This is a genomic window from Candidatus Zixiibacteriota bacterium (genome assembly GCA_040753875.1).
In the GTDB taxonomy this organism is placed as follows: domain Bacteria; phylum Zixibacteria; class MSB-5A5; order GN15; family FEB-12; genus DATKJY01.
Genome location: JBFMDV010000019.1, coordinates 1 through 43,007, shown reverse-complemented (window position 1 = coordinate 43,007; position 43,007 = coordinate 1). Strand labels below are relative to the sequence as shown.

General features: G+C 54.8%; 43 protein-coding genes. 13 read left to right on the top strand and 30 right to left on the bottom strand.

Features of this window, described 5'->3' with window-relative positions:
* Window positions 1-182: integrase core domain-containing protein (locus AB1644_06630; GenBank protein ID MEW6050723.1), on the top strand; the 182-nt coding region annotated here is incomplete at its 5' end.
* Here AB1644_06630 and AB1644_06625 read toward each other — a convergent pair.
* On the bottom strand, window positions 165-569 hold the full coding sequence (locus AB1644_06625; protein ID MEW6050722.1) for a hypothetical protein: 405 nt from the start codon (window positions 567-569) through the stop codon (window positions 165-167). The genes AB1644_06630 and AB1644_06625 overlap by 18 nt on opposite strands.
* 555 nt (window positions 570-1,124) lie before the next feature.
* Between AB1644_06625 and AB1644_06620 the strand changes: the two genes are divergently transcribed.
* A complete protein-coding gene (locus AB1644_06620; GenBank protein ID MEW6050721.1) occupies window positions 1,125-3,353 on the top strand; it encodes a hypothetical protein in 2,229 nt (742 codons plus the stop codon).
* Between the two features lie 92 nt (window positions 3,354-3,445).
* Here AB1644_06620 and AB1644_06615 read toward each other — a convergent pair whose 3' ends face one another.
* Complete coding sequence (locus AB1644_06615; protein ID MEW6050720.1) at window positions 3,446-5,575, bottom strand: DUF4388 domain-containing protein; 2,130 nt, start codon at window positions 5,573-5,575, stop codon at window positions 3,446-3,448.
* A 278-nt stretch (window positions 5,576-5,853) separates the two neighbouring features.
* Between AB1644_06615 and selD the strand changes: the two genes are divergently transcribed.
* The 4 genes from selD to AB1644_06595 all read left to right on the top strand — a co-directional run bounded on the left by selD (window position 5,854) and on the right by AB1644_06595 (window position 10,368).
* Entirely contained in the window at window positions 5,854-6,837 is a 984-nt protein-coding gene (selD, locus tag AB1644_06610) for a selenide, water dikinase SelD (protein ID MEW6050719.1), read from the top strand.
* Window positions 6,838-6,845: 8 nt separating this feature from the next.
* Window positions 6,846-8,960, top strand: coding sequence for a hypothetical protein (locus AB1644_06605; GenBank protein MEW6050718.1), 2,115 nt, complete (start codon window positions 6,846-6,848; stop codon window positions 8,958-8,960).
* Window positions 8,961-9,158: 198 nt separating this feature from the next.
* Window positions 9,159-9,647, top strand: a complete 489-nt coding sequence (locus tag AB1644_06600; protein ID MEW6050717.1) for a group 1 truncated hemoglobin — start codon at window positions 9,159-9,161, stop codon at window positions 9,645-9,647.
* Window positions 9,648-9,744: 97 nt separating this feature from the next.
* A complete protein-coding gene (locus AB1644_06595) occupies window positions 9,745-10,368 on the top strand; it encodes a superoxide dismutase (protein MEW6050716.1) in 624 nt (207 codons plus the stop codon).
* Between the two features lie 52 nt (window positions 10,369-10,420).
* Here the strand turns inward: AB1644_06595 and AB1644_06590 are convergent, their stop codons facing one another.
* From AB1644_06590 to AB1644_06575, 4 genes are all read right to left on the bottom strand, one after another.
* Entirely contained in the window at window positions 10,421-10,936 is a 516-nt protein-coding gene (locus AB1644_06590; protein ID MEW6050715.1) for a GNAT family N-acetyltransferase, read from the bottom strand.
* A gap of 7 nt (window positions 10,937-10,943) precedes the next feature.
* Window positions 10,944-11,195, bottom strand: coding sequence for a GNAT family N-acetyltransferase (locus AB1644_06585; protein ID MEW6050714.1), 252 nt, complete (start codon window positions 11,193-11,195; stop codon window positions 10,944-10,946).
* Between the two features lie 12 nt (window positions 11,196-11,207).
* Window positions 11,208-11,456: a hypothetical protein gene (locus tag AB1644_06580; protein ID MEW6050713.1), complete on the bottom strand. Its 249-nt coding sequence runs from the start codon at window positions 11,454-11,456 to the stop codon at window positions 11,208-11,210.
* A 146-nt stretch (window positions 11,457-11,602) separates the two neighbouring features.
* Complete coding sequence (locus AB1644_06575) at window positions 11,603-12,184, bottom strand: Fe-Mn family superoxide dismutase (GenBank protein MEW6050712.1); 582 nt, start codon at window positions 12,182-12,184, stop codon at window positions 11,603-11,605.
* Between the two features lie 451 nt (window positions 12,185-12,635).
* Here AB1644_06575 and AB1644_06570 point away from each other — a divergent pair, with 451 nt between their 5' ends.
* Entirely contained in the window at window positions 12,636-12,833 is a 198-nt protein-coding gene (locus AB1644_06570) for a hypothetical protein (protein MEW6050711.1), read from the top strand.
* Window positions 12,834-13,137: 304 nt separating this feature from the next.
* Here the strand turns inward: AB1644_06570 and AB1644_06565 are convergent, their stop codons facing one another.
* The 4 genes from AB1644_06565 to AB1644_06550 all read right to left on the bottom strand — a co-directional run bounded on the left by AB1644_06565 (window position 13,138) and on the right by AB1644_06550 (window position 16,468).
* The gene (locus AB1644_06565) at window positions 13,138-14,475 is read right to left on the bottom strand and encodes a glycine--tRNA ligase (GenBank protein MEW6050710.1); all 1,338 of its coding nucleotides are present in this window, start codon (window positions 14,473-14,475) and stop codon (window positions 13,138-13,140) included.
* Window positions 14,472-15,281 carry a DNA repair protein RecO gene (recO, locus tag AB1644_06560; protein MEW6050709.1) on the bottom strand — a complete coding sequence of 270 codons (810 nt, stop codon included), beginning with the start codon at window positions 15,279-15,281 and terminating at the stop codon, window positions 14,472-14,474. Before recO ends, AB1644_06565 begins: the two co-directional genes overlap by 4 nt.
* Before the next feature lie 5 nt (window positions 15,282-15,286).
* The gene (locus AB1644_06555) at window positions 15,287-15,649 is read right to left on the bottom strand and encodes a septum formation initiator family protein (protein ID MEW6050708.1); all 363 of its coding nucleotides are present in this window, start codon (window positions 15,647-15,649) and stop codon (window positions 15,287-15,289) included.
* 96 nt (window positions 15,650-15,745) lie between these two features.
* Window positions 15,746-16,468, bottom strand: a complete 723-nt coding sequence (locus tag AB1644_06550; GenBank protein ID MEW6050707.1) for a PASTA domain-containing protein — start codon at window positions 16,466-16,468, stop codon at window positions 15,746-15,748.
* Window positions 16,469-16,796: 328 nt separating this feature from the next.
* On the opposite strand from AB1644_06550, the gene AB1644_06545 reads away from it, so the two are divergent.
* A complete protein-coding gene (locus AB1644_06545; protein ID MEW6050706.1) occupies window positions 16,797-16,967 on the top strand; it encodes a hypothetical protein in 171 nt (56 codons plus the stop codon).
* Between the two features lie 16 nt (window positions 16,968-16,983).
* Here AB1644_06545 and greA read toward each other — a convergent pair whose 3' ends face one another.
* The 20 genes from greA to mnmE form a co-directional block, all read right to left on the bottom strand.
* Entirely contained in the window at window positions 16,984-17,460 is a 477-nt protein-coding gene (greA, locus tag AB1644_06540; protein MEW6050705.1) for a transcription elongation factor GreA, read from the bottom strand.
* A 27-nt stretch (window positions 17,461-17,487) separates the two neighbouring features.
* The gene (locus AB1644_06535; protein ID MEW6050704.1) at window positions 17,488-18,873 is read right to left on the bottom strand and encodes a sodium:solute symporter family protein; all 1,386 of its coding nucleotides are present in this window, start codon (window positions 18,871-18,873) and stop codon (window positions 17,488-17,490) included.
* Window positions 18,874-18,889: 16 nt separating this feature from the next.
* Window positions 18,890-19,714 carry a GNAT family N-acetyltransferase gene (locus AB1644_06530; protein MEW6050703.1) on the bottom strand — a complete coding sequence of 275 codons (825 nt, stop codon included), beginning with the start codon at window positions 19,712-19,714 and terminating at the stop codon, window positions 18,890-18,892.
* Window positions 19,715-19,764: 50 nt separating this feature from the next.
* Window positions 19,765-19,965, bottom strand: a complete 201-nt coding sequence (locus AB1644_06525) for a transcriptional coactivator p15/PC4 family protein (GenBank protein MEW6050702.1) — start codon at window positions 19,963-19,965, stop codon at window positions 19,765-19,767.
* 157 nt (window positions 19,966-20,122) lie between these two features.
* A complete protein-coding gene (locus AB1644_06520; GenBank protein MEW6050701.1) occupies window positions 20,123-20,623 on the bottom strand; it encodes an adenosine-specific kinase in 501 nt (166 codons plus the stop codon).
* Window positions 20,613-21,434 carry a hypothetical protein gene (locus AB1644_06515; GenBank protein ID MEW6050700.1) on the bottom strand — a complete coding sequence of 274 codons (822 nt, stop codon included), beginning with the start codon at window positions 21,432-21,434 and terminating at the stop codon, window positions 20,613-20,615. Before AB1644_06515 ends, AB1644_06520 begins: the two co-directional genes overlap by 11 nt.
* Window positions 21,431-23,404, bottom strand: coding sequence for a peptidylprolyl isomerase (locus AB1644_06510; GenBank protein ID MEW6050699.1), 1,974 nt, complete (start codon window positions 23,402-23,404; stop codon window positions 21,431-21,433). The genes AB1644_06515 and AB1644_06510 overlap by 4 nt, the downstream gene beginning before the upstream one ends.
* A 378-nt stretch (window positions 23,405-23,782) precedes the next feature.
* Window positions 23,783-24,682 (bottom strand): DUF58 domain-containing protein, encoded by a 900-nt coding sequence (locus AB1644_06505; GenBank protein MEW6050698.1) that lies wholly within the window; start codon window positions 24,680-24,682, stop codon window positions 23,783-23,785.
* Window positions 24,683-24,733: 51 nt separating this feature from the next.
* The gene (locus tag AB1644_06500; GenBank protein MEW6050697.1) at window positions 24,734-25,696 is read right to left on the bottom strand and encodes an isoaspartyl peptidase/L-asparaginase; all 963 of its coding nucleotides are present in this window, start codon (window positions 25,694-25,696) and stop codon (window positions 24,734-24,736) included.
* Window positions 25,697-26,371, bottom strand: coding sequence for a hypothetical protein (locus AB1644_06495; protein ID MEW6050696.1), 675 nt, complete (start codon window positions 26,369-26,371; stop codon window positions 25,697-25,699). It lies immediately after the preceding gene.
* Window positions 26,368-27,003, bottom strand: a complete 636-nt coding sequence (locus tag AB1644_06490; protein MEW6050695.1) for an MjaI family restriction endonuclease — start codon at window positions 27,001-27,003, stop codon at window positions 26,368-26,370. The genes AB1644_06495 and AB1644_06490 overlap by 4 nt, the downstream gene beginning before the upstream one ends.
* 4 nt (window positions 27,004-27,007) lie before the next feature.
* Window positions 27,008-28,279 carry a DNA methyltransferase gene (locus AB1644_06485; protein ID MEW6050694.1) on the bottom strand — a complete coding sequence of 424 codons (1,272 nt, stop codon included), beginning with the start codon at window positions 28,277-28,279 and terminating at the stop codon, window positions 27,008-27,010.
* Window positions 28,276-29,283, bottom strand: a complete 1,008-nt coding sequence (locus AB1644_06480) for a MoxR family ATPase (protein MEW6050693.1) — start codon at window positions 29,281-29,283, stop codon at window positions 28,276-28,278. The genes AB1644_06485 and AB1644_06480 overlap by 4 nt, the downstream gene beginning before the upstream one ends.
* Before the next feature lie 408 nt (window positions 29,284-29,691).
* Complete coding sequence (locus tag AB1644_06475; protein ID MEW6050692.1) at window positions 29,692-30,138, bottom strand: polymer-forming cytoskeletal protein; 447 nt, start codon at window positions 30,136-30,138, stop codon at window positions 29,692-29,694.
* The gene (locus AB1644_06470) at window positions 30,116-30,910 is read right to left on the bottom strand and encodes a M23 family metallopeptidase (protein ID MEW6050691.1); all 795 of its coding nucleotides are present in this window, start codon (window positions 30,908-30,910) and stop codon (window positions 30,116-30,118) included. The genes AB1644_06475 and AB1644_06470 overlap by 23 nt, the downstream gene beginning before the upstream one ends.
* Complete coding sequence (locus tag AB1644_06465; protein MEW6050690.1) at window positions 30,907-31,755, bottom strand: ParB/RepB/Spo0J family partition protein; 849 nt, start codon at window positions 31,753-31,755, stop codon at window positions 30,907-30,909. Before AB1644_06465 ends, AB1644_06470 begins: the two co-directional genes overlap by 4 nt.
* Complete coding sequence (locus tag AB1644_06460; protein MEW6050689.1) at window positions 31,752-32,510, bottom strand: AAA family ATPase; 759 nt, start codon at window positions 32,508-32,510, stop codon at window positions 31,752-31,754. Before AB1644_06460 ends, AB1644_06465 begins: the two co-directional genes overlap by 4 nt.
* A gap of 87 nt (window positions 32,511-32,597) precedes the next feature.
* A complete protein-coding gene (locus AB1644_06455; protein ID MEW6050688.1) occupies window positions 32,598-33,194 on the bottom strand; it encodes an RsmG family class I SAM-dependent methyltransferase in 597 nt (198 codons plus the stop codon).
* Between the two features lies 1 nt (window position 33,195).
* The gene (mnmG, locus tag AB1644_06450; protein MEW6050687.1) at window positions 33,196-35,085 is read right to left on the bottom strand and encodes a tRNA uridine-5-carboxymethylaminomethyl(34) synthesis enzyme MnmG; all 1,890 of its coding nucleotides are present in this window, start codon (window positions 35,083-35,085) and stop codon (window positions 33,196-33,198) included.
* Between the two features lie 143 nt (window positions 35,086-35,228).
* The gene (gene mnmE, locus AB1644_06445) at window positions 35,229-36,638 is read right to left on the bottom strand and encodes a tRNA uridine-5-carboxymethylaminomethyl(34) synthesis GTPase MnmE (GenBank protein ID MEW6050686.1); all 1,410 of its coding nucleotides are present in this window, start codon (window positions 36,636-36,638) and stop codon (window positions 35,229-35,231) included.
* A 283-nt stretch (window positions 36,639-36,921) separates the two neighbouring features.
* Here mnmE and AB1644_06440 point away from each other — a divergent pair, with 283 nt between their 5' ends.
* The 5 genes from AB1644_06440 (at window position 36,922) to AB1644_06420 (ending at window position 42,886) form a co-directional block, all read left to right on the top strand.
* Window positions 36,922-37,683, top strand: coding sequence for a hypothetical protein (locus AB1644_06440; protein MEW6050685.1), 762 nt, complete (start codon window positions 36,922-36,924; stop codon window positions 37,681-37,683).
* Window positions 37,684-38,780: 1,097 nt separating this feature from the next.
* Window positions 38,781-40,109, top strand: a complete 1,329-nt coding sequence (locus AB1644_06435; protein MEW6050684.1) for a hypothetical protein — start codon at window positions 38,781-38,783, stop codon at window positions 40,107-40,109.
* 10 nt (window positions 40,110-40,119) lie between these two features.
* Window positions 40,120-41,160 (top strand): hypothetical protein, encoded by a 1,041-nt coding sequence (locus tag AB1644_06430; GenBank protein ID MEW6050683.1) that lies wholly within the window; start codon window positions 40,120-40,122, stop codon window positions 41,158-41,160.
* 33 nt (window positions 41,161-41,193) lie between these two features.
* Window positions 41,194-42,393 (top strand): hypothetical protein, encoded by a 1,200-nt coding sequence (locus tag AB1644_06425; protein MEW6050682.1) that lies wholly within the window; start codon window positions 41,194-41,196, stop codon window positions 42,391-42,393.
* Between the two features lie 34 nt (window positions 42,394-42,427).
* Complete coding sequence (locus AB1644_06420) at window positions 42,428-42,886, top strand: C25 family cysteine peptidase (GenBank protein MEW6050681.1); 459 nt, start codon at window positions 42,428-42,430, stop codon at window positions 42,884-42,886.
* Window positions 42,887-43,007: the final 121 nt, after the last annotated feature.

Sequence of the window (43,007 nt, the reverse complement as noted above, 5' to 3'; positions counted from 1 at the left end):
AGGAAGAATTGATCTGGCTGAGGGAGTGGCGCGACCCATACGAATTGTCGGTGGCGATAGACACGTGGATGGAGACGTACAACGAGACCTGGTTACACTCGGCGCTGGGTTACCGCACGCCGAACCGAGTCGAAGAAACCTATAACCTGACCACGAGGACTCTCTTAGAAAACGCTGGCTAAATAGGGAGCACAACAGATAGGATCTGGAACTATATCGCGAATTAATTCCAGTTCTTTCACGCAACTTTCACAGGTCGGATCGACAAAACACATGATTGCGCCGGCGCCAACGACTTCCGATAAGCGAACAGGTGCACCAGTGATATCCTCGAATACGTGATCCGAAACAAAATCTCCCACCTTCACCGTGTTCATTCCAGCCAACACGTCTCTGGCAATTTCGTCCCTTGCACGTTGCCTTTTTTGGTCTTGCAGGATATTTGCCAACCATAGCCCTAATACGACGGCCAGGACTATGACGCCAATGAACAAGCCAATGGTTTTCATGCTGTGTGCGATTGTGCGGGTCGAACTGTTTTGACAATCACCGGCGAACATTATCTGCATGCGGGCAGCTTCTTACTTTGTTTTGGATTCCTCTCCCAATATTTTACTTGCTTGGGGGGGGGGGGGCTGTCAAGTATATTCTGATGGAGTCGTTGAGGGAATCACGGCGCTATGCTACTGAGTCGTATGAAATTGTGCCTGGGGGATAACAGCCTGTCCTCTCCCAAGAGTCTTCGGCTTACTCCGGGTCTCCGGGTTTGGTATGATGCAATGTGGAGAGTCATGGCCGCCGTTTGTTCGTCGCTTCTCCTCGGAAGTGTTCTAAGCCAATCCGCAGAATCGATTGACGAGCCTTTGCAGCCAAATCAGATTAGAAGCGCACTCCCATCGGTCTGTTGGACTGTCCACCGCATAGGGAAGATTTCACTCTGGGTAGGGAACACAGGAGCTTTCGGTGGCACATACCCTGACATCGACTGCCTTTCAGGCGAGATCGTCGCTGGTTCTGAGTATCCCAAAAACTCTGGTTTGGCATACATGTTCGGCGGGGCGTTGTGGCTGGGCGCGGTGAAGGGATCTGACACACTCGTATCAACGGGTTTCCCGAGTTTTGAGATGTTTCCCGAAGCAGGAGTGAATGGATTGGTTACCCATCGCTCGATTCAGGACCCAGATAGTCCTCAGTACATCGATGCCATTTCCGAGGAAGACTATGTGGCAGTATACACTGACACGTTTACTCAGGGAGTTCCCGGATTGGAGCCGGACTATTTTGGATCCCGTCGTCACAAACCGCTTGCGGTGCGAATAACTCAACGATCATATGCCTGGTCGTATTCGTACGCTGAAGACTTCATCCTCTTCGACTATACTATTTCCAACATCGGCAACAGGCCACTCGACGGGCTGTGGATTGGTGTTTATAATGACCCTGCGGTCGGATACACGGTGAGCATTGATCCTTACTCAATTGATGACCTTTGCGGTTACGTCAAGAGCCTTCCATACGAATCCGGATGCGATTTCATCGACACTATGAGCATAGCGTGGGGTGCTGACAATGACGGCGACCCAATCGATGGCCAGTTTTCAATGATTGGCGGCCTCCAGGGGAAATCAGATCCTTCTGTAAGCGGCGTGCGGATTCTCAGCAGGTCATTTGCCGGACAAACCACGTCGTTCAACTGGTGGGTGGTTGATGCGAACGGATACCTGGACTTCGGTCCAAGAGGTAAACCTGGCCCCAACGACCCTCCATTCAGAGACTTTCGAACAGGAGGATTGGGGAATCCAAAAGGTGATGTAAACAAGTTCTATGTCATGTCGAACGGGGAGATCGATTATGCACAGCTTTTCACGAAGACCATAGGGCCGTTTGACAGAGATTGGCTCTTCCCCGCTCCCGCAGTAGCGGAGAGTGTCTCGGTTGGTTCAGATCCTCGGTATTTGATTTCAACCGGGCCATACGACATTCCGCCCGGTGCCTCCACTAACTTCGCGTTCGCTGTGGTCGCGGGGGAGAATTTCCACACCGACCCCAACAATCTCTCTCGCCTTAAGTCCGGCGATGTACATGGGTACTACGAGCATCTGGATTTCTCCGATCTGGCCAAGAACGCCATGTGGGCGAAGTGGATCTACGACAACCCCGGAGTCGACACCGACGGCGACGGCTATTTCGGCAAACAGCGCATCTGCGTGTTCGATTCGGCATATATTGACGGGCAGTGGATTCCCACGGCGGCCGAGACGACGTTTTACGAAGGGGACGGTGTCGCCGACTGGCGCGGCGCGGCGCCGCCACCGGCACCGACAGTCTGGTTGTATCCCGGCTACAACAGCATTCGCGTGCGGTTCAACGGGAAACTGTCCGAGACGACTAAAGATATCTTCTCCGGTATCATCGATTTTGAAGGGTACCGCATCTACTGGGGATTGGACGAGCGGGTAACGTCATTGTCGTTACTTGCCTCGTACGACCGGAAGAATTACGACAAGTGGGTGTACAACGAGCGCAAACAGCCGGAGCCGGGGTTTGAACTGCAGGATATCCCGTTCACCCTCGAGCAGCTTCGCTGTGCCTACGGTTCCGGGACCGACCCGTGCAACGACACGCTCTTCGACCCGCTCGATTACGGCGACCTGGCCAATCTGTACTACCACCCCCAATTCCCCGATTCAGTCTTCTACTTCACGATTCATGATTACAACGCTTCTGAATTTGGTGTAACGACTGAGATCAGAAAGATCTATCCCAATGAGCCGGAGCCGTCGAATTACGACACGCTGCGACCGGAACAACTGACCGATGACGGGTATGTGAAGTACTACGAGTACGAGTTTACAATTAGGGACTTGCTGTCCAGCGTGCCATACTACGTCAACGTGACTGCGTTTGACTTTGGATCGCCGAAGGGGAATCTGAAAGCGCTGGAGACTTCAAAGACGCTTGGTATCAAGCACTGTTATCCGGCCGGGACACAAGCGATTGCGGACAGCACCGACAAGCAAGCATACGTGTATCCGAACCCGTACCGGATCGATGCCGGGTACAGGCTTAAGGGGTACGAGGGGCGGATGCGGGAGGACCGTCCGAACGACCGGGTGCGGTTAATACATTTTGCCAACATCCCGCCCCGCTGTACGATTGAGATTCATTCGCTGGATGGGGATTTGGTCCGCCGGATCGATCACGACATGAGTCCGAGCGATCCCAATAGCAGCCATGAGACTTGGGACCTGATCACGCGGAACACGCAGTTGGTAGTGTCGGGAATATATTACTGGACGATTGAGGATGATCGGGGGAATGTGCAGATGGGGAAGCTGGTGATTATTATGTAGGTCCAGAGCTGGGATTGCGTGTCTAAGCGGACTTGTACCCGACCGGCGACTGGATTTCCGAGTGCGCGGGAATGACAGACGGAAGGCTGGGGTTACCCCTTCACCTGCTGGATCTTCGTGCTCTCGTCGAGTTGGCGGCAGCCCTCCATCAGGATCGACTCCACCGAATCCCACGTGTTCTGCGGCGGCAAAGCGTCAGTCCCGACCGGCTGGATATTCCAGGTGCCGGTAGCCCAGGTGAGCGCGCGATAGATCGCCTCTGGGCCGATCTTCCCCATCCCCTGCGCGAAATGGATCTCGCCGGTGTTCAAATACACGAGCAACTCATCGCGGCCGGAAGTGAGGGTCAGTTTGCAGGTCTTTCGGCTCGGGCCAAGCGCCTGCAATAAGTCTATCAGATTCATGTCTTCGAGATGTCCCACCGCTCCGGACTTGCGGATCAGTTCTTCACGGTCTTTCGCTTTCGCCTCGATACGGGCCTGAATCTTTTTCATCTTGATCAAAAGCACGTTCAGGTTGTCATCGATCGGGATAACATCCTCGAGCCCCTTTTCGAGCAGCGAGGTCATCTGTGAGGCGGTGGACCCCTCGGCCAACAAGAACGTGGGCACACGGTCAAGTGCCGCGCCACGGGCCAGCAGCGTGTCCACCAGTTCGTTGATCTGCATCGGGCCGCCTGGCTCAAGCAGAATGACAATATCCGGACGGCTCCGTTTGAACAGGTCAACAAACGTGCTCAGATTGCATTCGGTTATGATGCGGAACCCGGCCGTCTTGATGCGGCTCTCGATCGGGGTCAGCCGCGCCGGCTCGGTGCTGTAGAGCATCACCTGGCTGTACTTTTCCAGCGTAGTGATACTGAGTATCTCTTCCTGTATCAGCGCGATGAACGCCTCCACCACTTCGGTGAGAAACAGCTTGCCCACCAGGTCGCGGTATTTCCGTTTGATGGTGTCAAACTTGTCAAGCGAAAGCGCCACGTTGGCCTGGATCGTCTCGCAGAAAATGTCGATTACCGTGAGAATATTCCCGCCCAGCACCTCGATCGGCAGCCGCTTGGTGAACTTTTCACGCAGATTGATATACATGGCGCGGAGTACTTCGATCACCAGCGGCGAATAGTTCAGCGAATCCAGCAGCTTGACGGTCAGGTTGATATGCGTGCGGTGGTCGGTGCTGCTTTCGGTGTTGCCGTAGTAATACTTCGCCAGGTCGTGAAGATACGCCGCGTTGGTGATGACGAGCCGGTCCTTGTCGGCCAGTTCGAGGCGTCGACAGAGACGATCCACATACTGTCCCACGCGGGCGCTGTGGTTATTGGAGCCCTCGGTCGATGAGAGCAACTGTGTGAACAACTCCAAGTTCCGCACCAGCAGGTCAGCCTCCATGGCGCCGGCGTCGAGACTCAACAAGAGCGAGCCCGCCGACTCGTAGTAGCGAACCCGTGTCCTGGGGGAGATTTTACGGAGGCGGTCAATCAGATCGATATAGTCGCCCGGCACCGTGTCCTGGATAAAGACGGTGTGGAATTTCTGGTTGCCGAGAATCTCGATAGCATCATCGGCCGAATCGGTCCGAATCACCTTGTAGAAATCCTGCTCCAGTAGCTTCTGGAGTTGCGTGCCGTTCTCGGCGTCATCGGTGACGAGCAAAACAGACGCGCGCCAGCGGCGATCCTCTTGTGTCTGCGGAGCCATTGCGTGGACCCGTCCGGATTTGTTCATTTCAGTGAAGCCGATACTGGGCGGAACCTCGGCGGTATTTTCCCGTCCCAGATAATGCTTGGCGATGGCGGCATTGAGAGCGAGCTCCGCTGCAACGTACAGTTTAACCGTCTTTCCGGCGGTGACGAATTTCAGCTCGTTGATCAGGTCGGCATTCGTCGGATCCTCACAGGCGACCTTTAGCAGGTTTTCGCCCGGGTCATACTCGAACGGGATCACCCGCCGCGCCACCGCGACAGTCACCGGGATGAACGGCAGAACATCGTCCGAAATCTCCACCTGCGACAGCACCACTCCCTCGCAGCCGAGTTTGCCGGCGAGCACTCTCACCAGGGTGGCCTCGTCGAGGAACCCGTTCTGGAGCAGCTGTGTTCCCAGCTTGCCGCCGTACAGTTTCTGGCACTGCAGTGCTTCGGTGAGCTGCGGTTCGGTGATCAGTTTATCTCGAAGGAGGATCTCATCAAGGCGAATCTTCTTGCTGTCGTTCAACTGTCCCATCCATGCCTCGCCATGCAGAATTCCAAACGCGCCGTTTTCCGACCATCGGACCGCCCGGCCGGGGCAGCCCACAAAAACGGCCGGTTGTTACTTTATCGGAAAGACCGGCAAAGAGTTGACCGTGCGGCAGCCTTCCGTTGCTGTGCAGTAATTGAACTCCGGCAGGCAGTCTTGCCCCTTGAGTGTCATTGTGTTATGTTGGCGACGTGGATGACCTGCGTCGATTGACCGAGATCAAGCTCACGGCCGAAGTGGCCTGTGCGGGTTGAGCTTCCAAACTGGCGCCAAAGGTTTTGGCGGAAGCACTCTTGAGCCTGCCCCAGTCCAGCCACCCGGATCTGCTGGTCGGATTCAACAAGGCGGACGATGCGGGCGTGTTTCGTATCAGCGACACACAGGCGCTGGTGCAGACGGTGGACTTTTTTCCGCCCATCGTGGATGACCCGTACTATTTCGGGCAGATCGCGGCGGCGAACGCGCTCTCGGATATTTTCGCAATGGGTGGCAAGCCGCTCACCGCGTTGAATATTGTCGGCTTTCCCGTCAGCAAGATGCCCATCTCGATCCTGACAGAAATCCTTCGGGGCGGCTCGGAGAAGATCGAAGAAGCCGGCGCGGTTATCGTGGGCGGTCACTCGATCAAAGATAACGAGTTGAAATACGGCGTGGCGGCGACCGGTATCATCGATATTGCCAACGTCATCACCAATGCCGGGGCCAAAGCAGGCGATATCCTGTTTCTCACCAAATCACTCGGCACCGGGCTGATCACTACCGGTATCAAGCGGAACGCCGTCAGCGCCGAGTTGACGGAGATTGTCACCAAGTCGATGGCGGCGCTCAATCGCACGGCTGCGGAGTTGATGCATAAGCATCACGCTCACGCCGGTACTGATATTACCGGGTACGGCCTCCTTGGGCACGCCTACGAGGTGGCGTCCGCGTCGAACGTTTCAATCCGGATATTCTCAGGCGCGTTGCCTTTGCTGCCGGAAGTCAAGACGTTGGCCGCGGCGGGGATGATTCCCGGCGGCGCCAACGACAACCGGGCATATTTGGAGAGTCACGTGGCGATGGCATCGGCCATCGACAAGAATCTCGAACATGTGTTGTACGACCCACAGACATCCGGCGGGCTGTTTATTGCGGTTGCACCCGAGCATGCACCCGGACTCTCCCGGGATCTGAAATCAGCCGGACTGCCATACGCACACGTTGGCGTGGTCGAGTCGCTGCAGAAATATCACCTGATCATCGAGTAGAATAGTCGATGCCGAACCAATCAGCGGGACAGGCCAGATTGTGGTATGCGCTGACTGCGCTCATTGTCCTCGGCGGCCTGTTCTATTGGCAGCGTGATCTCACCAGCGATCCCCCCATGTATTACGCCGGGCTGGGGCAGTCGCTCTTCACCGACCCGCCGCAGTACGTGTTCCATGCGCGCAATTATCATCTGTTTGGCTCATCTGACCCGTTCGACTATCCCAAGTTCGCCGTATTCCAGAACTCACTGGTGTCACGAATTGCCTATCTGTGGTTTTCGATAGCTGGTGTTTCCATGACCGAAGCGAACCGGATCGGCGTTTTCGCCAATATAGCCGGTCTGGTGTTCATGCTGCTTGGGCTTTATCGTCACCACCGACCCTGGGTGATCGCCGCCGTAGCGTTCTGTTGGGTGATCAACCTCTCCCTCATGGTGCACGCGCGGTTACCGTACTTGGAGAACGGCCTGATCTTCTCTTCCGGCCTTCTGTTTTGGCTCTACTCATGGTGGGGGGACAGGACCTGGGGAATAACGCTCTGCGGCGTCGTAATTGCGCTCGCCACCTGGATGGGAAAACTGTTCGGCGTGCTGCTTCTGCCGGCAGTTGCTCTGGCAATTGTATCTTCTGACACACCGCACCGCTGGCGACAAATCTTCAAAGCGGCCGGTGCCTTCGCGGTTTCGAGCTTGGCGCTCATCCTACTCATGTACTCCGGGCGCATGAGCGCGGTCAGCGGCTACTTCGGCGAACAGACCTACGGTCTCTATGGGTTTCCGCCTGGCCTTAGTTCGCCATTGAAGTTCGTGGAGTATCTCGTTTCGTACGGTTACACAAACCGTCTTTCGTATCGAAACCCGGATGTCATTGGATTCCTCGCTTTGGCCGGCGCATTGCTCGCTCGACTCCTGGCGGCGAAGGAAACCGCGTTTAGACAATTGTCACGCCCCACTCTGCTGTCACTGTTCTGGGTCGTTTGTCTGGTGGGTGGCTTGATGCCGCTCGGGTATTCACCGATGCGGTACGCCGTGACCGTGGTGCCGGCTGTCATCGCCCTTTGCTTCCTGATGTTCGACACGTCGATGAACCTCAGGCCCAATCAGCAGTATCGATACTTCTGGCTACCGACTGCAATCCTGGCGTTCAGTTTCTGGGTATTCCTGTTTCACCTGGTCGGCGATACTATGTTTTACAACGTAGTGCCCCCGAAACTGCGCCTGATCACCTGGTCGACCGTGCTACCAGCCGCGTCGTTTGCTTTTCTGGTTATCTGGCTTGCCGGGAAAACGCGTCGCCGTCTGAACCAGCGCGCACTCATGTCACTGCTGGTGGTGACGCTTGTCGTTGCCACAATCGTCAATGTAGCGCGAACGCGCCGTTCGATCTGGCTGGAACAGAACATCACGATCCGCGAGGCAAACCGTGATGTCGCTCAGATTCTCGGACCGGGGGCAATCGTCTCAGGGCCCTATGGCCCCACCGTTACGGAGGACACGCGATTGGGGAGTTTCATCCACCACTTCGGGGTAGCCAAAGTCGATTCGGCGCTGTTCGACCGGTATCCGGTAACTCACATTGCAATTGACGTATCCAACGCCGCAGTAGCCCTGAAAAACTATCCTGTCATGACTGCGGCCAGCCCGGTGGCGCTGTTTTGGATCTGCGACAACCAGGTGCAGTTGTACAATATCAGCAAGCAGTTCAATAATCCGAGGGCGCGGCAGTATGTGGAGACATCCTATGAACGGGCATCGTCACTATCCATGCAAAACAAGCCGGACAGTGCACTGGCGGAACTCCGGCCGTTCATAAGATCGCATCCGGACTCACGCGCCGCCGGCCTTTTGAATGCCAAACTTCTGGCACAGCTTGGGCGGCTCAAGGACGCAGCCACGGCCTACAGCACCCAGGCGCAGCGATTCCCCAATGATTTCGGGTCGCTGTTGGAATGTGGCTATTTCTTCCTCCAGATGGCCAGAGCGAACTCGGACCGGAATCTATTGGCCACCGCCGAGCAGTATTTCTACCGTGCCACGGTCGTCGATCCGTACCAGGCCGATTTCACGGCCGACCTCTGGGCGCGGACACTGAACCAGCCTGGCCAGAACATGCCACAGCCGTAACGCGTTGTCGCCCTTCATGGACTGTGTGGCTCAATACAGTCCATTTCTCATTGACATACGGATACCACCACACGTATATTCTTCCGGTCGGTATTGCGTGACTCTGTCAACTTTTCAGTGGCCTGCGTTGGGGCCAAGGAAAGACAAAACCGTTGTGGGTGGCGACGCCCGCCCCAACTGTCGAAGGAGCTATTCATTATGCGTACACGTTGTTCGATTCGGTGCGTCGCGCCGGCCTTTATGGCCATTGTGCTGGGAATGGCCAGCCCGGCGCTTTCGCAGACCGGTGGAGACGAAAAGCAGCCGTCCCTCTATGACCGTCTGGGGGGTCTGGCCCCGATCTCAGTAGTGGTCAGCGACTTCATCGATGCCCTGGTGCCGGATACGGTTCTCAACGCTAATCCGGCCATCGACGCTGCACGGAAGCGGGTACCGGCGCCGTATCTGAAATATCACGTCACGGCCCTTGTCTGTCAGGTAACCGGGGGGCCCTGTCAATATCAGGGTCGGAGCATGAAAGATTCTCACGTGCATCTCAACATTACCGCCAAAGAATGGGATCGGATGGTGACAATCTTCAAGGAGATTCTGGCCAGGCACAAAGTGCCGGCGAAAGAGACGCAGGAACTTGTGGAGATAGTTGGAACAACCAAAGCGGATATTGTAATGGCTGCTCGCGGCAAATAAGCGAAAACCGGCATCGCATCTGTGTTGGCGGTGGTCTTTGCCAACTCGCGACGCGGCCTGATTCGGGAATCGCTGATACCACAACAAGGAGTCTGAAATGGCGGATCGCTACAAAGTCAAACCGCTTCCGTATGCGTACGACAAGCTCGACGGCATCTCGGCGCAAACCAATACATTCCACCACGACACACACTACGCCGGGTACGTGAAGAAACGCAATGAGGTGATGGAGAAGCTGGCGAAAGCCGACAAGAGTCTGGCCAACGCCAACTATTCCGAGTTTGGCGGGCTCAAACGCCACGAGACCTTCAACGCTGCGGGGCAGTTGTTGCATGAGTTGTTTTGGGATATCCTCGGCGGCGACGGCAAACCTTCGGGCGAGGTTCTGGCGCATATCGAAAAATCGTACGGCTCGTTCGACAATTGGGTGACCGATTTCAAGGCCTCGGCGATGATCGCGCTCGGCTGGGTAGTGACCGCCTGGGACCCGGTGGAAAACGCCATTCACAATTTCACGGGGGACGCTCACAATCAAGGGGGCGTGTGGGGAACATTCCCACTCTTGGCAATCGATGTCTACGAGCATGCCTATTACTACGACCAGGGGCCGGCGCGCGCGAAATATATCGACGCCTTCCTCAAGAACATCAACTGGCAGGAAGTGAACCGCCGCTACAAAATCTTCGCCAAGATCGCCACGGAGTTTAAGGCGACATGGTAGACTAAATGCTGCTGAAGCCCACCTGTTTACGGTGGGCTTGCGGCCGGCCGGGCTATATCAAGCTCGCCACATACTCCTGCTCCAGCATCGAGTAGCAGAGCAGGTCGACGAACGTACCTCGAAGCAGAATCGCCTCCCGCATTGAACCTTCCTCTCGGAATCCGGATCGAGTAATGAGACGCATGGAGCGTTCGTTGCCGCGCACTGTGGCCGCGAAGACGCGATGCATCTTCAAGTCGACGAAGGCGTAGCGAAGCATCTCGCGCACTACCTGACCGGCAATCCCCTGCCCCCAGCATTCGGGCTCGCCGATCACCAGGGCGAGTTCGCACTTGCGGCTCTTTTCATCGATCGACTCGACCGCGCCATAGCCGATGATGCGGCCATCGAGCAGGATGACCTTCCGCCAGACTTTCGAATTTGCCCCTAGGCGAGTCAGCCACGTTTCGGCTTCCTGGCGCGTCTTGAGACGATCCGCCAGGTACCGGCTGACCTCCGGATCATTCCGCCACCGGACCAGATGGTCCAGGTCATCGAACACCATGTCCCGCAGGATCACCGTCGACATTTTCCTCTCACAGACGCAGCATCATCTCTTCATGGTCGATATAGCGGCCGTCGGGAAGCTTGTAGCCGTGGAGGTTAAGGCCGGTTGTGAAAAATCCCAGCGAGGTGTACAGCGTTCGTGCACTTGTCTGCGTGACCGCCACTGACAGTGTTAGCATCTCCAAGCCGTCAATCGTGCGTGCTTCGTCGATCACCTTTTGCATGAGCTGCTTGCTGATTCCCTTGCCGCGCCCCTCCGGTCGCACATAGACCGCCCAGATCCAACCACGGTGTCACTCTTTGCTTGGATCCTCGCGCCGAAACGCTACCGTGCCAACCAACCGCTCGTTATCGAACGCTGCCAGAACAAACTTCTGAGGAAAATCATCGTTTGGGCTCATCCATTCGAGGAAATTGTCCTCGGTCATGGCCACAACTTCCTCAGGTGTCTGGCCGAACGCCTCGGGGTGGCTGCCGCACATCTCTATCCGGAGTTCCCGAAACGCAGCGGCGTCATCGACGGTTAGTTTGCGGATGTTCACAGTGTCATGACCTCACATAGGTGATGCGGCAGGTCTGAGGACCTGCCGCAACGAAAGAGCATAACTCATCGGGTCGTCGCGTTGAGCGAAGTCGAAACGCGCGCGGCGCTGCCCAGCTTGCGGCAGGTCACACGCCGCTGCTGTCGCTATTTCGCGAGGTTCCCCTCGACGAACTTCCAGTTCACCAGCTTCCAGAATTCCGCTACATAGTCCGGGCGGCGGTTGCGGTAATCGATGTAATAGGCGTGCTCCCAGACATCGCAGGTGAGAAGCGGCGTCTTGCCGGAAGTTATCGGATTGGCGGCGTTGCTCGTGGACTCGATAGCCAGTGAGCCGTCGGCATTCTTCACCAGCCAGGCCCAGCCGGAGCCGAATGTCCCGACCGCCGTCGCGCTGAACTTCTCCTTGAACGCCGCGAACGAGCCGAACGCCTTGGTGATTGCCATAGCCAGATTCCCGCCTGGTTCACCGCCTGCCTTGGGGGCGAGGCACTGCCAGTAAAACGTGTGGTTCCATACCTGGGCGGCATTGTTGAATATGCCGCCAGTCGCTTTTTTGATGATCTCTTCGAGTTTCAGATTCTCGAACTCGGTGCCGGGGATAAGTTTGTTCAGATTGGTGACATAGGCGTTGTGGTGCTTGCCGTAATGGTACTCCAGCGTCTCCTCAGAGATGGTCGGTGCCAGCGCGTTCTTCGCGTACGGCAGCGGGGGTAATTCGTGGATCATGGCCTCTATTCCTCCTTTTATGATGGACGTTACGAAATGCCTTATCTTGCCCTAACTCTTTACAATAGAGCCGCTAACATGGATTGTCAACTCTTTCTATGGACTTGGGTTGGCACAGGCGAGCCTTTGATTTGCTCTCATCCCGTCAATCAGGCCGATGCTGCAATCACTTGACCGTGCCAAATCCACTTTCCTTGAATCGCGAAGCGGTAATAGGGACAACGTCCCCGCGAAGCGGCAAACGGGACGTCGTCCCCCGCTTTTTGTTGTTTTCTCTAAACCTATGTGCTTCTTTGTTCGTTGAAGATTGTAGAATCAGCACTAAAGTTCACGGAGCGGACGTTCGACTACTGTAGTAACGCCCTTTTGGTAGTCGTGAGGAATGGCGGAGATGGAAATAGGCCTGATATATTCTCGGAAAGACCCTCGTCAGCAGGAAGCCCGGAACTTTGTGCAGCGATGGATCTCGGAGCGCGGGATTCTGGCGGACATAGTTGAATCCGAGCAGCCGGTCAAATCTCCCAAGCTCATCATCAACGGCCATACGATTGAGGAACGTCGGACCGGGACACGTGCCCAGAACTCGCCGATGTTCCCGGACCTTCGCGCCATCGAGCGCGCCCTCGAGCGGCATCTCTGGAGCTTGTAAGGCAAAACCGCTTCCGGTTCTGCAAGAGTTCTAACGGTGTAGCCCGGCCAACGGCTGGGTCCTCAGTTACTCCGTTCCCCCATACAGTCATTTGCTGTGGTAATGAGAGGGGAAACGATGCTTGCAGATGCGGCGGTACTGTCGTTTGTGCTGAGGCGGGAACTGAAGACCCACCTGAAGCAGGTGGGCTACAGCGTGTGGGGGAACCCTGTGCCACACCTAACAGGTGTGAATTCAACGATATTGGTTGTAAACCACCGGGCAAACCCCTCTCAAATCGCACCTGTTAGGTGCGGCACTGAAACTACTGATTGATCTTCTTGTCCAAATACTCCAGCACCTGAGGGGTGTTCAAACGCGTCTGCTCCATGGTGTCCCGCTCGCGCAAGGTCATGGTCTGGTCCTGAAGGGTCTGGCCGTCGATAGTAATACAGTACGGGCAGCCGGCTTCGTCCATCCGGGCGTAGCGGCGTCCCACCGCGCCGGAATCATCGTAGAATACCTTGAACCGCTTTTTGAGTTCGTGATAGACATTCGTCGCGAACTCCGGCATGCCGTCGCGATTCACCAGAGGAAAAACGGCCGCCTTAATAGGCGCAACTTTCGGTGACAGCCGTAAGAACACGCGCGTTTCCCCCTTTACTTCCTGCTCATCGTAAGCGTCAACCAATACCGTCAGAAGTGTCCGGTCGCAGCCGGCGGAGGTTTCGATAATAAACGGCACGAACTTCTCGGTGAACCGCTCATCGAAATACCGGAGGTCCTTGCCGGTGGCGTTCATGTGGCGTCCCAGATCGAAATCGGTCCGGTTGTGAATCCCCTCCAGCTCCTGCCAGCCGAACGGGTACTCGTATTCGATATCATAGGCCGCCTTGGCGTAATGGGCCAGTTCCCCTTCACCGTGCTGGTGCCAGCGGAGTTTCTCCATCCGAATACCAAGGGACTGATACCAGTTCCATCGTTCCTGCCGCCAATATTCGAACCACTTTTCGTCTTCGCTGGGATGAATAAAGAACTGCATCTCCATCTGCTCGAATTCACGGGTGCGGAAAATGAAATTGCCGGGCGTTATCTCGTTGCGAAACGCCTTGCCAATCTGCGCTATGCCGAACGGTATCTTCTGGCGTGAGGAGTTCTTCACGTTGAGGAAATTGACATAGATTCCCTGCGCCGTCTCCGGACGCAGATAAGTGATGGCGGAGTCATCCTCCACCGGTCCCATGAAGGTCTTGAACATCAGGTTGAACTTGCGTGCCTCGGTCAACTCGCCGCCACATTCGAGCGGTGACTTGGAGGGTTTCAGCGGGCAGCGCGCCTCGGCCAGTTTGTCGGCCCGGAAGCGGGCTTTGCACTTTTTGCAGTCCACCATCGGGTCGGTGAACTCCGCCACATGGCCGGAGGTGTGCCAGACCTGCGGGTGCATCAGGATGGCGGCATCGAGCCCTTCGACATCGTCGCGGCGGTTGGTCATGGCATCCCACCAGAAGCTCTTCAGGTTGCGCTTTAATTCGGCGCCGAGCGGGCCGTAATCCCAGGTGGAGCCAAGACCGCCATAGATTTCAGAGGAGGGGTATACGTAGCCGCGCCGCTTGCACAGCGACACGATTTTATCCATAACGTCTTCAACTTTTTTCGCGCTCATGGCTGTTTGTTCTCCGGACTCAGATGCGTGGTTCTCAGCTTCTCCAAAAACTCCAGCGACTTCAAATCCGACTTGATCCCGGCCTGATACGACAGGAACTTGGTCAGGGTTTCCACCAGACGGGCGGCATCGGCATACCGCAGCGGCTCGGCGACAGCCTCGGTCAGCGAGGCGGTTTGAAGCCGGCAGAGGGTGGCATACCCCTCCGGTGAGAGGCCAATATAATACTCCCCAACGCGTTGGCAAGCCGGACAGACCCGCCCGCCACGCTCCGGCGAGAACAGCACTTCACTGCCGTTGGCCCCGGTCTCATCGAAATCCTTGCCGCAACCAACGCAATACGCGAGCGATGGGTGGTACCCCAACTGCGAGAGTGTTCGCAGAAAAAACGCTATGAAAAGCCCCGGCAGCCCGTGTTTGTCGCAAATGTCATCCATGCGCAGATAAGCCAGAAAGTATGAATACAACGCCCCCTGTGGCTCTTCGTCGGGGAGAAGCAGGTATAGAAGTTCACAAGCGGCGGAGCCGTAGGCAAGGCGTCCCAGCGTGCCGTCCTTCTCGAATGTCAGAGCTTCCAAGAGCTCGACATCGGAGACGTAACCATTGGTCTCTTTCTCAGAGCTATAGAATGTGATCTCAAGTCGTGCAAACGGCACCAGCCGTCCCCGCTTGGAGATCAGGCGGCGTCCTCCCTTGTCGGTTAGTGGGAGCTTGCCGAACTCGCGGCTGAAAAAGACGACCGTGCGGGAGGATTCGGACCAGTTGAACGCCTTGAGGACAATGGCTTCGGTTTTGTCGAGCGCCATGGCGTTCAGCGGCTGCGGAAACGGAAGATCGTTTCGTTCGGTCGCGCCATGTGGTACTGGGTGCGGGCAATGAACTCGATATAGCTGCGGTCGCTTTTGAGGAGGTCCAGCTCGCGGGCGGCATCGATCAGGTCGGCAGTCTGGCGAAGGTTCGCTTCCTGGAGCGCTCGTTTCTCCATCTCCAGCTTGACTATGCGCAGGACACCATAGGTATCGGAGGCGATGGAGTAGATCAGCAGCACCACCACCAATAGCGCCCCGATCATGACGAGCCGCCGCCTGATACGCGCATTTTCGTTGGAGAGACGGCGGATAAAGTTACCGGCCGGAGCGAAGAGCGAGGGTTTCTGTTTGATTCGACGAGTCATGGCGCGAAGAAAAATCCCCAGTGCAGGCGATGCAAGTTAATAATGAACTCTGGTGAACGGACAGATTTTGCCGCGGAAAGTCTGCGAGAAGACCGTTCAGGTCTCGCTCACCACCAGGTCGATCTCCGTACCCAGCGTCAGCTCAGTCCCCTCCGGTTCGGATTGCTCAAGCACTGTCTCCGGCAGATAGTTATCGTTGGTCTTGTAGCTGATGAGGCCGATTTTCAGCCCCTTCTCTTCAAGCAGCTCCCGGGCATCATCGAGCGGCATTCCTATCAGCTTGGGCATGAACGTGTAATCGGTGGCCCGTCCGCGGTTGACCATCAGGTTGACCGCTGAACCCATAGGCACCTCGACCCCCGCCGCTGGGTAGGAGAACACCACGATCTTCTCCGGAATGGTGTCGGACACGGCCCAGGAGACCTCACCCAGCACCAGCCCCTCGGTCTCCAGATCCAGCATGGCCTGCCGGACCGACTTGCCGGCCACCATGGGAATCTTCACCATCCGGGTCCCCTTTGAAATGACGAACTTGACGATTCGCCCTTCCTTGACCTTCGTACCGGCCACCGGAAACTGCTTGAGAATCAATCCTCTCTCTTTGGTTGGGGCATACTCCTCGGCCGAGACCGTATATGCCAGATTCATATCCTCGAGCTTTATCTCGGCTTCCACGAGCCGCTGGTCGGTAAAATCAGGCAGCGGAAATTCGGTCCCTTGCCGAGTGATTATCGGCATCACCACCTGGTCCACAAGAAGTGCGGCCAGAAACAAAAGCAATAGCGGCATCCCAAGCTTGAGGGCGAGCTTTCGACGCATCGACCCCGGAGGGAGCCACTGACCCAGCAAACCTCCTGGTCGACCACCCGCACTGAAATGAAACGCCGCACACATATTGTCTTATACTCAACACCCAGCGGCACATGGGTCCGCCGAGGCCAAACCATGGTTCATTTGCATTTCCGGCGCAAGCTAAAACGGCTCGGCCGATTCCGCCGGGAAGCGGTGAAAAAAACATTGACAAGGTTCGGCCAAGGCATAACATTTTCGCCCGCCTTACCGGATACAGAGAAAGACGAGCAGAACTGGGAACCCGGGGAACCGGTGCTCGCGTTATCGGTAGCAGCAATTAGTGAGGTGATATCAGATGTTCTGTGCCCATTGTAATGAGAAGATTGACGGCAAACCGATCAAACAGGCCGGTGAATGCTATTGCTCTTTGGAATGTGCGAATCTCGCTTCCGGTATCGAACCGGATGACACCGAGGAGTATTTCGAGGAAGAAGCAATCGACGATTTCTACGAGGAAGAGCAGTAGCCGCCGAACGTCCCCGCTACTCGCGCGTAATTCTCAAAATTTCGTATCGTATCTCGCCGGCCGGAACGGCGACCGATATCACCTCACCCACCGCCTTCCCCAAAAGCGCCGCCCCGATCGGGGATTTTACCGAAATAATGTCGTTGTCCACATCCGCTTCCTCAGCCGGGGCAAGCGTATAGAGGATCTCCTCACCTCGCCTAACGTCTTTCACCAGCACCTTGGAAAAGAGGTATGCCTTGTCGTTCGGTATCTTGTCGATATCGACCGAGCGGACCCGCGACAGCTTCTCTTCCAACTGGGAGATTTTGTGCTCAAGGTGCTTCTGGGCCTCTTTAGCGGCGTGATACTCCGCGTTCTCGGAGAGGTCACCAAGCTCCCGGGACCGTTTGATCTCGGCCACCAGTCTTGGGCGCTCCTCGAACTTGAGCCGCTTGAGCTCAGCCTCGAGTTTCAGCCGCCCCTCTTTGGACAAATAGATCGGTTCACTCATAACAAATAATATACGAAAATGGGTCGATTAAGGCAATCCGGGAGCCACCCGGCGCGAGGCGAGACCAAATATTACGAGTGATACGATAAGGCCGGGGAAGATCGGCTCCAGCCCCAGCCAGTGGCCGCCGCTGACAGTCCAGTACTGGGACAGATACCAGATAAGAGACAATCCGCCACTCGAAACCATGGTCACTATCGCCCAATCGGAAGTGAGCTTTCGCTTGCCAACAAATGAGGTCAGCACCGGGATCAGGAGTGCCGGGGTAGCGATCGAGCCATAAGCGTACCAGATATCGATCACCGACCGGAAAAACAGCGCCATGACGAGCGCCAGGACCGTCGAAATGACCAAACCCCACCGCGTGTACCACATGATCTTCTGTTCTGCACCTCTGGTGACACGACGGACGATATCGTTGCTGAAGGTCGAAGCTGCGATGAATGAATACGAGTCGACCGTGGACATCACGGTCACCAGCATCGCCACAGCCAGTAAGCCGGCCAGCCCAGGTGGGAGAATCTGCAGGGCAAGAGCGGGGTAGGAGGCTACTGGGTCCGGAAGGTCGGGGAGGATAGCTCGTGCGTAGAGGCCACAGGACGTGGTCAAAAAGTCGAACACGGCCCAGCAGGCGATGGAAATGAGTATTCCTCGCTTCGCCACCGACGGCGTCCGGGCAGCATAGCAGCGCTGGAAAAAGGCCGGCTCGATCAGGGTACTGAGTGCCACCACATACCACGAGGCGATATACCAGCCCGACTTCCCACCATGCCAGGTGAGATGGGTCTGTGGCAGTCGTTCCTGCAAGAATTCGAATCCGCCGTATGTCATGGCCAGGTAGACGAACAGAACGATAAAACCGAGATACATCAGAGCAAACTGAAACAGGTCGTTGCGCACCAGCGCCCTGAACCCACCGAGATAGACATACACGGTTGAGAAAAGTGTCCCGGCAATCACCCCCAGCCAGAACGGCCAGCCGAACAGCAGGCGGAAGATGGAGCCAATCATCAGGATATAAGCTGCCGGCACGGCCATGAAGAAAATGACTGCCCCTCCGGCCACTGCCACCCGGTTGTCGTAGACGGTGGCAAGCTTGTCTGGAATCGTCAGCAGTTCGGACTGGCGCGCTTTTTTGGCCAGAAACAGCGCAAACAGAGCTGCCGCGACATAATATGGTACCCCCAGCACCAGCCAGTTGGAGAGCCCATACCGGTAACTGTACTCGCCGACCCCCAATATGCCGCCGTAGTACGTGGAGACCAGACTTGCCACAAACGAAGGCAGGGTGAGCATCCTCCCACCGATAATCAGGTCGGCCGCCGAGCTGTCATGCCTGATTCGCTTTACTATGCCAATGCCCATCTGGACGGCCAGGTAGGCGGCGATGATTATGTAATCTATGAGGTGCATTCAGAGTAATATCCTGTCAGACAAGCTCGCACAGCGCCTCCTCGAACTCATGCGTCTTCACAAATCCAAGCTTTTCATAGCACCGGATCGCCGGATGATTGTCCGCTTTCACGTTCAATGAAACCAGCTTCCCTTCCGAAATCAGCTCTTCACACAGGTGACCAGTCACGATCGAGGCCAGCCCGCGCCTGCGATACTCCTCATCGGTCACAATATTCCCAAGCGCCGCCGTCTTATATTCGGCAGAATCCACGTGCACACCCGCCACTGCCGCCAGTCGATCACCATCAAACGCCCCGAAATACTTGCCGCTCTGAAGCATCCTCGGCCTGAAATAATTGCCCGGATAGCTTCGATTGTACAACGACAGAAGCTCTGGCTCATGCGAGCTGTCCAATTGTCTTACGTCGACTCCCAGTTCCTCCGGGTGCCGCACAGCTTGCTGTGCGAACCGTTCAAGAGGGTACCCCACCGCTTGCGGTGGGTTTTTCAGGTGCATCTTCCAGTGCGTCCCCAGAGGCGTGATCGTGTACCGCCTCGCGAGGGATGCATGTGAGCGTTGCTGATAGTGTACATAAAATTGCCTTGGTGATATTTCCAGCAACTCATCGAGCAATTGCTCGAATCTCTCTGTCAGCCCGAACGCAAGAATAGTCGGAATTTTCCCACCATAGTACGTAAGCACGACATCCTCGACCTTGGCCGTCACATTGTAGATAACCGCCCATTGTGTGTCAGGAAAGTAGAAGTCGTCGAGATCACCAATATGATAGGCGAACAGGACTGGGTCCTTGCGGAAATGCCTGAGCAGCCGCTCCTTGTCCGAGGTGAAAACTAACATGTCACGAGTAGTACAGTTGGGTGCCCCATCGCTTGCGGTGGGCCGAATGACTACTGCGCCCGAATCTTGTGAAGCGCATCGAGAACTTCATCAAGTTGCTCGCGGCGAAACGTGACCCCTTTCTTGGTTGGGAGCCATTCGTTGTTGTCCGCAAGGAAGTAAATGCGAAGCGTAACGAGTTGCCGACCCTTAAATTCGTTATCTTCGATAATCAATTTTTCTGTTTTGGATCGTTCTAATTCAAACCGCATGTTGGTCCTCATATTCAATGTTAGTCATTGCGAGACGCCGCGCTTCGCGGCGGCGAAGCAATCTCGATATTCGTGTTGAAATTACTAACCAGATTCACAGGGGTACTCCACCGCCGCCGGCCTGAGTGTAGACGAAGGCTTGCGGTGGGCCTGCCTGCTATCGCTTATACCCAATCTTCCGCAGGAACGCTGTCCGCTCCTTCTTGTCCTCGTCGGTCTCGATCCCCAGCGGCGGCTCGCCGTCGATTACCGCCAGCACGCCTCGCCCCTGTTCGGTCTCGGCCACAATCACCTGAAGCTGGTTCGCAGTGGCGCAATATATCCGGCAGACCTCCTGCACCTCCTTCACGCGATTCAACACGTTGATCGGGAAGCCGCCCTTAACGTACACAAAAAATGAGTGGCCGCAGCCGACATCGAACGCCGCCCGCTCGGCCAATTCGATCATCTCCTGATCGTTGCCGTCAGATCGGATCAGCCGCTTGCCCGAGGACTCGCAGAACGCGACCCCGAATTTCAGACCCATTGACGCCGTCACCAGCGCCTCGTACAGGTCTTCCACCGTCTTGATGAAATGCGACTGCCCGAAAATGAGATTCACGCCGTCCGGAACCGGCACCCGCACCACCTTGGTTTTGAATGGTTGTTCATTCGTCATGGCCGACCTCGAAAAACTGATCTTTGATCCCGCTGTTGATACGGGGATTTTTATAGTACTCGCGCGATGCAATCTGGACACCGATGAAAAACATCGCCTTCGCTTTGCCTCGTATCGAAAACTCCTTAGGAAGCCAAAAGCCCTCAGGGGTAGGAGTGTAATCGAGGGTCATGTGCAGCCGGTTCATCTTGAACATGGTCGACCGCACCAGCTTGGCCGGCTCGAACTCCACGCGAACCAGGTGGAAATTCTCCGCTTCGAAATAATATTCGCCGTTGATGAGCGAATCGGCCTTTTCTTTGGCCGTGACCGTAAAGTGATGGCAGATCCGATCGGCATATTTGTTGGGGTCAACGCCCTGATAGGTTATCTCGTACAACGCGCGGTACCTGGGGAAGAACGGTCGCACCATATTGAGTGACACATCGAACCCTTTGCGGCGTTTCTTCTTTTCCAGTTGAGTGGCGAACTCCTTATCCCGATCTTCGGCCGATTTCAATTTCCCGTCTTTGGTCAACTCAAGGACTTCTTCTTTGAAAAGCGCGGTATCAGGGAGGTATTTGATAAACGTCTTCTTGATCCAGCGCGCTTTCTCCTTGAATTCCTCCTTGTCGTTGTATTCGCCGTCGATTCGCTCCGTCTGGAACACCACATCGCGCAGTTCGGTGCGTTGAGTGCTATCGACAATCAGAATCTGCTCAATCAGCGCCTCTGGATCGATCCCGCTCGGTGGTTGGGCAACAGCCGCTGGATGTCCAATGACGAAAGAGGACAGTGCCACGAGCGGATATGTCAGACTCGCTATTCTCATGTCTTACCTTCTCTGATAATGATTTTCTGTATCGTATCACCGGGCACGATCTGGTCGGCTATGTCCATGCCCGTGAGCACCTCTCCGAAAACGGTGTACCGGGCGTTCAGATGCGGCTGGGGCGCGACCGTTATGAAAAACTGCGAGCCTCCGGTGTCCTTGCCGGAGGTGGCGATCCCCACCGTCCCGCGCTCGTACGGATGCTCACTGTACTCATCGCGAATATAATAATCTGGCCCGCCCCAGCCATCACCGCGGGGGTCACCCCCCTGGATCACAAAGCCCGGGACAACACGATGAAATATCAGCCCGTTGTAGAACCCTGTCTTGGCCAGCGACATAAAATTGAGCACGGTCAGAGGGGTGACATCGAACAAGAGCTCGAGTTCGATCGGCCCTTTGGACGTTATGATCGTAGCTGAGGGGTTCAGCATCGCGAACCGGTCGAATGCCTTACGAATGTCTGCCTCGGCTATTCGGGTTGTCGAAGGTGGCACCTGCTTGTAGCGGTCCTCCTGCCGAACGTCGTCATACACTTTCGCCGCGGCCAGCCGCACCACGTACTCTTTGTCCAGGATACCGTCGATCAGAAGTCTCACCACCGCGCTGTCCTGGCCGAGCGTGTTGAAAAACACCGGCAGCGCCTCGATTATCGAACGTCGAATATCCGGATTTATCGACGTTCCTTTCGCCATCAGGTTTTTCAGTGTCGGCAGGAACGATGTAAGCTTCTGCTCCTTGATCTTCTCGATGCCGTTCACCACCACCGAAAAGTCCGGGTCGACCAACGCTTTGTTGATATGGAAATCAAGATTGTTCATGTCGAGCTTCGCCAGCACATCGAGCGCGGCGTTACGCACCGACGGCTCCTCATCGCCGAAATAGACTGCCACCCTTGATACCACACTTGGCTGGTTCATAAGACCGTACGCTTCCACACATGCATCGCGGATGATTGGCGATGGTTTCCGGGTAAGGATTGAATCTACCAGGTTAACCGCCCGGTCCCCCTGGATCGCCGCCAAATACTTGATCGCCGCCGCGGCGACATTGTCCGAGGGCTCGGTGAACAGTATCGTCTCGGCCGAAAGTTGCGCCTGGTCGCTTTTCAACTTTTGCAGGGCATTGAAAATCTCGACAACTATCTTCTCGTCATAGACCGTTCCCAGTTTCCGTGCCAGATGTCCGGCCGTTTGTGACGAAGCTTTGCTCGCAAGTGCATTAATTGCCTGTGCCTCGACACCGGCATCGATATCGTTCAGCGCGATAGCCAGATAATGCTCGGCCTCGGGCGAACTCACCGCCCCCAGCCCACGCACCGCCCAGGCTCGCACAGCGGGGTCGGCATCGGCGAGGGACTCGACATAAATGCGTTCCCCTTCCGGCGCCCCCATCCGAGCCAGTGCGTACAGCGCCCGCTCTTTCACTAAACTGTCCGTCTCGGTCGAGGCCAAACTAACCAGTTCCGCGGCTTTGCTTTTCGCTCGGCACAGAAACAGCGCGTTGCAGGCAGCCTCACGCACCTCCGGTGAGGGGTCCTCCAGAAACCGCGCGATCCGGTCCGGCATTTCGGTCATGCTGCTGTCGGTCAGACGTCCGGCCGCTTCGACAGCCGATGCCGCAACGGCGCCGGGCAGGTCGATTGCCACTTCAATAAGTTTCGAGGCGTACCGACGGTCCTGCATAAGTCCCAATGCGAACGCGGCCGCACCGGCCACATCTAGCGAGCTATCCATCACGAGGGTATACAGCAGTTCTGAACCTCGCTTATCACCGATTCGCCCGACCGCCAGAGCCGCCCGGCGGCGAATCTCCACATTTGGGTCAGCCAGATACCCCTTCAGGCGAGCGCTGAACTCCCTTCGGTCCTCGTCGTGAATTATTTGCGCGAGCTTTTCAGACTGCCCACGCACTCGGTTCTTGTCATAGAAGTAATATGCACCGACCGCTACCAAAACGATCAGTGCCATCAGGGCTATCCGTTTGAGAATCAGGTTCATAGCAGTTGGGAACGTATAGGTTCGGCGAAGGGGGTGTCAATGTTTTTGATTCCGGGGAAGATAGGTGGAATAACCCCCTTCGAGCCAAAAAAGAACCCCTGGGGGTCAACCAGGGGCAGGTCTAACTTAGCTGGCACTATCTTTCGGTAATGCCACCTAGCCAAAAAGCAAAGTCCGTGCCATTGTCGGGGAAGGGAAATCTGCCAGTGTCAGAAAAGCTATCGTCTTAGCCCGCAATAGTTTTGATCCATGCTTGGCCTCAACGCTCTGTGCAAATCTGTTCAGGTATTGAACAGGGGTTTGCCGACCAGGAATAATGCTTGCAACTGCTTTGCCGGCAGAGCCAGCCTAATACAACCGCTCCCGTTTCGCCAAAAACGCGTACAGCGCTTTGTCGAACGGGGTGTTGGTGTCGATCGGATGATAGTCGATATTGGACTGACGGCAGGAAGACTCGATCTCAGTCGCGAACGCCTTCACCTGCTTCTGGAAATCCCGCTTCATCTGATACGGCATGGTGGTAATCTCTTCGCCGGTCTCCATGTCTTTGAACACCGCCTCCTGGCCGAACGCAAAATCCCGCTCGCGCGGGTCCAGAATGTGAAAGACAATAATCTCGTGCTTGTTGTACCGGAAATGCTTCAGCCCCGAGACAATCCGCTCGGCATCGTCCAGCAGGTCGGACATGACAATCACCAGCCCGCGCCGTTTGATCCGCTCCGCCATCTCGTGAAGTGCGACCGAAACGTCGGTGACATCGGCCGGCGTCTGCCCGGCGATCTCGTTCAAAAGTACATGCAGGTGCCCACTCTTGGAACGTGGCGGGATATACCGGCGAATCTTCTGGTCGAATGTCACCAGCCCCACGGCGTCGCGCTGGCGAAGCATCATGTATGACAGCGCGCCGCATAGCATACCTGCATAATCCAGCTTGCTGACCCGTGCCGCCGACCTGTACGCCATCGAACGGGAGCAGTCGAGCAGGAGATACGCCTTGAGATTGGTCTCCTCTTCGTATTGCTTGATATAGTACCGGTCCGACTTGGCGTACAGTTTCCAGTCAATATCCCGGATATTGTCTCCCGGCATATACTGGCGATGTTCCGCAAATTCCACTGAGAAGCCATGATATGGTGACTTATGCAGTCCCGCGATAAACCCCTCCACCACCATGCGGGCGCGCAGTTCCATCCCCTTGAGTTTGGAGACCGTTTCCGGTTCGAGATATCGGCGGTAGTCGGTGTTCATAATCGGCACACTCTGTCGGGTTTCTTGTCCGAAGCGGACGCGGAACCCGACCTACTTGAATATCGCGATCTCTTCGCGTCCATCGGCTGTCTTATACCCGCGGTACATCCCCTCACTGTTGAACGGCATGGCGATATTGCCGAGTCGATCAATCGCTATCACTCCGCCGCTGCCGCCAATCGCAGTTAGTTTCTCCATCACACCTATGTTGGTCGCCTCGGCCAGACTCATCCCTTTGTACATCATCATCGCCGCAATATCATGCGCCAACACCGCCCGGATAACAAACTCCCCAACGCCTGTAGCAGAAACAGCACACGTAGCATTGTCCGCAAAAGTCCCGGACCCCACGATCGGGGTATCGCCGATCCTGCCGTACCGCTTGTTGGTCATCCCACCGGTCGAGGTCGCCGCCGCCAAATTGCCGTGGCTGTCGAGCGCCACCGCGCCCACTGTCCCCTTATCCTTGTCATCGGAGTGATCCAGCCGAACAGTCACTGCTTGATTTGCCTCTTCCCATTTTAGGGCCTGCTGCAGTTGGTCCCAGCGATGCTGTGTGAAGAAGTACGATGGCTCGACAAGTTCGATACCGTTCGTGACCGCAAACGCTTCGGCGCCATCCCCGGCCAAAAGCACATGCTTGCTCCTTTCCATCACCAACCGCGCGAGAGTTATCGGACTGGCAATTCGCTTTATGTTCGCCACCGCGCCAACTGCGCGCGTAGCTCCATCCATGACACACGCATCCTGCTCGTTGGTCCCTTCGTGGGTGAACACCGCCCCTTTGCCGGCGTTGAACAGGGGGTTCTTTTCCATCACAACCACCGCCTCGACTACGGCATTGAGTGCCGAACCGCCGCGTGCGAGTATCTCGTATCCGGCAGCAAGTGATTCACTGAGGCCGTTTCGATAACCGGACTCTCTTTCCGGCGTCATCTCTTTCCTGCGTATCGTCCCGGCGCCGCCGTGGGTGGCGATAACGAATGGGCTGCTCTGAGATTGACGGGATGACATCTATTCCTTGGAGGGACGGCGGCTGAGATCAACGAATATGAGAAAGCTCATGTATGCAATAACTACAAGCAAGACCAACCCACTGATGGCCAGGAGATCATCGAACAGCCGATAGTACCCCTGCCCGGTCAGGCCAATCGCATGCGCGACGATTGAGACTCCGAACACCCAATACAGAATCTTCTTGAGTTTCGGCGAAGCCGATGAAAACAGAAACACCAGCCCAATCCCAAAGAACAGCAGCGTCTGCCCGTTGATATGCGTGTGCGCCAGGCCGAGATTGTGGGAGAACCGTCGATGTTCCCGCTGCTCGTCGTTCGGCTGCATCGCCTTGCGCGCGATTGCGGCAGCGGTGGCGCTGTCGATTCTGCGCTCTCGTCCCGCGCTCTCCGAATCCCATTTGGGTGCCAGTACCGCCTGCGAGTCGGTCAGCATCTCGTTGATATCCTGCCGAACGTCGCTCGGCAACTGCTTCACCGGCACCGTTGACTTGAGTTGTAGATATTCGGGAAGCGGCGTCTCTGGTGTGACTTTCCCTTTCCGCTCGTAGAATATCCAGACTGCATAGAAACAGACCAGCAGCATGAGCGCCGTAAACAATCCCACAAACAGCTTGGCATAAGGGGGAAGGTTGGAGAGACGGAATTGTTCGAACACATCAACGGACGTGGTCATCTGGCCTCCAATCGAGCGATCTCTGCTTGTATCTCGGCGACAACCTCAGGATTACAGATCTTTTTCCCTTTGCCCTCTGTAATCGATACAACATAAAAGACACGGCTGCCGAATTTAGCTGTGAACTCCTCGTGGGTTCTCTGTTGAATTTGATGCTCTTTGAATATCTGTGGTATATGAGCAGTATCACCCGCCGGTTTGATTTGAAGACCAATAAACCTGTCCTTCACAGGAATGAAGAAGTCGACATTGTACAGCCGATCCCATTCGTCGGAAGCAGGCTTAATCTCAACCCTGAGAATTTCCTGCAACTGTCCGTACACGGTCTTGATTTCGGTGACATAGCCGTCATATGTCCGATTGATGACCAGGTTGATAATGTAGTCGATACAATCCTGCTCGGTTACCTCGGTGATCTCAGCCGCAAGGACTTCGGTGATTTTCACGTGCAACTTCTTGCCAAGTTCTACAAGGTGTTCTCTTCCGTAGACATTCTTGTAGTAGTATTCTTCCCACTCTTTCAGTGACCGCGGCTGGCAAGCCCGTATGCTTAAGGAAGTCGGGCCCACATTACGCTTGAAATTCAGCTGGAAACGATTGGTCGCCGAATTGAGAATCCACTCCTTGGACATTCCGCTATCCCCCAAGCTTCAGAAGAACCTTGTTGCTAATCGGCGTTGATTTATCCAACGTGGCAAGGCCGTATCTTATCAAATGCGCGTTCAGAAACGTTTTGTTCTTCAGAAACATATACACCATGAGGTGATTATCACCATCGTGTTTTAATTCGTCAAACTTCAGCGACACCTTTTGTCCCTTTAGTTTTTTCGACAAGAAACTGACCGCCTCTTGTTCCTTGTCCTTGAGCGGCGCTACACCCAGCAAACGAGTGATCAAATCGTTTTCCAGGCGAATGAGGTTCGGTGAGATAATCTCCTCCACACTGTACAAGTCACTCCGCACTGGTGTATTGCGATCCAGCTTGGAGCCGAATGTCAGTTTTTTCGGGTCCACCTTCTTATCAAGCTTCAATGGATCGACGAAAAGATATGGCAGTTTCCTAAACGCTTCTGTTGGGACTCTTCTTATGTCTTCCTCAAAAACGACATTGCCCATCGTAAAGAGATCAGAATCACTTCGAAGTTTGGAACGGATCGGTTTCTCAAACTCCTTGTTTATCTCGTATCCGATTGACTGCCTACCCAGGCGCATTGCGGCCAGCGACGTCGTTCCGCTCCCAAGGAACGGATCAAGAACGGTCTCTCCAGCGAAACTGAACATGCGGATCAATCGTCGAGGCAATTCCGTTGGAAACATGGCCATATGTTCGGATTGTTTCTCTCCGGCGAAATTCCAGTGACCGTTGAAGTACTGATTCCATTCCTCCGTCGTGAGCTTCGATCGCCGCCTGGCCTCGAGAGTTGGCTTGGGAGCCGTGCCGTGTTTTTTGAACAGTAGGATGAATTCGTAGTCAATCTTGACAATACCGTTGCGTGGGTAGGGGAATGAACCCATGATAGTCGCCCCGCCGGTCGTGTTACAGGTAGTGACCTTTTGCCAAATGATCGAGCCCATGAAATCGAATCCCACAGTTTCGCAGAACCTGGTAATCTCCGTTCGTATCGGAATGACCTTGTACCTCCCGTAATAAACTGAGCGTGCGAATTGGTCCCCAATGTTAATACAGAGGCGACAACCATCGTGAAGAACTCGGTGGCACTCCAGCCACACTAGATTCAGATTGTTAATGTAGTCTTCATACGAGTCGTCGAACCCAATCTGTTCCTTTGCACCGTAATCCTTGAGTTGCCAGTACGGCGGCGACGTGACTATGAGATGAACGGACTTGTCTCCAACAAGCGACATACTTCGCGAATCGCCGAATATGATGCGGTGACTCGTTTTCACGCCTTCTCCTTCACCGTCTCCAATGTCCGCTTGATGATCTCCATCGTGTCGACGCCATCGGCCTCGGCGTTGAACGACGTGACGATTCGATGCCGTAGCACCGGGTACGCCGCAAACCGCACGTCCTCAGGTCCAGGCGTGGGGCGTCCCTCCAGAATCGCTTTTGTCTTCGCCGCAAGAATCAAATACTGCGAAGCTCTCGGTCCGGCACCCCAGTTCACCCAGTTCTTCACGAATTCCAGCGCCTGCGGCTCTTTCGGGCGTGTCGCCCGCACGAGGTCAACCGCATATTCCACCAAATGGTCAGACACCGGCACCCGCCGCACCAGTCTCTGAAATCCGACAATATCCTCAGCCGACAGTATCTTCTGCAAATCGTAACTAAGCACCGTTGTGGTGGACTTCACAATCTGTTGCTCTTCGTTCGTCGACGGGTAATCCACAAACACGTTAAACATGAACCGGTCGAGCTGCGCTTCCGGAAGCGGGTAAGTCCCTTCCTGTTCAATCGGGTTTTGCGTGGCGAGTACGAAGAACGGCTCTTCCAGTTTGTACGTCTGCCCGGCCGCGGTCACCTCGTGTTCCTGCATCGCCTGCAACAGAGCCGCCTGAGTTTTGGGTGGCGTGCGATTGATCTCATCGGCCAGAATGATATTGGCAAACACCGGGCCCTTAACAAATCGGAACTGGCGACGCCCCGAGGTCTGGTCCTCTTCGATCAACTCAGTTCCCGTGATATCCGAAGGCATCAGATCCGGTGTGAACTGGATACGATTGAATTTCAGATTCAACACTCGCGCCAACGTTGATATCAGCAACGTCTTGGCCAGCCCTGGCACGCCAACAAGCAGACAGTGTCCCGATGACAACAGCGAGATGAGCAACTGCTCGATTACTTTATCCTGTCCAACGATAACCTTGCCGATCTCTTTGCGGATGCGTTCGTATGATTGATTCAGGTGTTCGACTGCTTGAAGATCTGATTTCGTTTCTGTTACGGACATCTATTCCTCCGGTTATCACCAAGGTTGTCATGAGATTGTACTCACGTCAAATCAGGGTGACTCACCCTAAGTGTGGTCATTTCAAATTGTTGGAGCCAAGTATACGAAGCGCGAGCGCTCCCCACCATCTCAAAAGCTTACGATGCGAGTACCCAATTTCTCCTGGAAAGCGGCTTTCTCTCGAAGTGGTATCCACACTCGTCCCCACTGGCAAGTGTAAAAACCGCCTGTAATAATGAATCACTTCACAAGAGCCATCTAACTGATAGCCGCGCAATAAGAAACCGGTACTGACGGAGTGTGGATAAATGACCTGTTCAGGCGATGTTGCGTACAATTTATGCTATTGTCTTACAATAGCTTATATCATTATCCACAGTTAGTGGTGGTTGTCCACAGCCGTGAAACTTACGGCTTATACCCTTTTGTGTCTGTCGAGAAGATCTCGTCCTTCTTGGAGTCCCGCTTTTCTTCGGGCGGCAGGAAACCAAGGTCGGAGCGGCCGCTGTTTTTCATGTTGCAGGAGCCGCAAAAGAGAGCTCCCTGCTCGATGACGAGTGACTTGGTCTTGATATCTCCCTCCATTTCGCATTTGGCCTGGAGTTCGATCTTGTCGGAGGTCACCACGTTACCAATGAGATGACCGGCAATCACGGCAGCAACCGACTCAATGTCGGCTTCCACCACTCCGGTGCTGCCAATCGTCACGCAATCGTTGCAGATCACTTTGCCCTTGACCGTCCCGTCGATACGCAACGCCCCTTTCACGTCTATTGTGCCTGTGATCAGGGTGTCCTTGCCGATAATCGTGTTCATGAGACCGTCCACCTCGTTATTGAAGGGTTTCTTGATCATACTGGTCTTCCAACGGATTTATGGGTTGGTTATGGATTCGTAATTCGTAATGGAGATGCGGCGCACTGCTTCGGCCGCTGTTTCCTGACAACGCAATGCGGCTCCCCACCTGGACCTTCTGGCCCAGCCGCACCAGGAGCCGCTCATTGTGACCGAACACGGTCATCACGCTGTCGTTGTTTTTGATCACCACCATGTTGCCGTACACTGAATCGACTCCGGCGAACGTCACCTGTCCGGCACCGGTGGCAAGTACCGGCGTACCAATTGCGCAGGCGATATCCAGTCCCGGATGGTACTGGCTGGAGTCCTCGATTTGAAAACCACGGCTGAGGAATCCCTGGAGCGGCAGTCCGGATGGCCAGTCGTCATCCGTGCCGGACATTCGCGGCAGGATCGCCGGCGCACCCTGTTCCATCTGAGCGAACAGCGTGGAGTCGTCCGGGATGTCCGGAAACTGATAATCGATACCGGCAAGCTTGGTGAGTCTGGTGACCATATCGCGCACCTGTACGAGATTGTCCTCAAGCAGCTTCACCTTGAAGCGGTATCGCTGCAGATCCTCGTTTTCAGCCTTCAATCGCTCGGCCAGCGCCGCCTTCGTAGCCATCTGGCCGTAGAATATGAAAAACAATACGATCCCTATCACGATCAGAATGAGCGCCGCAGCGCCGATCTGCACGTACAACCAGCGGACTCGCCAGTTGAGACGCGCTTCGGTACCGTCGGGCACCAGCATGACCGTCACATACTTACTTTGTACGATTCTCATCCCTCTATCTTTTTGAACAGCTCAAACAGGCGATCCAAGTCATCGTCGCCGTAATACTCAATTTCGATCCGCCCCCGCTTCAGCCCCGGCACGATCTTGACCGAGGTTCCCAACAGCCGCTTCAAATATGTTTCTACCTCGCTCAGCGCGGGAAGTTTGCGTTTAGGTACAAGTTTTCGCCGCCGGGTCCGGGTCGATTCCTGTTCCGCCTGGCGGACAGACAGCGACCCCTCCACGATCCGCTGCGCCATTTCCGTCATGGCAGCCTCATTCGGAAGCCCCAGTATCGCCCGCGCATGCCCCTCGGTAAGCTGACCGGCTCGTATCATTTGTTGAATTGCAGGTGGAAGCGTCAACAGTCGCAACGTGTTGGTCACGGCCGTGCGGCTCTTGCCGAGCTGCGTCGCCAGATCGTTTTGTGTCAGCCCGCACTGGTCGATCAGTTTGCGATACGCCGAAGCCAATTCCAGAGGATTGAGATTCTCGCGTTGGATATTCTCCACCAGCGCCAGCTCCAGCATGCGGACATCGTCGGCCGCCTCCATCACCACCACCGGGATTTCCTGCAGGCCAGCCATTACGGCAGCGCGATGTCTCCGTTCCCCTGCGATAATCGTGAACCCGGTGTCCCCCTTTCGCACCACCAGCGGTTGCATCATGCCGTTCTGCTTGAGCGATGCCACCAGTTCAGCCAGCCGCTCCGGATCGAAATCGTGCCGCGGCTGCATCGGATTTGGCGTTACCTCATCGATCGATACCATTTTGAATTGTTCCGCCTGCGGGGCGGCACCCTCGTCGGTCGGAATCAGCGCTCCGAGCCCTTTCCCCAGCACCAACTTGCTCATCGCGCCATTACCTCTTTTGTCAGCGCCATGTAATTCTCCGCACCCGATGAGAGCACGTCGTACAGAATGATCGGCTTGCCGAATGACGGCGCCTCGGATAACCTGACATTGCGTGCAATCACGGTATTGTACACCTTGCTTGCGAAATGCTTGCGAACTTCGTCGGACACTTGTTTTGACAAATTCAAACGGCCGTCAAACATCGTCAACAGCACGCCCTCTATCTGCAGCGACTGATTCAGGTGTTGCTGCACGAGCTTGACGGTGTTCATCAATTGCCCCAACCCCTCGAGCGCGTAATACTCGCACTGGATCGGAATGATCACGGAGTCGGCGGCGGTGAGCGTATTGATGGTCAGGAGGCCGAGTGACGGCGGGCAGTCGATGATAACATATTCATACTGATCACTGATCGGCCGAAGCGCGCTCTTAAGCCGAGTCTCGCGCGACAGCATCCCCACCAACTCGACTTCCGCTCCCACCAATGATATCGATGATGGCGCTATGTTGAGATACTGGAGCTCGGTGGCGTGAATCACCTCTGGCAGCGCCTTGGCGCCTATCAGGACATCATATATTGACCTGTCGATTGCTTTCTTGTCCAAGCCAACGCCGCTCGTCGAATTCGCCTGTGGATCCATATCAATGAGGAGAGTTTTTTTCTCAGCCGCGGCCAGGCAGGATGACAGATTGACCGCCGTGGTGGTCTTGCCGACTCCGCCTTTTTGATTGGCTATCGCGATAATCTTGGCCAAGCTACACTCCTTGTCGCTACTCGGTCAGGTAATTGACCATTCTACCGTTACGCGTGATTGGACGCAACAAAAAAGTACGGCCAACACTTAGTTCGTACGGAAAACGGTGAATGAACGTACCACTGTGTCCCCCTTCACGATGAAAGAAATCGTCTCATGCCGGCATTGCGCTGGTTTGAAATCCGGAGTGGAGTAATAGACGAATGTGCCTTCCGGTGAAAGAGCGGCGAGGATCTTTTCAAGAAGGCGAGCGGTCAACTTCACATAAGATAGCGTGATCAGCTCGAATCGATCGTGAAGCCTGATATCTTCAAATGTACGGTCGATAACGCGGACCGACAAGCCGAGCTCATCGGCAATGCGATCCAGCGCCGCCGCTTTTTTCTGCGTTCGCTCGACCAGGACGCTGGGTCCGGAAACTCGACCAGACAGAAGAAGCGGAATGGCCGGCACTCCCCCTCCCGAACCAATATCGAGAAAAGGTCCCACGTGAAGGTCGAGATGGTCGCATGGGAATAGAGATTCGGCCACGATTCGATCGAAGGTCGCGCGGGATGTTTCACGTGAAACCAGGTTTACCTTCTGATTTTCCTGCATCAGAAGTTTGAAATACTGGTCCAGCCGGTGTGCGGGACTGGACCGTTCCAACAGAGCCTGTATATCGAGTGTGAGCGGGGAGGCCATATCAGCTGGGGCGAAGCTCGGACGAGCGCGAGGTCTTAAACCGCTTGAGATGGACCGAGAGCACCGCCACGTCGCCAGGGGTGATCCCCTCGATCCGTCCGGCCTGACCGAGCGATGACGGCCGGAACCGAGTGAACTTCTCCCGGGCTTCGTTACGGAGCCCTGAGATTCTATCGTATGTGAACAGGTCCGGTATCAACTCTCCCTCCAGCTTCTTGAACTTTGCGATCTCACGCTCCTGTTTCTCCACGTACCCCTCATATCGAATCTGAATGGCGGCCCGCTCGAGGACTTGCGGGTCTTTAGAGAACTGACCGTCGAATTGGGCCAGTATTGGAATCAGCTCAGATATCCCGATGCCCGGTTGCCGAAGCAGATCCGCCAGGCTGACTGTTTCGCTCTTACGAATCCGTTCACCAAGACTCCCAAGACTTGTATTGCGCAGCCGCGTCTTGGCGAGGAGTTTGATCTCTGCTGCCGTCTTGCTTTGTAGACGTTCGAATTCGTCATGTTCACTGCAAGGAATCAATCCGAGCTGGTCGGCATAGGCGGACAACCGGTCACGAGCATTGTCCTCTCGAAGCGCCAGCCGGTATTCTGACCGCGAGGTGAACATCCGGTACGGCTCGGTGGTCGACCGCGTAACCAGGTCATCAATCATGACACCTATGTATGCCTCCGAGCGGTCGAGTATAAATGGGGGCTCATATCGAAGGTATCTGACAGCATTGATACCTGCCATAATACCTTGTGCCGCAGCCTCTTCGTAGCCGGAAGTCCCGTTTATCTGTCCGGCGAAAAATAGCCCCCGCACACGCCTGGTCTCAAGCGAAGGCTTGATCTGATGAGTGGGACAGTAGTCATATTCGACGGCATACCCGGGCCGCGTTACCCGGACATTCTCCAGCCCGACCACCGTTCGTATCGCGGCATGCTGGACCTCCTCAGGAAGTGCCGTTGAAAAGCCGTTCGGATAGACTTCGTTGGTACCGTTCCCTTCCGGCTCAAGGAAGATATGATGCTTCTCTTTGTCCGCGAACCGAAAGAACTTGTCTTCGATTGATGGGCAGTAACGCGGTCCGCGGGATTGAATCTGACCGGAAAAGATGGGCGAGCGCTTGAAATTGGCCGAGATGATCTCTCGCGTTCCCGAGGTTGTGCTCGTCAAATGGCACGGCGTCTGCGCAAATTCCCTGTAACGCGTACGATGCGAGAAGTACGGGATTGGGTTCTCACCAGACTGAATCTCGCATTTCGACCAATCGATACTGTCGCCATCCAAACGCGGAGGTGTCCCGGTCTTTAGACGGCCAAGTTCGAAGCCAAGATCTCGGAACGAATCAGATAGCCGATATGCCGCGTTCTCGCCAATTCTCCCAGCCGCTATCTTCTTCTCCCCTATATGAATCAGTCCTCCGAGAAACGTACCGGTGGCCACCACCACCGCTTTTGATCCAATGAGCTCGCCCGACTCCGTGCGAATACCGGTCACTCTTCCCTGTTCAACGAGTATCTCGCCGGCTAAAGCTTCGATCACCTCAAGGCGTTCCTGCCTGGCGACGAAATCGACGACATACTGGTTGTAAGCGATCCGGTCCGCCTGGGCCCGGGTAGACCATACAGCCGGACCGCGCGAGAGGTTGAGCCGACGGAACTGTATGCCGGTGGCATCGATGGCCTCCCCCATAAGACCGCCGAGCGCATCCAGTTCCTTCACGAGTTGAGACTTGCCGATCCCTCCGATCGCCGGGTTGCAGGACATAAGGGCCAGCCGCTTTGAGTCCATGGTCACGATAGCGGCCGTCTGACCCATGCGGACCGCCGCGAGCGCCGCTTCCACTCCCGCATGGCCGCCGCCAATGACCACTATGTCGAATTCAGGATGATTCATGCTTTCTTCGGATCGATATCTTGCGTGAACGGTTCCGCCCTTCACCCGTCAGGAGTGCGGTTTCACGTGAAACCGATTGCGGCAGATGTTAGACCGCCGGGTGTACCAGGGTCCCTTTACTGGTCTATCGTTCACTTTGTTGTCTACTTGCCAATACAGAATTTGCCAAATATATGACCGAGAACCTCTTCGGTGTACAATCTTCCTGTTATTTCATCGAGTGCGTTGGTTGCCTGCCGAATGCTGAACGCCACGATCTCAGGGGAATCTCCCGCAACCGTCTTCTTTCGGACATCTATCAGCGAGCGTAAGGCAATATTCAGCTTCTGCTTATGCCGAGCCGATGTCACCACCAGCCCAGCTGTCATGTCCGGCATCTGATCGGCAATTCGTTTTACCAGAGCTGCTTCGAGATTCTTGAACCCTGATTTTTTTGAGCACGACATGAATATTATCTCGTTGTTGGACAAGTTGTTATGTGCTTGCTTTTCCCCAAGCAGATCGATCTTGTTGCCTACAATTATTATGTTGTTCACTGGCAATGCCTTAACGTCATTATCAAGTGACTTTACCCAACCTGCTTTCGAAATGTCCACCATCCAGATGACCAAGTGGCACTCGCGCATGATTTCCTTGGTTCGTTTCTGGCCAAGTCGCTCTATCGCTCCCCCCCCTTGTCTCAGCCCGGCGGTGTCGATGATGTTAACAGCAACCCCCCCAAGCTCGACCCATTCGGAGAGATAGTCGCGCGTAGTGCCGGGTCGTGGATTCACAAGTGCTCGTTCCTGGCGGAGCAGAAGATTAAATAGCGAAGACTTGCCGGCATTCGGCCGTCCTGCAATCGCGATTCTGAACCCTTCGTTAATGATACGACCGCCGGCATAGCTCTGAAGCAGAGTTCTGATCTTGGCCGCAATGTCGTCAATCTGCGTGGTCAGTTGCGTTTGTTCCATCTGCGGAATCTCTTCGTCAGGGAAGTCGATCATCGACTCGAACTCAGCCATGATTCTCACCAACTGGTCCCGGAGCATCGAAATATGCTCCGAGTATGCTCCCAGCAGGTGCTCCCGTGATGCCTGGTACGCTGACATGGTGTTAGCGGCGATCAGTTCGGCGACCGCCTCCGCACGGGCGAGGTCGATCCGCCCGTTCTCGAACGCCAGTCTGGTAAACTCTCCGGGCTCGGCGGCACGGGCACCGGAGCGAAGCAGTTCATCGAGGATCAGGCGCACCACCTGTCGGCCACCGTGGCAGAACAGCTCGACCTGTTCGAGGCCGGTGTACGAGCGACCGGCGGGCATATAGACCACCATGATTTCGTCGATAACAGTACTTTCGGCCGTGTGAAAGTGGCCGTACCGCATGACGAACGGGCGCCAGGGGGAACGATTTTTCGATGTCGACCGAAAATGACGAGAGCAGATGGCTCGGCTTCGTGGACCCGCCAGTCTGAGCGCGGCGACTCCCCCCTCTCCGGGAGGCGTGATGATCGCTGCGATTGTGTCTTCCGCCGACGGACTTTCGGCGCTCTGTTTCGATTCCGGATGTAGCATGTTGGTTTCGGGATAAGATACATGAATTTCCCCCGTAGGGACAAATAGGGAATGAAGCATTGCGAAAACAGCACAACGGGCTGAAAGGGACGGAGCATTCAGTTAATTGCGGTAACCGCCCCGGGACAGGCTTGCGTCGGGTCGCCGTTGTATCGTATATTACATGCAGCCATATTTACCGGTTTATCAGCGCAGCCGGGATGTGGATTCATTACGGGGATGACCCTTCGCGGGCTGCTGTGGCATATTCTCGTTCGATGAGAGGCGCAGATTTGTGAGTTTGTTGTCCGTACGGTGTTGGGCCGGGATCCTGCTGGCGGCGGGCATTTGTGCGTTGTCTGCCGGACCGGCGACGTTCGCCCAGTCGCTGACGTGCGGCGATGTTGACGCCAGCCAGGCGATCGATATCGGTGATCTCAGCTACACGGTGGATTTTTTGTTTTTCTCCGGTCCGCGCCCAATCCCAATCGACTGCGTGGGGGACTGGGACGCGAGTGGCGGGCTTGATATCAGCGATCTGTCGGCTCAGGTCGACTATCTGTTTTTCCAAGGATCTCCGCCGTCACAAAATTGCTGCACCAAATGCAGTGCGGGCTATGTTGATTGTGATGGTAACCAGTCCAACGGTTGTGAAGTGCTCCTTGACAGCAACCCAATATGTGCTCAGCCGGTCTATGTCGGCCAGTTTTATGCCGAAGAGGCCAGTTGTTCATCGCCGACCATTTACGTGCTCGAACGAGGTGAGCGGTTCGTACAGTTTCTGACGCTCGACTGTAATGCGACCTGCGTGCCCGGACAGCCGGAGCAGTTCAATATGCATCTCGTCCTCGTGCCGCCACCGGGGGTAGATTACGATCTGTATCTTTATACCGACGGCTGCGCCGAGGTCAAGTCCTCGGTCCAGAGCGGCAGCCTGACCGAAGAGATCAGATACACCTGGGCCGGTGTCTGCGGCCGTGAGGATGCGCAGTTCTGGCGGGCCGAGATCCGGTACAAGGGGGGCGAATCCTGCGAGACCTGGACGTTGGCCATCTCGCGGTTCTAGTCAACGTTTTCCCACACTCTGAGAGTTGTGCCCGTGGTATTCGGGGATACACGGCACTATATTTCACTTGACACATTCAACAGAGTTGTAGACATTCATGTCATAATGGGTGAGGGACCCGAGAGGCGGAGGGACCGCCCCATCGAGCCCCGAGTGAACATGGGATGAGTATTCTGCCATGCCGCTTTCGTGCAAAGTGAGTATTTTCGGGCAATAGCAGGTTTTCAGAATGGGAGGTATATGATGGCCAAAACCAAAATGTCCTTGCTTATCATAATTGCATTGGCAGAAGTCTGGTTAGCTGGTCCCGGGAATGCAAGTCCTGTCATCGCGGGACCAAACACGGCATCGGTCAACGTAGGGCCGCCAGGTTCCGAGCAAAGCTTGCTCAGATATTTAGCCGGGGATATGGACTCGGCTGCAAGCAAAGCGTATTCGGCACAGGTACAATCATCGGCCAGCCCGTTGAACGATTCCATCTATCTTCAACCTAGGCAGATGTTGTCTTCGGTAACGAAGAGTTTCACTATCTCAATTACCAATTGCAATTATCCAGTCGTACAGTATTTCTTCTTCGCCAACCCTGGGTATATCGATGTCAGCGTCGAGCCCACAGACCCCTATCAGGATGTTCACGTGTATCTACGGACGCGAGGATCGTGCTCGACGTCAACAGCAATGGATCAGGCTTCGCAGAGGACGGTTACTATTATAATCCCGGCAAGAACCGTTTTGTGCTTCTCGTTGGATTTGAAAGAATAGACAACTGCCAGCCAGACTGGCCATACTTTGTGAATCCAGTGAGGATATCTCTTTCATATACGCCTTATGAATGGGATTTCAGACTCGAGAGTGTTACAACCACTACACCCTACCCAAATGCCAGCGCCAATATAGCATTCCGCGTAAGGAACTATGGCCCGGACACGCTATTCCTAAACGCACCATGGAACTATCCGTTCGACTGTTTCCTGAATTACACACCAAAGGATTGCAACGCTCGACCACCAAACGATAGTGTTCGATTTCACGGTGTCATCGGTTCCAACAACTATGCTGACGGGCAATTCACTGTCGCGGGACCCCATTCAGGGGATATGAACGTATTTGTGAAACTTGATCCCAACAATCTGTTGCCCAAGGACCTGCTTGCATGGACCTGTAATTCCACGACGCCGTTGCTTCTGCGGTGGACGGTGGACTTGACCGGGAGTATCGAGATCAGAGAGTACACTGCCGAACCCGACTATGACCAGGTGATGCCGTTCTACAGATTTGATGTGGCCAAAGTTTCTGGCAATGACACAACCAATCTTGCGACTGACGTGACAACTGATGCGTCGGGTCACTATTCGGTTCGGATCCCCAGTACGACGAACATGCTCATTTATCGATTTACAACTGCGCAGACCGGTTCGCTTTTCCCTATATACAGGAGAGGTTCGACCTTGCCCATCAAAGGTAATCACGGTACTGGAGTTGCCGGAACGGCAAGTCGTACGATCAATGTTACAATGGTCGACAGTCTCCTTCCTGTCCCGTTCGCCCGAAATACCGCATTCTATGCTGCAAGTCGCCTCAGCCGAGACTTATACACGACTGATTCGTTGTTTCGGATTTATGGAGTGACGCTGGCGAAAATATATATCGGTTTCGACTCCACCAACACTGTCTCCCAAGCGGTATGGCGCCTCAACACGGCCGCAAATCCTGACACGTCCTGGATCGAATTTCGACAGAATAACTACCCAGTCCAGACAATCTGTCATGAGATTGGACATCAACTCAACTACCAGTTACAGGGTAGTGTCGTGCGCCCTGCTTCGCCATTCGATACTCTTCCACACTATACATACTCGGTCACAGACGAGTTATTCGCATTCGACGAGGGGTTTGCCTGCTTCATTCAGGCTGTTAGCACGATCCCGGAGTTGGTTGGGGATCGCGTTTGTGGTGTCCGGACGTGGGAAACGAATGACTGGTGGAAAGGACCAAGTTGTTACCCACAATACAACACGGCAGGAGAAATAGTCGAAGGCGCAGTGGGGAGTATCCTACTGGACCTCTACGACGACAATTCGCATCCCGAACGGCGAGTCAATCCAGATGATGACTCTGTGAGAGCCCCTTCGCTAATGATGCCAATAATTCTAGGATGTATACAGAACTACTCCGATACAGCGAAGACGTGGACACTGCGGGATTTCGCTGAGAGACTCGTGCGCGTGCAGTCACCGAGGTCGAGTTGGTACAACAATACCGCCTTCGGAACCCTACGCACTGGCATTTGCGCCATATTCCAGAGCTATTCTCTTATCGTGCCTCCGGATTACTGTAAGCGGACCACTGCACAGCATGGTTGCACCAAGAGTAGTACCAGTTCGGCGAGATCGTGTGTTCGTGAACCAGGAAAGTCCAGGAAGTGACGGGCGAATTATGAAGAAGTTTATAACTATGACGCTTGCGTTCTTGCTGGCAGTGCCTGTGGCCTCCCAAGTTGGAGGGTCGTTTGAAGCACGCAAGACCCAGTGGGGCGATCACCCGCTTGGTGGAAACCGGCCCTTCTATGCCAAGTTTGAGTTCAGAGAGGTACCCAGATCGTTTGATACTGCTGTTGCTGATTTTGAACTGGTAGTTTGTCAGGAAGACTTTCTTGAGCAGCGCAAGGTGTGGCCAATCAGGGTAGCGTACTCCCCAGCGACAACTACCCTTCTCAGCGATTCCGTGATTTATTGGAGAGGGGGGCATGAACTCGGCACAACTCTTACAGGGACTATTCGGTTCATACCACTCACGTCAGGAATAGCTTCAATTGCATTTTTCTGGCAGCCGGTGGATAGCATACTTGACAATTTCATATACTTGGTTAATGGCGTATCGTTTGAATGGTGCCTGAACGATGACGGAGAACTCGAATATCTCGGCTGTTCCGAGGGGAAGCCTGTCGACTGCGCGGGATCGGGAGCCTATTTTTTCAAAAACGATCAATTTCGTATTCGGTCGACCCGAGTTGAGACTGAGCGATACCCATTCGACTACGAGATTAGCAACGAAGGTCCCCTCCTCGTAGGCGATACGGGTACGGTGCTGTTCAATCTGAAAGTGCTCCACGACCTTCCGAAAGGAGTCGACATAGACTTGGTTGGCGAAAGTTGTGAGTTGTTATCGTCGGAAGCGAATCTACGGACAGCGCTGGCAAAAGGTGATTCGGTGCACTTGCGTGTTTCGTTTATCCCGAGACCGGTGCGGGACGATCATGGAATATCAGTGATTGTACAGGACCTGGGCGTGTTTCAAGACAGCGGCTACCGTCACCAGACCATCAGATTCGGCTTCTCATTTAACGACGCGGGGCGGTTGCGGTATGTTGGTACAGGCCAATGGTCGGCTCCTGCGAGCGCCCTACCACGGAGCTACCCCTGGGCCGACAGCGTGGCAAACAATACGGAGATGAAGGTCGGTACATCAAGGAAGTAGGAGTTGTTGCGGAGAGATATGAAAGAGTGAACTATGCAACGGTTATTGATGATGGTTACCTATGTGGTGCTTGCAGGTACATGGCAGGTCAAAGAGGCGTGGTGCGTTGGTGGTGGTGGGCAGACGGCGGCTTCGGGAACCAAGGCCGTCAATCTTGGTACGGGAAGACGCCGGCACAGATGGAGGAACTGCACGATGAAGCGTGTACTGCTTTCGCTGCTGTTGCTGTGTTGTAGCGATCTCAGCCTTGGTCAGATACAACAGCAATTTGAATCACACATGTCAAGCGATGGGGATCATCCCGACGGCCGTAACTGGCCGTTCTTTGGTAAGTTCAGCTTTGAACAGTTGCCCCAAGGACTGGACACTGCAGTGGTATATTGCACACTTACTGTCGTGAGAGAAGAAGCAGGTCCTATAGGATCTTGGCCGATCCGAGTCGCCTACTCCTCAAAGGCAATCACACTGTTGAGTGATTCTGTCTTCTACTGGAACGGAAGCCACAGGAATGGAGATGTATTCTCCGTAACCTTACGTTTCATTCCTTTAACCTCAGGGCGGAGCACCGTTCTTCTTTACCTACGGCCGGAAGGACTAAACATAGACTACGCCGTGTTCTACTTAAATGGGGTTTCTTTCGAGTGGTGTCTTGACGAAGATGGTCGGTTGACCGCACTCGGACCGTCACCAAATGCAACGCAAGACTGCGAACCACTCCCCGTGACATTCTATACGCGAGATCATTTTATTATGCAACAAACACCATCATTATCGAGTTGGTCGTTGTGTGATTACGAAATTGATGGTAGCACGTCTGTGCGAATTGGTGATACGGCCGTACTGTCATATCATTTCAAGGCGAACCGAGATTTGCCAGAGGGATACGATTTGGCTTATCGTGGACAGAGTGTACAGTTATTAACCGGATCAGCGGAAATCGGTAAGCCTTACCTCAAGGGAGATACCTTCACCGTCACCGTGTCATTTATTCCTTTGAAGGTGCGAAACAACCATAGCCTGCTGGCAGAGATTTCGGACCGGACCGCGGCTGAGGATGACGTATACGGAACTCAATTGATTCGTTGCCAATTCATCTTTCGAGACTCTGGAAACCTCCGGTATGTCAGTGACGAGCCCTGGTCTGTGCCAAGAAGCGTATGGCCCTCTAATCTCCCTTGGGCTGATTCAGAGAAAGACAACAGTCAATTGATTTTGGATACAAGACGGAAATGATTGCTCCCGATAAGGAACAGATAAGGAGCCAAATATGATATGGACGAGATTTGTTGGAAGCACCCTGTTGCTCGCGGTGGCGGTGACAGCTCAAACACCGGTGAGTGGCACCGTCCCTGAGGTGATCAAGAATAACATCTCACCGCAAGTCACGCAGGAAACAAACGCTTCTCTGCCGTTAGCAAGGGTCAAGACTCGATCGTTGGCTGATTCGATTCCCTGTATAATAATCACCAATCAGGCGATGGAAGCTGCGTTTGAACCATACGCCATTTTCAAAACCAAGCATGGAAGCAACACGAAAATAGTGACTTCTGAGTCCATTGCGACAACCTATCCCGGAGACAGTTCACAGATCAAAATACGTAATTGCATCCGCGATTATCATGAAACAAAGCACACGTTGTGGGTAATCCTCGGCGGTGATATCGACATCATCAAGCCGATGTATCCCCGCTGTATGCTGACTGACGTGATGAGCGATTTGTACTAGAACCTGTCTCAAAATTGCTTTAGCAGGATGAGGGTACAGGCGAGTTGTACAAAGCCCAGGAAATTAGCGGTGTAGTATTCCCAACGCACGAGGATACGTCGCTGCCACTGGAGCCACGAAA

Excerpts from the sequence above, each read along its gene's own strand:
- AB1644_06545 (MEW6050706.1), top strand. The coding sequence starts at position 16,797 with ATGTTCTGTGCCCATTGTAATGAGAAGATTGACGGCAAACCGATCAAA.
- AB1644_06525 (MEW6050702.1), bottom strand. The coding sequence starts at position 19,965 with ATGCGGTTTGAATTAGAACGATCCAAAACAGAAAAATTGATTATCGAA.
- AB1644_06490 (MEW6050695.1), bottom strand. The coding sequence starts at position 27,003 with ATGTCCAAGGAGTGGATTCTCAATTCGGCGACCAATCGTTTCCAGCTG.
- AB1644_06530 (MEW6050703.1), bottom strand. The coding sequence starts at position 19,714 with ATGTTAGTTTTCACCTCGGACAAGGAGCGGCTGCTCAGGCATTTCCGC.
- AB1644_06595 (MEW6050716.1), top strand. The coding sequence starts at position 9,745 with ATGGCGGATCGCTACAAAGTCAAACCGCTTCCGTATGCGTACGACAAG.
- recO (MEW6050709.1), bottom strand. The coding sequence starts at position 15,281 with ATGGCGCTCGACAAAACCGAAGCCATTGTCCTCAAGGCGTTCAACTGG.
- AB1644_06505 (MEW6050698.1), bottom strand. The coding sequence starts at position 24,682 with ATGAACACCGACTACCGCCGATATCTCGAACCGGAAACGGTCTCCAAA.
- AB1644_06420 (MEW6050681.1), top strand. The coding sequence starts at position 42,428 with ATGATATGGACGAGATTTGTTGGAAGCACCCTGTTGCTCGCGGTGGCG.
- mnmG (MEW6050687.1), bottom strand. The coding sequence starts at position 35,085 with ATGAATCATCCTGAATTCGACATAGTGGTCATTGGCGGCGGCCATGCG.
- AB1644_06435 (MEW6050684.1), top strand. The coding sequence starts at position 38,781 with ATGAACGTATTTGTGAAACTTGATCCCAACAATCTGTTGCCCAAGGAC.
- AB1644_06600 (MEW6050717.1), top strand. The coding sequence starts at position 9,159 with ATGCGTACACGTTGTTCGATTCGGTGCGTCGCGCCGGCCTTTATGGCC.
- AB1644_06510 (MEW6050699.1), bottom strand. The coding sequence starts at position 23,404 with ATGGCACTGATCGTTTTGGTAGCGGTCGGTGCATATTACTTCTATGAC.
- AB1644_06590 (MEW6050715.1), bottom strand. The coding sequence starts at position 10,936 with ATGTCGACGGTGATCCTGCGGGACATGGTGTTCGATGACCTGGACCAT.
- AB1644_06555 (MEW6050708.1), bottom strand. The coding sequence starts at position 15,649 with ATGACTCGTCGAATCAAACAGAAACCCTCGCTCTTCGCTCCGGCCGGT.
- AB1644_06475 (MEW6050692.1), bottom strand. The coding sequence starts at position 30,138 with ATGATCAAGAAACCCTTCAATAACGAGGTGGACGGTCTCATGAACACG.
- AB1644_06500 (MEW6050697.1), bottom strand. The coding sequence starts at position 25,696 with ATGTCATCCCGTCAATCTCAGAGCAGCCCATTCGTTATCGCCACCCAC.
- AB1644_06605 (MEW6050718.1), top strand. The coding sequence starts at position 6,846 with ATGCCGAACCAATCAGCGGGACAGGCCAGATTGTGGTATGCGCTGACT.
- AB1644_06495 (MEW6050696.1), bottom strand. The coding sequence starts at position 26,371 with ATGACCACGTCCGTTGATGTGTTCGAACAATTCCGTCTCTCCAACCTT.
- AB1644_06520 (MEW6050701.1), bottom strand. The coding sequence starts at position 20,623 with ATGACGAATGAACAACCATTCAAAACCAAGGTGGTGCGGGTGCCGGTT.
- AB1644_06615 (MEW6050720.1), bottom strand. The coding sequence starts at position 5,575 with ATGGGACAGTTGAACGACAGCAAGAAGATTCGCCTTGATGAGATCCTC.
- AB1644_06620 (MEW6050721.1), top strand. The coding sequence starts at position 1,125 with ATGTTTCCCGAAGCAGGAGTGAATGGATTGGTTACCCATCGCTCGATT.
- AB1644_06575 (MEW6050712.1), bottom strand. The coding sequence starts at position 12,184 with ATGATCCACGAATTACCCCCGCTGCCGTACGCGAAGAACGCGCTGGCA.
- AB1644_06430 (MEW6050683.1), top strand. The coding sequence starts at position 40,120 with ATGAAGAAGTTTATAACTATGACGCTTGCGTTCTTGCTGGCAGTGCCT.
- mnmE (MEW6050686.1), bottom strand. The coding sequence starts at position 36,638 with ATGCTACATCCGGAATCGAAACAGAGCGCCGAAAGTCCGTCGGCGGAA.
- AB1644_06565 (MEW6050710.1), bottom strand. The coding sequence starts at position 14,475 with ATGAGCGCGAAAAAAGTTGAAGACGTTATGGATAAAATCGTGTCGCTG.
- AB1644_06465 (MEW6050690.1), bottom strand. The coding sequence starts at position 31,755 with ATGAGCAAGTTGGTGCTGGGGAAAGGGCTCGGAGCGCTGATTCCGACC.
- greA (MEW6050705.1), bottom strand. The coding sequence starts at position 17,460 with ATGAGTGAACCGATCTATTTGTCCAAAGAGGGGCGGCTGAAACTCGAG.
- AB1644_06480 (MEW6050693.1), bottom strand. The coding sequence starts at position 29,283 with ATGTCCGTAACAGAAACGAAATCAGATCTTCAAGCAGTCGAACACCTG.
- AB1644_06470 (MEW6050691.1), bottom strand. The coding sequence starts at position 30,910 with ATGAGAATCGTACAAAGTAAGTATGTGACGGTCATGCTGGTGCCCGAC.
- AB1644_06455 (MEW6050688.1), bottom strand. The coding sequence starts at position 33,194 with ATGGCCTCCCCGCTCACACTCGATATACAGGCTCTGTTGGAACGGTCC.
- AB1644_06535 (MEW6050704.1), bottom strand. The coding sequence starts at position 18,873 with ATGCACCTCATAGATTACATAATCATCGCCGCCTACCTGGCCGTCCAG.
- AB1644_06550 (MEW6050707.1), bottom strand. The coding sequence starts at position 16,468 with ATGCGTCGAAAGCTCGCCCTCAAGCTTGGGATGCCGCTATTGCTTTTG.
- AB1644_06625 (MEW6050722.1), bottom strand. The coding sequence starts at position 569 with ATGCAGATAATGTTCGCCGGTGATTGTCAAAACAGTTCGACCCGCACA.
- AB1644_06515 (MEW6050700.1), bottom strand. The coding sequence starts at position 21,434 with ATGAGAATAGCGAGTCTGACATATCCGCTCGTGGCACTGTCCTCTTTC.
- AB1644_06425 (MEW6050682.1), top strand. The coding sequence starts at position 41,194 with ATGCAACGGTTATTGATGATGGTTACCTATGTGGTGCTTGCAGGTACA.